This window comes from Caulobacter hibisci (assembly GCF_016135805.1).
Classification (GTDB): Bacteria; Pseudomonadota; Alphaproteobacteria; order Caulobacterales; family Caulobacteraceae; genus Caulobacter; species Caulobacter hibisci.
The window spans coordinates 1-56457 of the sequence record NZ_JADWOX010000022.1; the positions used below are offsets into that span (position 1 = coordinate 1).

The 56457-nt window shown below is 67.9% G+C and carries 45 protein-coding genes, 4 tRNA genes and 5 pseudogenes (1 of these 54 only partly in view); 23 read left to right on the plus strand and 31 right to left on the minus strand.

Annotated elements, in window-relative coordinates:
- On the minus strand, positions 1-2009 hold a 2009-nt coding region (locus tag I4Q42_RS22350; protein ID WP_198578310.1), incomplete at its 3' end, for a beta strand repeat-containing protein.
- A gap of 348 nt (positions 2010-2357) precedes the next feature.
- On the opposite strand from I4Q42_RS22350, the pseudogene I4Q42_RS26680 reads away from it, so the two are divergent.
- The 3 genes and pseudogenes from I4Q42_RS26680 to I4Q42_RS22360 form a co-directional block, all read left to right on the plus strand.
- Positions 2358-2554: pseudogene (locus I4Q42_RS26680) on the plus strand (integrase); the annotation flags it as partial.
- Between the two features lie 27 nt (positions 2555-2581).
- A pseudogene (locus I4Q42_RS26685) lies at positions 2582-2704 on the plus strand (integrase); the annotation flags it as partial.
- A 218-nt stretch (positions 2705-2922) separates the two neighbouring features.
- Positions 2923-3366, plus strand: coding sequence for a VOC family protein (locus I4Q42_RS22360; protein ID WP_198578311.1), 444 nt, complete (start codon positions 2923-2925; stop codon positions 3364-3366).
- 3 nt (positions 3367-3369) lie between these two features.
- Here the strand turns inward: I4Q42_RS22360 and I4Q42_RS22365 are convergent, their stop codons facing one another.
- The gene (locus I4Q42_RS22365) at positions 3370-3684 is read right to left on the minus strand and encodes a MarR family transcriptional regulator (RefSeq protein ID WP_198578312.1); all 315 of its coding nucleotides are present in this window, start codon (positions 3682-3684) and stop codon (positions 3370-3372) included.
- A 67-nt stretch (positions 3685-3751) separates the two neighbouring features.
- Here I4Q42_RS22365 and I4Q42_RS22370 point away from each other — a divergent pair, with 67 nt between their 5' ends.
- Entirely contained in the window at positions 3752-4111 is a 360-nt protein-coding gene (locus tag I4Q42_RS22370; protein WP_198578313.1) for a VOC family protein, read from the plus strand.
- Positions 4112-4248: 137 nt separating this feature from the next.
- On the opposite strand, the gene I4Q42_RS22375 is transcribed toward I4Q42_RS22370, so the two are convergent.
- Positions 4249-6069, minus strand: a complete 1821-nt coding sequence (locus tag I4Q42_RS22375; protein WP_198578314.1) for a hypothetical protein — start codon at positions 6067-6069, stop codon at positions 4249-4251.
- A gap of 454 nt (positions 6070-6523) precedes the next feature.
- Here I4Q42_RS22375 and I4Q42_RS22380 point away from each other — a divergent pair.
- Positions 6524-6672 (plus strand): annotated as a pseudogene (locus tag I4Q42_RS22380) (integrase); the annotation flags it as partial.
- A gap of 195 nt (positions 6673-6867) precedes the next feature.
- On the opposite strand, the gene I4Q42_RS22385 reads toward I4Q42_RS22380, so the two are convergent.
- Positions 6868-7491, minus strand: coding sequence for a phosphatase PAP2 family protein (locus I4Q42_RS22385; protein ID WP_198578315.1), 624 nt, complete (start codon positions 7489-7491; stop codon positions 6868-6870).
- A gap of 245 nt (positions 7492-7736) precedes the next feature.
- Positions 7737-8576: a hypothetical protein gene (locus I4Q42_RS22390; protein ID WP_198578316.1), complete on the minus strand. Its 840-nt coding sequence runs from the start codon at positions 8574-8576 to the stop codon at positions 7737-7739.
- Positions 8577-8983: 407 nt separating this feature from the next.
- On the opposite strand from I4Q42_RS22390, the gene I4Q42_RS22395 reads away from it, so the two are divergent.
- Positions 8984-9907, plus strand: a complete 924-nt coding sequence (locus I4Q42_RS22395; protein ID WP_198578317.1) for a hypothetical protein — start codon at positions 8984-8986, stop codon at positions 9905-9907.
- Positions 9908-10185: 278 nt separating this feature from the next.
- Here the strand turns inward: I4Q42_RS22395 and I4Q42_RS22400 are convergent, their stop codons facing one another.
- From I4Q42_RS22400 to I4Q42_RS22415, 4 genes are all read right to left on the minus strand, one after another.
- The gene (locus I4Q42_RS22400) at positions 10186-11127 is read right to left on the minus strand and encodes a creatininase family protein (protein WP_198578318.1); all 942 of its coding nucleotides are present in this window, start codon (positions 11125-11127) and stop codon (positions 10186-10188) included.
- 62 nt (positions 11128-11189) lie between these two features.
- The gene (locus I4Q42_RS22405) at positions 11190-11525 is read right to left on the minus strand and encodes a hypothetical protein (RefSeq protein WP_198578319.1); all 336 of its coding nucleotides are present in this window, start codon (positions 11523-11525) and stop codon (positions 11190-11192) included.
- Positions 11519-11905 (minus strand): hypothetical protein, encoded by a 387-nt coding sequence (locus I4Q42_RS22410; RefSeq protein WP_198578320.1) that lies wholly within the window; start codon positions 11903-11905, stop codon positions 11519-11521. Before I4Q42_RS22410 ends, I4Q42_RS22405 begins: the two co-directional genes overlap by 7 nt.
- 92 nt (positions 11906-11997) lie before the next feature.
- Positions 11998-12408: a hypothetical protein gene (locus I4Q42_RS22415; RefSeq protein WP_198578321.1), complete on the minus strand. Its 411-nt coding sequence runs from the start codon at positions 12406-12408 to the stop codon at positions 11998-12000.
- A gap of 126 nt (positions 12409-12534) precedes the next feature.
- On the opposite strand from I4Q42_RS22415, the gene I4Q42_RS22420 reads away from it, so the two are divergent.
- From I4Q42_RS22420 to I4Q42_RS22435, 4 genes are all read left to right on the plus strand, one after another.
- The gene (locus tag I4Q42_RS22420; RefSeq protein ID WP_198578322.1) at positions 12535-14547 is read left to right on the plus strand and encodes a winged helix-turn-helix domain-containing protein; all 2013 of its coding nucleotides are present in this window, start codon (positions 12535-12537) and stop codon (positions 14545-14547) included.
- Positions 14548-14681: 134 nt separating this feature from the next.
- A complete protein-coding gene (locus tag I4Q42_RS22425; RefSeq protein WP_198578323.1) occupies positions 14682-16262 on the plus strand; it encodes a YadA-like family protein in 1581 nt (526 codons plus the stop codon).
- Positions 16263-16396: 134 nt separating this feature from the next.
- Positions 16397-17290, plus strand: coding sequence for a TauD/TfdA dioxygenase family protein (locus I4Q42_RS22430; protein ID WP_198578324.1), 894 nt, complete (start codon positions 16397-16399; stop codon positions 17288-17290).
- Entirely contained in the window at positions 17287-18732 is a 1446-nt protein-coding gene (locus tag I4Q42_RS22435) for an SLC13 family permease (RefSeq protein ID WP_198578325.1), read from the plus strand. The genes I4Q42_RS22430 and I4Q42_RS22435 overlap by 4 nt, the downstream gene beginning before the upstream one ends.
- Before the next feature lie 35 nt (positions 18733-18767).
- Here I4Q42_RS22435 and I4Q42_RS22440 read toward each other — a convergent pair whose 3' ends face one another.
- The 8 genes from I4Q42_RS22440 to I4Q42_RS22475 all read right to left on the minus strand — a co-directional run bounded on the left by I4Q42_RS22440 (position 18768) and on the right by I4Q42_RS22475 (position 30470).
- Positions 18768-20633 (minus strand): ATP-binding protein, encoded by a 1866-nt coding sequence (locus I4Q42_RS22440; protein WP_198578326.1) that lies wholly within the window; start codon positions 20631-20633, stop codon positions 18768-18770.
- Positions 20630-21130: a YfiR family protein gene (locus I4Q42_RS22445; RefSeq protein WP_198578327.1), complete on the minus strand. Its 501-nt coding sequence runs from the start codon at positions 21128-21130 to the stop codon at positions 20630-20632. Before I4Q42_RS22445 ends, I4Q42_RS22440 begins: the two co-directional genes overlap by 4 nt.
- Positions 21127-23025, minus strand: coding sequence for a TonB-dependent receptor plug domain-containing protein (locus tag I4Q42_RS22450; protein WP_198578328.1), 1899 nt, complete (start codon positions 23023-23025; stop codon positions 21127-21129). Before I4Q42_RS22450 ends, I4Q42_RS22445 begins: the two co-directional genes overlap by 4 nt.
- 238 nt (positions 23026-23263) lie before the next feature.
- A complete protein-coding gene (locus I4Q42_RS22455) occupies positions 23264-23914 on the minus strand; it encodes a flavin reductase family protein (RefSeq protein ID WP_198578329.1) in 651 nt (216 codons plus the stop codon).
- A 198-nt stretch (positions 23915-24112) separates the two neighbouring features.
- The gene (locus I4Q42_RS22460; protein WP_198578330.1) at positions 24113-25507 is read right to left on the minus strand and encodes an efflux transporter outer membrane subunit; all 1395 of its coding nucleotides are present in this window, start codon (positions 25505-25507) and stop codon (positions 24113-24115) included.
- Between the two features lie 164 nt (positions 25508-25671).
- Positions 25672-28854 (minus strand): efflux RND transporter permease subunit, encoded by a 3183-nt coding sequence (locus I4Q42_RS22465; protein ID WP_198578331.1) that lies wholly within the window; start codon positions 28852-28854, stop codon positions 25672-25674.
- Between the two features lie 207 nt (positions 28855-29061).
- Positions 29062-30237, minus strand: coding sequence for an efflux RND transporter periplasmic adaptor subunit (locus I4Q42_RS22470; RefSeq protein WP_232793363.1), 1176 nt, complete (start codon positions 30235-30237; stop codon positions 29062-29064).
- A gap of 65 nt (positions 30238-30302) precedes the next feature.
- Positions 30303-30470, minus strand: coding sequence for a hypothetical protein (locus tag I4Q42_RS22475; RefSeq protein ID WP_198578332.1), 168 nt, complete (start codon positions 30468-30470; stop codon positions 30303-30305).
- A 171-nt stretch (positions 30471-30641) separates the two neighbouring features.
- Between I4Q42_RS22475 and I4Q42_RS22480 the strand changes: the two genes are divergently transcribed.
- The gene (locus I4Q42_RS22480; protein ID WP_198578333.1) at positions 30642-31289 is read left to right on the plus strand and encodes a TetR/AcrR family transcriptional regulator; all 648 of its coding nucleotides are present in this window, start codon (positions 30642-30644) and stop codon (positions 31287-31289) included.
- Positions 31290-31447: 158 nt separating this feature from the next.
- Here I4Q42_RS22480 and I4Q42_RS22485 read toward each other — a convergent pair whose 3' ends face one another.
- Together I4Q42_RS22485 and I4Q42_RS22490 are read right to left on the minus strand one after the other, a co-directional pair.
- Positions 31448-31915, minus strand: coding sequence for a low molecular weight protein-tyrosine-phosphatase (locus I4Q42_RS22485; RefSeq protein WP_198578334.1), 468 nt, complete (start codon positions 31913-31915; stop codon positions 31448-31450).
- Between the two features lie 71 nt (positions 31916-31986).
- Positions 31987-32060: transfer RNA gene (locus I4Q42_RS22490), tRNA-Ser, on the minus strand.
- A gap of 142 nt (positions 32061-32202) precedes the next feature.
- On the opposite strand from I4Q42_RS22490, the gene I4Q42_RS22495 reads away from it, so the two are divergent.
- Complete coding sequence (locus I4Q42_RS22495; protein ID WP_198578335.1) at positions 32203-33435, plus strand: site-specific integrase; 1233 nt, start codon at positions 32203-32205, stop codon at positions 33433-33435.
- A 281-nt stretch (positions 33436-33716) separates the two neighbouring features.
- Here the strand turns inward: I4Q42_RS22495 and I4Q42_RS22500 are convergent.
- The 4 genes and pseudogenes from I4Q42_RS22500 to I4Q42_RS22515 all read right to left on the minus strand — a co-directional run.
- Positions 33717-36554, minus strand: a pseudogene (locus I4Q42_RS22500) (type I restriction endonuclease subunit R); the annotation flags it as partial.
- The gene (locus I4Q42_RS22505; RefSeq protein WP_198578336.1) at positions 36551-37087 is read right to left on the minus strand and encodes a hypothetical protein; all 537 of its coding nucleotides are present in this window, start codon (positions 37085-37087) and stop codon (positions 36551-36553) included. The gene I4Q42_RS22505 and the pseudogene I4Q42_RS22500, both read right to left, overlap by 4 nt.
- A gap of 575 nt (positions 37088-37662) precedes the next feature.
- Positions 37663-37920: pseudogene (locus I4Q42_RS26690) on the minus strand (restriction endonuclease subunit S); the annotation flags it as partial.
- A 458-nt stretch (positions 37921-38378) separates the two neighbouring features.
- Positions 38379-40214, minus strand: a complete 1836-nt coding sequence (locus I4Q42_RS22515; protein ID WP_198578338.1) for a type I restriction-modification system subunit M — start codon at positions 40212-40214, stop codon at positions 38379-38381.
- A gap of 311 nt (positions 40215-40525) precedes the next feature.
- Here I4Q42_RS22515 and I4Q42_RS22520 point away from each other — a divergent pair, with 311 nt between their 5' ends.
- The 3 genes from I4Q42_RS22520 to I4Q42_RS22530 all read left to right on the plus strand — a co-directional run bounded on the left by I4Q42_RS22520 (position 40526) and on the right by I4Q42_RS22530 (position 42508).
- Positions 40526-41584 (plus strand): AAA family ATPase, encoded by a 1059-nt coding sequence (locus tag I4Q42_RS22520; protein WP_198578339.1) that lies wholly within the window; start codon positions 40526-40528, stop codon positions 41582-41584.
- Between the two features lie 262 nt (positions 41585-41846).
- Complete coding sequence (locus tag I4Q42_RS22525) at positions 41847-42179, plus strand: hypothetical protein (RefSeq protein ID WP_198578340.1); 333 nt, start codon at positions 41847-41849, stop codon at positions 42177-42179.
- Positions 42176-42508: a helix-turn-helix transcriptional regulator gene (locus I4Q42_RS22530; protein ID WP_198578341.1), complete on the plus strand. Its 333-nt coding sequence runs from the start codon at positions 42176-42178 to the stop codon at positions 42506-42508. The genes I4Q42_RS22525 and I4Q42_RS22530 overlap by 4 nt, the downstream gene beginning before the upstream one ends.
- 267 nt (positions 42509-42775) lie before the next feature.
- On the opposite strand, the gene I4Q42_RS22535 is transcribed toward I4Q42_RS22530, so the two are convergent.
- From I4Q42_RS22535 to I4Q42_RS22550, 4 genes are all read right to left on the minus strand, one after another.
- Positions 42776-42852 (minus strand) — tRNA-Arg (locus tag I4Q42_RS22535).
- A gap of 17 nt (positions 42853-42869) precedes the next feature.
- A tRNA-Arg gene (locus I4Q42_RS22540) sits at positions 42870-42946 on the minus strand.
- Between the two features lie 58 nt (positions 42947-43004).
- Positions 43005-44321 (minus strand): NCS2 family permease, encoded by a 1317-nt coding sequence (locus I4Q42_RS22545; RefSeq protein WP_198578342.1) that lies wholly within the window; start codon positions 44319-44321, stop codon positions 43005-43007.
- A gap of 3 nt (positions 44322-44324) precedes the next feature.
- Entirely contained in the window at positions 44325-45383 is a 1059-nt protein-coding gene (locus I4Q42_RS22550) for a purine nucleoside permease (RefSeq protein ID WP_198578343.1), read from the minus strand.
- A 136-nt stretch (positions 45384-45519) separates the two neighbouring features.
- Between I4Q42_RS22550 and I4Q42_RS22555 the strand changes: the two genes are divergently transcribed.
- Entirely contained in the window at positions 45520-46422 is a 903-nt protein-coding gene (locus I4Q42_RS22555) for a 5'-methylthioadenosine/S-adenosylhomocysteine nucleosidase (RefSeq protein WP_198578344.1), read from the plus strand.
- Between the two features lie 223 nt (positions 46423-46645).
- Here I4Q42_RS22555 and I4Q42_RS22560 read toward each other — a convergent pair whose 3' ends face one another.
- Entirely contained in the window at positions 46646-47608 is a 963-nt protein-coding gene (locus I4Q42_RS22560) for an ABC transporter ATP-binding protein (RefSeq protein WP_198578345.1), read from the minus strand.
- Between the two features lie 150 nt (positions 47609-47758).
- Here I4Q42_RS22560 and I4Q42_RS22565 point away from each other — a divergent pair, with 150 nt between their 5' ends.
- Together I4Q42_RS22565 and I4Q42_RS22570 are read left to right on the plus strand one after the other, a co-directional pair.
- Complete coding sequence (locus I4Q42_RS22565; protein ID WP_198578346.1) at positions 47759-48049, plus strand: zinc-finger domain-containing protein; 291 nt, start codon at positions 47759-47761, stop codon at positions 48047-48049.
- A 16-nt stretch (positions 48050-48065) separates the two neighbouring features.
- The gene (locus tag I4Q42_RS22570; protein ID WP_110121666.1) at positions 48066-48497 is read left to right on the plus strand and encodes an acyl-CoA thioesterase; all 432 of its coding nucleotides are present in this window, start codon (positions 48066-48068) and stop codon (positions 48495-48497) included.
- Positions 48498-48627: 130 nt separating this feature from the next.
- Here I4Q42_RS22570 and ggt read toward each other — a convergent pair whose 3' ends face one another.
- Positions 48628-50382 (minus strand): gamma-glutamyltransferase, encoded by a 1755-nt coding sequence (gene ggt / locus I4Q42_RS22575; RefSeq protein WP_198578347.1) that lies wholly within the window; start codon positions 50380-50382, stop codon positions 48628-48630.
- A gap of 276 nt (positions 50383-50658) precedes the next feature.
- Between ggt and I4Q42_RS22580 the strand changes: the two genes are divergently transcribed.
- Positions 50659-50735: transfer RNA gene (locus I4Q42_RS22580), tRNA-Arg, on the plus strand.
- A 51-nt stretch (positions 50736-50786) separates the two neighbouring features.
- Here the strand turns inward: I4Q42_RS22580 and I4Q42_RS22585 are convergent.
- Both I4Q42_RS22585 and I4Q42_RS22590 read right to left on the minus strand, forming a co-directional pair.
- Positions 50787-51161 (minus strand): response regulator, encoded by a 375-nt coding sequence (locus I4Q42_RS22585; protein WP_198578348.1) that lies wholly within the window; start codon positions 51159-51161, stop codon positions 50787-50789.
- A gap of 109 nt (positions 51162-51270) precedes the next feature.
- Complete coding sequence (locus I4Q42_RS22590) at positions 51271-51888, minus strand: response regulator transcription factor (protein ID WP_198578349.1); 618 nt, start codon at positions 51886-51888, stop codon at positions 51271-51273.
- A 66-nt stretch (positions 51889-51954) separates the two neighbouring features.
- Between I4Q42_RS22590 and I4Q42_RS22595 the strand changes: the two genes are divergently transcribed.
- From I4Q42_RS22595 to hisD, 4 genes are all read left to right on the plus strand, one after another.
- Positions 51955-53574: a sensor histidine kinase gene (locus tag I4Q42_RS22595; protein WP_198578350.1), complete on the plus strand. Its 1620-nt coding sequence runs from the start codon at positions 51955-51957 to the stop codon at positions 53572-53574.
- A gap of 127 nt (positions 53575-53701) precedes the next feature.
- Entirely contained in the window at positions 53702-54757 is a 1056-nt protein-coding gene (locus I4Q42_RS22600; protein ID WP_198578351.1) for an NAD(P)-dependent alcohol dehydrogenase, read from the plus strand.
- A 197-nt stretch (positions 54758-54954) separates the two neighbouring features.
- The gene (locus tag I4Q42_RS22605) at positions 54955-55536 is read left to right on the plus strand and encodes a helix-turn-helix domain-containing protein (RefSeq protein WP_198578352.1); all 582 of its coding nucleotides are present in this window, start codon (positions 54955-54957) and stop codon (positions 55534-55536) included.
- A gap of 96 nt (positions 55537-55632) precedes the next feature.
- A protein-coding gene (gene hisD, locus I4Q42_RS22610; protein WP_198578353.1) for a histidinol dehydrogenase crosses the window boundary here: on the plus strand, positions 55633-56457 show its 5' portion. Its footprint extends 501 nt past the window's final position; the window shows 825 of its 1326 coding nt (coding positions 1-825); the start codon lies at positions 55633-55635; its stop codon lies off the right edge, out of view.

Here is a 56457-nt window from a genome sequence, read left to right on the forward strand (position 1 = left end):
GTCAGACCGGTGGGCAGCACACCGGTGGTGACCGCGAAGGTCACGGGAGCCGTGCCGCCCGAAGTCACGACCGTCTGGCTGTAGACTTGGCCGAGCACCGGCGTCGGTAGCAAAGAGGTCGTGATCACGACGCCGGCCGCGATTGTGCCGCTGTAGGTCTCAGTGTCGGTGAGGCTGTTGGCGTCGGTGGCGGTGACGGTGAAGCTGTAGGCGCCGGCGGCGGTGGCCGTGCCGGAGATCGCAGCGGTCGAGGCATTGAGGGTGAGCCCCGTCGGTAGTGAGCCGCTGGTGACGGCGAAGGTGACCGGCGCGGCGCCCCCGCTGGTCGAAATCGTCTGGCTATAGGCCTGGCTCAGAACCGGCGTTGGCAGAGAAGAGGTCGTGATGGTCACGGCAGCCGAGATTGTGCCGGCGTAGGTCTTTGCGTCGGTGAGGCTGTTGGCGTCGGTGGCGGTGACGGCGAAGCTGTAGGCGCCGGCGGCGGTGGCCGTGCCGGAGATCACGCCCGTGGAGGCGTTGAGGCTGAGGCCGGTCGGCAGCGACCCCGTGGTGACGGCGAACGTCACCGGGGCCGTGCCGCCCGAAGTCACGACCGTCTGGCTGTAGGCCTGGCCCAGCAACGGCGTCGGCAAGCTTGTCGTGGTGATGGCGATGCCCGCGGCGATCGTGCCGTTGTAGGCCTGGTTGCTCGAAAGGCTGTTGGCGCCCGTGGCGGTGATCGTGAAGCTGTAGGTTCCGGCGGCGGTGGCCGTGCCGGAGATCGCGCCAGTCGAGGCGTTGAGGGTGAGCCCCGCCGGCAGTGAGCCGCTGGTGACGGCGAAGGTCACCGGAGCCGTGCCGCCGGTCGTGGCAACGGTCTGGCTGTAGGCCTGGCCAAGCACCGGCGTCGGCAGGCTGGTGGTGGTGATGGTCGGCGCGGTCGGCGCGGCGGCCACCGTGCTGGAATAGGGCGAGCCCGAGATTGCCGTCGCATCGAGGGTGATGGCCACGGAGTCCGTGCCTGCGGCGGTGGGGGTGTAGGTGACGGAATAGGTTCCGTTGCCGTTGTCGGTGATGGCGCTGGGCGTGGCGCCGGCGTTGGTTCCGCCAATGGTGACGGCCAGGCCGCCGGAGGCGCCGGTCATCACCGTGCCGCCGGCGTCGCGGACTGTGATCACCACGGTCGTCGCCTGTCCCGCCGTTCCGGACGGTACGCTGGCGGTCGACTGGCCAGCGTTGCGCAGGCCGACATAGGTCACCGACACAGTGCCGGCGCTGGTCGTTGTGGTGCCATTGGCCGAGGCGGTGGCGGTGTAGGTCACCGTGCCGGACTGCAGGCCCTGGACGGTAAAGCTGGCCTGGCCGCTGGCGTTGGTGGTGGTCGAGGCCGGCGAGATCGACGAGCCGCCCGACGGGCTGCCGGCGATCGACACCGTGGCGCCGGACACGGCGGTTCCCGACGACAGTTTCACCGTCACCACGACCGTCGCCGTCCCGCCGACCGAGGCGGTGGCGCTCGAACCGCCATTGACCAGCAGGGTCGTCTGGGAAGGGTCCGGTGCGGTGGCGTCGATATATTCGTTGAGCTTGGTGACGATGGCGTTGGAACTGCCGCTGTAGGCGCTCGAGGTGGTGTATGAGCCGCCAAGAACCAGCAGGCGGTCGCCGCCAGTGCCGCTGAACGCGACGGCGTTCATCTGGGTGTTGCCGTTCGGGTAGCGGGAGTTCAGCACCCCCGTCTCGGAATAGGCCACCCCGCCCACCGTGTAGTACAGGGTGCCGCTCGTGTTCTGGAACGATCGCTGGTTCCCGTTGTCGCTAAAGCGGATCGAGCCAGCATCGACGGTGAGCTGGCTCGTCGTCGTGAAGGTCTGGCCCGACAGTCCGCCCTGATAGGCGCGATTGAAGGTCAGCGTGGCGGCCAGCGCCGGCGCTTGGCTCAACGCCAGGATAAGCAGCGTCGCCATCAGGCGGGCCACGCTGGTCCGGGCGATGGTCTTGAAGCTCAGAACGCGGGTCGCAAAGGTCATTGCCGGTCGCCAGGAGGTCACCAATCGAAGGCGTCCGTTAAGCGGGTGTGATCCTTAATTTGCAGGTTAGAATTGGCCTCCAGGGGCGGCGACATAACGTCGCTCTCCGAGCGTGGAGCGGCCAGTCGACCATGTTTTCCGCGGCGGCTCGACGTGCACGCTAGCAGTCGAGCAGTTCCCTCACTCGCCGAAATCCATCAGCGCCCGCAACGCGATCGCGAAATTTCGGCATCCGGCACTAGCCAGTTTCGAGCGCAACCAAATGACGGCCTGCGGCTCCAAAGCTAAGGAGGCATGAAGCGTGGTAGGACTAAGGCAAGGGGTGTAGCCAATTCGCAGGAGGCGAACATGGCTCAACCTCTTCCTTCCCCCAAACGTTCCTGGAACACCGGACGCATCATCGGGCCAAAAGCCGCCATTCAAGCCCCAAGCACATCTGGGGCATAAGCCAGCAGCTTAAGGCCAATGGGCGAGTATGCGACCTCGCGATGTTCAACTGTGCGATCGACGCCAAGCTCCGAGGCTGTAAACTCGTGCGGCTGCGGCTGGCCCGTCTTCTTGATCACCGTCGCGCCGAACCCACTCGAGATGCTTTGGCCGCGTGGCTAAAAATCCGGGGCCGTCGGCATGATGACTGGCTTTTTCCGAGCCGCAGCCGACCTGGCGACCACGTCAGCACGCGGCAGTACGCCCGGCCCAAGAATGTCGTATTCTTGGAGCTGAGCCAATATCAGCTCATGGCGCCAGCCAGCCGATCCGCAACTCGGTCCGCAGCGACTTTGCCTAAGCTCGTGCAAACACGCTCTACAATCGCTGCTATAGCAATCGTTGCTTCCGGTGCGCGTTAGGCGCCACCCGATCTATAACGGTCACACAGGGTTGGACCGCCTGGGGCCTGCGGGGAGCACCATGAATGAAGGCGTTCTTGAGACCAGTCTTCGCGATCGCCTTTGCGCTCGCCTGTCAGGCGGCGGCCATGGCTGAGCCGATCGGCCGTGTGACCGGCATTGGCGGCGTGTTCGTCAAAAGCAAGGATCCCAAAGCCCTGGCGAACTGGTATCGCGATGCCCTTGGCTTGGATGTCGCCGCCTGGGGCGGCGCGGCGCTGCCTTACGATGCGCCGGGCCACCCGCCCAAGATCTCCTGGATGGCCTTTCCGCAGACCTCCGACCACATGGCGCCGTCGACACGCGAGTTCATGGTCAACTTCGCCGTGGATGACATGGATGCGATCATCATTCGGCTGCGGGCGTCAAACGTCGCCATTTTAAAGCGCGACGACGACAACGCCTTCGGACGGTTTGCCTGGGTGCAAGACCCCGACGGCACGCTGGTTGAGTTGTGGCAGCCTAAATGAGCGCTACGGACCTGGCGCAGGTTCGGCCCCACGCCGCCACGGGGCCAGAACCTCGTAGCGGGTCACGTCGGTGGCGCCGGACCGGGTGGGGCGTATCAGGTCTCGTTCGGCAAGATGGATCACCGCGGCTTGAACGCTGCGCTTCGACAGGCCGGTCCGCTCCGCCAATTGGGCGTGACTGAGGCGAGGGCTGGTATCGCCCAGGGCTGCTAAAGCCAGATAGACCAGAAACGCCGAGGCCCGGTGATCGTGACCCACCAGGTCGCGCATGAGAGTGTCGAGGACGTAGGCGTCCAGCGTGTACTGCTTGTCGCTCATCGCACCAGCCAGTACCACGGCGATCGGTGGTCGCAAGCTAACGGCCTTTGGCCGCGGAACCTGCCTCGTGATCAAGAAGCTCAACTATGTTGGAATTCCAACCAGAGATCAGGAGCGAGCCCTAGCCTTTTGGACAGGCGTGATGGGCTTCATCATCACCACGGATCGCCCGGTCGGAGACAGGCGCTGGATTGAACTCTCCATTCCCGGCGCCCAGACCGGCATCTTGCTGTTCACGCCGGACGGTCACGAAGACAGAGTTGGCACCTTCTTCAACGGCTCCTTTGGCTGTGACAGCGTGCAGTACGAGTACGAGCGGCTGCTGGAAAAGGGCGTAACCTTTTTAGGACCGCCTGAATTAAAGCCGTTCCCGCATGTCTATTTTCAGGATCCCGACAGGAATACGTTCTTTCTATCAAGTCGATGACGGATAACAGCTCAATATTCCGGATGGTTCGTCGCGCCTGCAGACAAGCCCGCTGAACGTCGCCTTCCTGGAGAGATCGTCGAGTCCGCAACTGGCGCTGAGCTTTCCTTGGCAGGAAGTCGCCTAGAACGACGACGTCACCGACCTTCGACCAGACGCCGCACGACGTCCGGCGTCTGCAGGGAAAGGACGCTGCCGTGCTGTAGGTCGTAGGTCACGACCTCGACGTCGGCTTCCCTGAGGCAGGGCGCGTAGTCCTCGAGCGGGCGAACGACATCGTCCCGCGAGCCGACGACAATGGTGGTCGGCTGCACGAGCGGGCAACCTTTCAGGCGCTTGAAGTACTCGGTCTCTTCGGTCGCCGTGCCAGGCCCCCACAGCGCGGCGTTGCTGGTCCGGGCGAGCCGGACGAAATCGGCTCTCTGGCGAGCGGGAAGGCCCGGAGCGTCCACGCTGGTCGGATCCATGGTTCCGGCCGGTTGGACGAGCAACACGTGGTCGACCATCGCCAGAGCCTCGGCGTCCAGGCGACGATGGAAGTAGGCGCCGAAACTCTCCATCACCAGATAGAGGCGTCGGCCCTCCGCGCGCCTGGCCTCGATATGCCGGCTCAGGATGCGCGCGTCAGCTGCAAGCGATTTTGCGCCCTGGCGATAGAGCCGATCGTGCAGGGCGAAGGTGTAGTCCGAGCCTCCGTAATGCACGACATCGACGTTGAAGCCGGCGTCGAGAAGGGCTTGGACGCTGTTCTTGGCGCGGGTCGCCGGGTCGATGTGTCCGCCAGGACCGCCATACAGAAAGACGACCGTGGGGCGGGCGCCGTCGCGGGCATAACTTTCTATGAAGAGCCCATCGGCGCCGCCCAAGCGCTTCACCGTCCTTTCGGCGAGGGGCGCGCCGCCGCAGTCGATCTCGATCCGCCGGTCGCCTCGTCGCACGTCGTGGCGGGCGAAGTTTTGGCCCTCCATCAGGTAAGGCGCGTAGCTGACGACGCTCGATCCGGAAGCGATATTGACCGACACCCCTAGAACCGCGGCGGCGGAATGCGCGTGCATGGACTCGTTCAACTGCTTCGAAAGCCTGGTCCCCAACCCCTTGCCCTGCGCGCCTTCGGCCGAGACGTAACCGTAGTACGTCGACGGATCATCACCATCGATCAGCATGGCGCGCGACTGGCCGGCCGTAAGGTCGCGCAGGCCCGCGTCGGAGATTCTCAGCACGCCGCCGCTGGCTTCGACCATGGCGTCGCGGCCATCGAACTTGAACCGCAGGTTCTTGGTGCGCGGGGAGAACGGATGGCCGTTGGGCCACAGGGGGCGGAGCGGCGCGCCGTCCCGGCTGACCCAGACCGAATAGTCCTCGTCCTTGCGGGCCAACCAGATTGCCCGGTCGCCATCGATACGGCCGTAAATATTCCGCGCATTGGCGCTCATCTGCGTGAGTTCGGCCTCCGCCGCGAGCAGGATGGCGCTGGCGCGCGCCGATTGCGCCTTTGTGGCCGGATCGTCCGCGGCCTTAAGGGGCAGCGCGACGTCGATATAGCCGAGCATGTTGCGACGGCCGGCGAAATCAAACGTGGCGACCGGCGTCCTGCCGCCAGCCCAAATCGCGCTTGTGTCGTACATTCTGATTTCGCCCTGACCGCTCTCACGGCCAGCCGTGTCGAAGCGGGCGACGGGGCGATAAAGCGAACGGTCGTCGGCGCTGAAATACATCCGTCCCGTCGTGACCGTGCCGCGCTCGCCAGCGAACCTGGCAACCGGGCAAACCCCGCCGGCGAGCACGCAGTCGAGCGACGCCATCGAGATCTCGTCGGGAAGTAAGGCGACCAGATAGTTTCCGGCGGGCGAGATCTCGAGCCGGGGCGATCGGCAGAACGCGGCGTAGGGATGCGGCTCGGCGCACAGGCCGATTGTAGGAGTAAGCAGGGAGGCCGCGACGGCCAAGCGCTTCAGCATATATGATCGAATGCTCCGCTGGACCCTTGTCCCCTCCCCACCAGGGACGCTGGCGGAGAGGGGATGCCTTGCCTTAGTTCGTCACGATCTCGTCGATGTGACCATCGGTGTTGTAGTCCCAGCCGGCCAGATTGTTCTCGGGCACGAAGACCACGCCGGTGTCGAAGCGCCATTTCCGTCCGGATCCGCATAGTATACCTTGCTGTCGCCAAGATCTCCGATGGGATAAGAATAGACATCGATGCCATGGACCGTGGATATCTTTTTGAGCTTATTCTGATCGATCTGCTAGCCGTCATAGCCACTGAACAATTTCATCTTGAATTCGTTGCCGAGGGTGCCGACCTTTCACCACTTGAGATCTTCAGCAGCTTGATGAGTTCGATGACGTCCACATCAACATTGATGTTTGGGCCGCCGCCACCGCCACTGCCGCCGTCATCGCTAGCCTCCGCGAACGGAGGGTGCACTAATCTACAAGAAGACCGGCAATTTCGTTCACGCCAACTTCTACTAGGACACAGGAAGCTCGATAGCACGGTCAGATACCTTGGCATCGAGATTGATGATGCGCTGAAGATGTCCGAGCAGATCAAACTCTAGCCTATCAGCCCACGAGGATTGGCGCGGTCCGCATGCACGACACGTGGCTGCGGAACGTCGTGTTCCTGGAGGTCGGCAAACGAGAATTAATGGCGCGACTTCCCCTGCGGCATCGCCAGCAGTGGGGCTGGGCTCTAATCTAGGTCATGAGCGGCAACTGCGGGGCCCGAACGACGGCGTGAAGGCGCGCGTGCATTACCGTCGTCTCCGCCCGGCCAGCCAGCAGGTCGCCGCCCACGCTGAACCGGCAGCCCAGCCGCCCAGCACGTCATTCGTCCAGTGGACCCCGAGGAAGATTCGGCTGAAGCCGACGGCTGCGGCGGTGGCGGCGCCCACGGTCAGACCAAAGGTTCGCAGGGCCGTGCTCCTGGCGCCTTGGGCGAACAGGATGCCAAGGGAAATGAAGGTCGCCGCCGACAACAGGGCGTGGCCGCTGGGAAAGCTCTCGTTCACCGCTTCGGCGGCGCGGTACTCAGCTGGCGGCCGGCTCCGCTTGAAGAGGTTCTTTAGACCCTCGCTCAGAACCAGAGCGCCGGTGAAGACGCCGACCGTCAGCAGTGCTTCGCGGCGCTTGCCGGATATGGCCAGACCGCCGGCCGTCACCGCGGTTATGCCAGCCAATACGGTGACGCCGCCAAGGGCGCTGGTCTCGGTCAAGCTCTCCTTGACCCATTTGGGCCCGATTGGGTTGGCGGGGTCGCCCCTGGCGCGAAGCGCCTTGAGGATCTTCCAGTCCGAAGTTTGGCCGTCGGCTTCGTTCTGATCGTCAGCGACATCTTGGAAGATTGCTAAGGCCACCCCTAAGCCAAGCAGCGCCATAAGGGCGAAGCCTTCAGAGCGAGGGTTTAGGGCGTGTCGCGCTTTGATCATGAAGCGAAAATGTGCTTGAGGCTCTGCTGTTCCGCGACGCGCCGGCTCCCTCTGGGCGTCTCAGCGGCGTTTGAAGTTTTGTTGAGCGTCGGGTTTTCGAACGCAAGCCAAGCGCCGCTCATGGCGCGACGTTACCGTTCCAGTCACGGACATGGTCGTCACCCAAGGGGGCGCCCTGGTTTTCGCCGATCCGCCTAATCTCCAAACCCGCCGCAAAATCCAAAGGCGTCCTTGGGGTCGAACAGCCCTTCGGGGGGAGCCTTCAGGGCCGAGACCTCACGGCTCGCCTTGGAGCGCGGTGTGTCCTGCGGCCAGTCGATCTGGCTCCACAAGAAGGTCCAGCCGTGGCGCGCGGCGCCCGGCGGCGCAGGCGTGTAACGGATCGTCAGGCTGCCGGAAGTCTCGTCGTGGCAGTGCTTGGAGGTCTTATAATCTTGCTCTGAAAAGCAGGCGCGGATCATCGTGCTGCAACTAAACGGCACGCCGCCATACGCCGGCCTAGCGGTCCGCGCCGAAGCGGCGAGAGCCTTCAGACTTACAAAGTCGGCGATCTCGACATTGGCGCCGCCGCCCGAATACATCTCGCTGCGACGGCCGAGCACGGCCACGGCCCAGTCGTCGGGTCCTAGGGGATAGAGGGCCGGAAACAGGCGGAGTGGATCGGCGACGGCGTTGGCGACGCCTAGAGGGGTTGAGCGATAATCCCGTAGGCTCCACCGCGCCGTCACCCGCCATCGCCGATCCTCGTCGAGCGACATCTTCAGCAAGGTCGGCCCCGACAGCAGGATGACGTAGTAGGCGTTCGGGGCGTCGCCGGGCGCGTGATACAGCGCCGCGTCCCGGACGCAATCACCTTCGAGACCGGCGCACGCCGCGGCGCGCCAGCCGCTGCCGGCAGTCTTCACCGTTTGGAACACGCGGGCGCGTGGCTTTTCAGCGATGCGGGCTGGCGAGGTCCAGGCGGTCGTGATCGGGGCCAGGCCCGTTACGGCGGACAGGACCGCCCCAAGGGCCAGAGAACGGGGAAGGCTCATTGGAGCGTCCATAATGGGCCGGCGGTCGCAGGTCACCGGTCACGTTGTGTCCAGCCGGTGACAGGCAGCGTCCCGGGTGCGTAATCAGCGTCCAAATTCAGATCCCCGGCTTGGGCCGGCGCATCTCCAAAAGCCCGAGTGATCGGCGACGATAAAAGAGCGGCGGCGCCGGGGAAAGTCCACGCATACTCAACTCCACGCTATCTTCGTACAGCCAAACAACACCATGATAGGTGGGTTATCTTCCTTGGATATTTTTATGCTGAGCCGCGTTCAATGACACCGCACTGGGCCGGGTCGGAGAGCCGATGATTAGCGTCTTGCGTGGCCTCATGGGGCTGAGGGCGCCCAAGGGCCCTGGCCTCGGCGCCGAGTGGCGATCCTCTCCCATCACCCCCGAGAGCCTGATGACACAGCCGACGGATGTCGACCGACAGATTGGCGGTGTCGGCGAGATCGGCATGGGCGGACCCAACTTCTGGTCTGTGTTGCTCGCCGATGGCGCGATCCTCGGCGGTGTATGCGGGGTTGTCCGCACGGCGGGCGCGCTGCGGACCGCTCTGAGTCGGGACCGCCAAGGGCTAACCCTGCAGGTCTATGACGCCCAAGCCCAGGTCATCTACACTCTGACCAAATCCTGGCGGATCTCGCCTGAGGATCTGGACGCCGCCGTCGCCAGGTCGCTCACGTCGACCGAGCCGCTGCTGCGCGAGGCCTGCCAGCACGCCGCCACAGCCGTGAGACTGCATACCGTGCACGGCCTGCGCCTGCCGATCGACGCCGGACCCGCGCCCGAGCCTGTCCTGGCGCGGACGCTTTCCAGCGGCCGACGACTTGAGGCGCGCTTGCTTTTGCCCGCCGATCTGCGCGGTACGGTCGAGGTCGGTAACCTGTTGAGTAGTCCCCCCTATGCCTTGGTGCTTGATGGGCTCCCGACCGGTTTGCATGTGACGGGCCTCGAAGACGTGATCGAAGGGCCAGACCAAAGCATCGTCTTATCGGGTGTGCGACTGGACGCCGATGCGCGCGTGCTCGATGGGCTGTGGCACATATGGCGCGGCGGAGCGTGGCACGCTGTGGCGAGTTACGCGCAGCGGCCCTTCGACGGTGGAGGCGCCTACACCCCCTACTTCCTTTCTGATCCCCAGCTAGGGGAGAATGGGCGGCTGCGCTTCGCACTGGAGACCTTCAGTTGGGGCCCTGAAGGCCAGACCCCGGGCGAACCAACGCCGCCCGATGTTGAACTGAAGGTCAGCTGGCGGGCCGCGCCCTTGCGCTTGGCGGCGCAGGGCGCCCAGGGCTTCATCGAGGTGCCATGGCCGACGTCCTAGACGCGCTGATCGGGGAGCCTCGGAGGCGCTGACGCCGGCCGACTTGCTTGATGGGCGCGGCGGGTCCGGTTCATGGGGCGATGCAGAGGTCGGCTCGTGACGCACTCCGGCCGGCGATGCAGACCTCCGGGCGGCAAATGCGTAAGAAGCGGAGATGGGTGACGCTGAGGACTTGGCGTACATCGCTACGCAGCGCTCCTTCGCTAGAAGTCGAGTCAACGTCGGGTCCGCGCGCATTCCCTGACGGATTGAAGCCTTTGGGAATCCACAGCCACACATCAAGCCGGGCGCAGTACGCCGAGCATCGCGTCGCCAATTCGTCGGGTGCGATATTCCGCGATCCTTCGCCCCACATCCGCCGTCGCTGTGCTCGTGGGAAAGCCGCCGATTCCGCTGGGATTGAGAGTTCGGTCTCCAGCCTCGCCCGCCCTGAGGAAAGGCAGGGACGGGGATTGGGGCAGACGTGCGTATCCGTGAGCGACCAGCTCTGGCCGATAGTGGAGCATGAGGCTGGTTTCCCAGCCGTCGGCATGTGTGGTGAAAGCTGGTTCCGCGCCGCCCAGCATGTCTTTGAGCATCGCGAAGTTCAGACCATCCACAATCGGCAGGATGTTGGGGCTTGGCGCCAGATCGAGCCTCGTCAGTCGCTCGCTGTCGATGAGCGCATAGGCGGCGAGGTCGCTGACCTCGCGGTTGGCCTGGATCACCGCGCTGGCCATCGCCGTCAGGTGCCGACCGCCCAGGTGGCCGCTATAGAGAAACACTCGCCGTAAGCCGTTCACCCTCAGCGAGCGCAGGAGGTCGACGTAGAGCGCGACGAACGTCGCCGAGCCGATCGTCAGGCTGCCGGGGTAGATGTAGGTGCCGTCTCTGCGGTCGTCGCCGGCTTCGTTGGTGATGCCGATATTCAGCGGGGGACCGATGATGCTGGCGACGCCCGCATCGCGAAGATAGGCCTGAACGTCGCCAAGCTGGTCCACGGCGCCCAGCGCATCGGCGCCTAGCGGCAGGTGAGGGCCATGAGCCTCGATGGCGCCGACCGGGACCAGGCAGATATCTGTCTTGGCGACCGCCGCCTCAAACTCGGGGAATGTCATCTCCAGCATGGTTCGGACGGCCCCCTTGCCGGGCGTCGAGGGGCGCGACATGGCGACGCCGCCAATCAAGGCGCCGAGGGCCGGCGCGCCAGCCAGAAGCCCCATCGCCGTTCTACGTCGCATCGCCGCGCTCCACGTGGATAAGGGTCGAGAGTTATCTGATGCCCGTAAGATTTAGGCAGATCTCAGCTGGGCCCGACACGCTGCTTTCGCGCATCGCTGCCAAGCGGCCGAAACTGGCCAGCAAGGTCGCTGGCCCACGACGCCAACGCCGCGGGCGCGCAGAGGAACACGAGCGCGTAGACCACCACGCACGCCCAAAAGAAGCCCGGCGACTCGTCGAGGCCGACGATGCGCCGGTATCGCCGCAGCGGCGTGATCACCGTATGGGTCGTGTGGGCCAGCCACAGGATGCGGCCACACGCGAGGAACACGGCGCTGCCGGCGACGATCCAGACGGTGAGCCAGGCCGTCTTGCGTCGCCACGCCGCGCCATGGTGTCTGCTGAAGCCCTTCAGCATCGGATCAGCTCACGCACGAACCACGTTGTCTGCGAGCGCATGTCGGTAGCGTCGCTGTTGGCGCCCGACAACCTCCCAGACTGACTGATCCGGCCCGTGTAGAGGCCGCGGTGTTCGTTCGACCATTGGATCGAGAACTCGACGTCGCGTCCGGAGACGCGCCCCTTGAGCTTGCCGGTATTGCGACCCTCGCCGCCACGGCCGGTCAGGCTCGCGCCACTCTGCCGGATCGACATTTCGGCCACCGCCTGGTTGCCATGGACGATGGTGATCCAGCTGGGAATTCGACAGCTCGCCGGCGCGGGCGCGGGGGGCTGGGCCTGGGTCGACGCGGGAAGCGCGGCTGCGGCCAAGGCCGCGACGATGATCAGGGTGCGCATGGTGTGTTTCCTTCTGGATGAGTGAAACTCGCGGAGCGGCGAGGGCGCTGTCGGATTGGCGTTCATGCTGCGTCGTGACGAAGGTCGCGAGCTCAGCACCTGACCCGCTGCTTCAAGATCCAGGGCTGTTGGCGACCGGGGGCGTGGAGATCGTGAAGACTGCCCTCGACGCGCCCGTCAGGAAGGATGTAGCCGCGATAGGCGCTGGCCTGGCCCGTCGACCATCTGATGTGGAAACTGAGAACCCGTCCCTTGACGCGCCCGTCGTAGAGATTGCCGGTGAGCAGCGGCGTGGAACCCGTGGCGCCGCCCCGGAAGCGGCTTCCCTGCTGTTCGATCTTCGCCCGGACGATGGCGCCGTCGGCGTGGGTGAGCTGCCAGGCGACGCCCAGGTTGCAAGGCACGGCGTTGACTGGTTGCGCCCCCACGGGGCTGGCCGATCCCAGGGCGGCGAATGTGGCCAGCCATGCCAGCGGGGCACGATCATAAAGATGTGCGGCCATGTCCCTATCCTGCGATCGGCCGGACGATTCCGGTAGGTCCCAGCTAGGGGCCAGCCCATGGTGTCAGACAGGACCGCAGCCTGACTTCCGGCTGACTTTTCGCCGACTTCTGGTTATGGAGGGGGCATGAAAACGGCGTTGGCCAACGCACCCGATCTTGAGTTGGGCGCCGGCGTGCTGCGGCCGTCGACCTGCGAGTTCACCTATCCTGGCGGCGTCAGAACGCTCGAGCCGCAGGTGATGCAGGTCCTGCTCGTCCTTGCCGGCAGCAAGGGGCGGGTGGTGTCGCGCGATACGCTGGTCGAGCAGTGCTGGGACGGCAGGAGCATCAGTGAGGACGCGATAAACCGCGTGATGTCGCGGATCCGGCAACTGGCCAGCGCCACCGGCGCGTTCAGCCTCACCACGATCCGTTCGGTGGGCTATCGGGTCGAGGCCGCCCATGACGCGGCTTCGCCTCGTCTGGTGTCAGAGACACGGGCTGCGCCCATTGCGGGAGGGCGGCCCTTGAGGGCCGCAGCGGTCGCCGCCGGGATCATCGTCGCTATCCTGGCGCTGGCTGGCGTGGGGATTCTAGCCTGGCCCCTCGTCAAGCCGGCTGGCGTCCCACCCGCGATCCGGCACGAGGCCTACAGCATTGCGGTCCTGCCCGGGGTTGCGACCAGTCCCGACCGCACGAAGGCGCTCTCGCACCTGGGGGAACGGCTTCGCCTGTCGGTGTCACGGATGAGCGGCCTGCGCGTCGTCGACACGGCGGTGATCGGCCAGCCGGGCCAGCGGTCCGCGACCGATCTGGTTCTCAATGGCGACGTGGACACCGCGGACGGGCAAGAGACCATCACGCTCAGTCTCGATGACGGCCGCACCGGCGTGCGGGTGTGGGGCGCGACGTTCGATAACCGCGGGCCGCCAGGCCTGGGTGCTGAAGAACGGGCGATTTCGTCGGCCACCCGCTATCTGGCCTTGTGGCTGGGAGACCGGCGCGCGGGCCTGCCGGCGGCGCGCGAGCCCGAGAGTCCTGACACCCTGGCGCTCGTCGCAAAGGCCGATCGAAAGTATCTTGAGGGGAGTGAGGCGCGCGAGCTTCGCGACTGGGCGCTCGCCAAGCAGCGCAGCGCCGAGGCTAGGGCCCTGAGCGACGAAGCCTTGGCGAGGGAGCCCGGCTCGGTGGCCGCCCTGATGCTTCGATACCGTGTCTCGATCCTTCCGTTCCATCCGCGGGACGGCGAGAACGAGGCGGAGTTTCGGGCGCGCCAAACCCGCGCAGCGGATGCGGTCAACAAGGCGCTGGCGATCAATCCCGATGATCCTGAGGTGCTCATCGCCGCGGCCAAGCAACTGGAAAGCGTCTTGCACTGGGATGACGCAAGGCGCCTGCTCGACCGAGCCGTAGCCCTGGCGCCCAATTCGGCGGAGGCCAATACCTGGTACGCCTATTCGCTGGGCCTGACCGGCAAATGCGACGCGGGACTGCGACACGCCCAACTCGCCTCGGCGCTCGATCCCGAGCGCACCTGGCGGGGCCTGACCGTTCCCCGCCTGATGCTCTGCGCGGGGCGCTCCGACGAGGCCGTGAAGGCCTATCTGGGCCTTGTCCGCCGTGACCGCACCCACCTGTTCGTGCTCGGCGATCTGCACTTGATCCTGCTGACCCGGCGCCAGCCGTCCGAAATGCGCGCCGTGGCCACGCAGGTGCGCGAGCAGGTCTGGGGAGGCAAGCCGCCTCCATTGGTCGCGGCCCGCCTGGAGCGGCTCGTCGCCGCGGCCGACGCCATCGAGGGGCGGCCGCAGCGATATCTGGAGATGATCCGCCGGGACGAGGCGGCCGTGCGTCAAGGCTCGCCGGCGCGGGTAGGTTTCAGCCGAAGCCTGCCCGACGCGCTTTTCGTGCTGGCTTTGGAATATGCCCACGCGGGCTCGACCGAGGAGGCCATGAGCCGCCTGGAAGAGGCTGTGCGAGGCGGTTCGCTGTACCTGCCCTGGGCCTTGCCGCACGGCTCGGCCGAATTCCCCAGTTCAGTCCGACGGGACCCGCGTTACTTCGCCCTGTGGCGCTCGTCGCCCCAGTTGTCCGCCCTGATGGAAGAGCGTCGGCGGTCGGTGGCGCAGCGCACCGCCCCTGCGTCCGCGGGTCAGTAAAAGATCAGGCTAAAGTCAGGCTGGCGTCCTTTCTGAGCGAGGGCCCTGGGGTCCTAGGTCCCCCTGTGTCGACGCCTTCTTCAAGGCGAGGCGCGCGGGATCTTTCCCAACACCCACTCGCTCGGAGCAAACCGATGATGAACGCCACGCGTCGACTTCTGCGCGCCAGCCCTCTAGCGATGACGGCCTTGGTGATGGCGGTCCACGCCGCTCCGGCCTGGGCGGACTCCACCGCTCCATGCAACCCAGGCATCGAGACCAACTCCACCGAATGCGGCGTCAACAGCACTGCAAGCGGTCTCTTCAGCACGGCGGCGGGGAACTTTGCGTCCTCGTCGGGAGCGTACAGCGTTTCCGCCGGCGCCAGCGCGAGAGCTCCGGGGATCGCCTCGACCGCGGTGGGCGCCTTTTCCTCCGCGATCGGCGACCTTTCGACCGCCTTGGGAGAGGCGACCGGGGCGTCCGGTAGCCTATCGACGGCCCTAGGCGCCAATGCCGGTTCACCCGGCTATTCTTCGACAGCGGTCGGCGGCGTCGCGACGGCCACCGGCGAGTCGGCGACGGCGCTAGGCGCCAGAAGCTTGGCGGAGGCGGCAGGTTCGCTCGCTATGGGCGCGGACTCGTCGGCCGCCGGGGAGGCGTCAATCGCGGTCGGGCAGTTCAGCAGCGCCCAAGGCTTGGGCGCGATCGCCATCGGCGGCGGCGCGCAGGCTCCAGCAGCTTCGAGCATCGCGCTGGGCTCCGGCGCGATCGCCGACCAGGCCAACACGGTCTCGGTCGGCGCGGTGGGTGGCGAACGGCGCCTGGTCAACTTGGCCGCAGGCGGCGTGGCCGCGGGGAGCACCGAGGCCGTCAATGGCGGACAGCTGTTCGTCACGAACCAGAGCGTTACTACCGCCCAGGGGACCGCCACCACCGCCGTCCTGAACGCGGCGACCGCGCAGCAGAGCGCCGACGCGGCGCGTGCCAACGCCGCGTCGGCCCAGCAGAGTGCTGACAGCGCGCTCGCGGGCGTGGCGATCGCTCAACAGAGCGCCGACATAGCCTTCGCGACCGCCGCCGCCGCCCAGGCGACGGCGAACGCGGCTGTCGCTACCGGGGCCTACTTCCGGGCCAACGGCGCCGGTCCCGCGCCTCAGGCGACGGGCGCGGAGGCGATCGCGATCGGCCCCTCCAGCGTCGCCAGCGGCGACCGGTCGGTCGCGATCGGCGTCGGCGCGACGGCGTCCAGGGCCGGCCAGGTGGCGTTGGGCGGCGCCGGCAGTGTGGTCACCATCGGAGACGTCGAGGCGAGCACCGCGGTCCAGTCAGGCGCAACAGCGGTGATGACGGTGGACGCCAGCGGAGTTGTCGGGCGGGATACGACAATCCGTCCGGCGATCACCGCGCTGCAGGCGGCGACGGCGGCGCATGCGCAGCAAATCCAGAACCTGCAAACCGGCCAGACGGCTCTGCTCGACCTGGCTACGGCCAATCGCCGCGAGGCTCGCCGGGGCATCGCCGCCGCCATCGCCCTGGCGCCGGCCCCCATGCCTTCGGCCCCGGGCAAGACCAGCTACGCGGCCAATACCGCCGTCTATCGCGGAGAGACGGCCTTCAGCGCATCGATCGCTCACCGATTCAACACCCGTCTTCCCTTCGCCTTCACCGCCGGCCTCTCCTACGGCGGCGGCAAGGACAACGCCGCCCGCGTCGGCGTCGCCGGCGAATTTTAGCGGGGCGCCTGGGAGGCCTCGCCTCTCGAGTACGCAGGGTTTCTTCAGCCCCAGGGCTGTTGGGCAGGCAGGATGTCGAGCCCGACCGTGTCCCCAGCCTCCAGCTAGCGCCATCTCAATCCGAGGACGTCGCCATGGTCCGTGCTGTGCCCCTCCACCCGCTGTTTGCCGCGGAAGTTTCTGGCGTTGATCTGGGACGACCGCTTCAAGCCGCCCTGATCTCCGAGATCGCCGCGGCGCTGGACACCCACGCGGTGCTGGTCTTTCGCGATCAACCCCTGACCAACGCACAGCAGATCGCTTTCAGCGAGCGGTTTGGCGCCCTTGAGGAAACTGTCGGCGCCGCGGTCAGGGGAATTACGAACTCCCGCCTCGGCGAGCCGCGGATCGCCGAGGTCTCGAACCTCGGGCCCGACGGCGCGATCCGTGCGCCAGAGGATCGCTGGCGACTGATGCAGCAAGCCAATGGCTTCTGGCATACCGACAGCTCGTTCAAGCCCCGGTGGGGGAAGATTTCCTTCCTGTCGGCGCACGAATGCCCCGCCACGGGCGGGCAGACCGAGTTCGCTGATCTGCGCGCCGCCTACGACGCGCTCGATCCGACGACCAAGGCCGACATCGTCGGGTTGGAAGCGGTTCATTCCATGTCACGCTCGCGCGGCCTCGTCGGATATGACGAATTGGCTTCGCAGGCCGCCGAGCGGTTTCCTCCGGTCGTCCAGCCTATCGCGCGCCACCACCCTGGGTCTGGGCGCATGTCGCTCTATCTGGCGTCCCACGCCTCGCACGTTCTGGGGAGGTCTCCGGAGAGCGGGCGCACCCTGCTCAATGACCTGATCGCCTTCGCCACGACGCCTGGTTTCGTTTTCCAGCACAGCTGGAGGGTCGGCGATCTGGTGATGTGGGACAATCGCTGCACGATGCACCGCGGCCTTCCCTACGACGATCTCAATGAGCGCCGCGACATGCGGCGCACCACCGTCGTCGAGACCCAGGACATCGCCCCCTTCGCGGAGATGGCGTCATGAGCACGAAGGACGAAGCGCTCGCCCCCGCGCGAGACAGGGGCGGCTGGTCGCGGATCGCGGCCCTCGTCGCGGGTCCGGCGATGCTGGCTATCGCGCTCGTGGCGCCGGCTCCCTCGGGTCTTTCACCGGACGGCTGGCTGGTCATCGGCGTTCTGGCCTGGATGATCGTCTGGTGGTGCGGCGACGCGGTTCCTGCCGCGGTGACGGCCCTGCTGCCTTTCCTGGCGTTCCCCATGCTCGGGGTCGTCACGCCGGAGGCGGCCGCCAAGGCCCAGGCCTCGCCGATCATATTCCTGCTGCTCGGCGGTTCGGTCATGGCGTTGGCGGCGGTGAAGACCGGTCTGCATCTGCGACTGGCGCGGCTGGCGGTGGTGGTCGGCGGCGGCGGACCTCGGCGGCTTCTGCTCGCGGTGATGGCGGCCGCGGCCTTCGCCGGAATGTGGGTGGCCACGTCCATGGCGACGCTCTTCATGGTGGAGATCGGTGTCGCCATCGCGCTCGCCACGGCCGCCGCCAACGCGGACCGGGACGCCGACGCCAGGACCTTCTCCCGCGCGCTGATCATCGGCGTGGCCTACGCCGCCATGCTGGGCGGCTTCTCGACCTTCAGCGGCAATATCTTCAACGCCGTGGCCGCGGGCATGATCTCCCAGCAGACGGGCCAGCGCATCGGCGTCATCGACTGGTTCTCCTACGGGTTCCCCGTCGCGGTGCTGGGCGTGCCGACGGCCTGGGCGCTCATCGTCGCCGTGGGGTTTCGCTTCAGCGTGCGCCTGCCCGCCCGCGAGGACCTTCTGCGGACCTTGGACGCGCCGAAGGGATGGTCCTTTCCGCAGGTGGCGGTCGCCGCGATCATGGTCTGCGTCCTCGGCGCCTGGCTGACCATGCCCTCGCTCAAGAGCGTGCTTCCGGGCGTCTCAGACGCCGGCGTGGCGGTGCTTGGAGCCGGCCTGATGTTCCTGCTGCCGTCCGGCCGTGGCCGCCGCCTCCTATCGTGGGACGATGCGGCGCGCATACCCTGGGGCGTGCTGCTGATCGCGGGCGGCGCCCTGGCGATTGGCGCGGCCCTGACCAAGACGGGCGTCGATGTCTGGTTGACGGGGCCTCTGCGCCAGATCCACGACGTGCCGACCTGGATCGCCCTTCTGGCCCTGGTGGCGGGAGCGGCCTTGCTGACCGAACTGGTCAACAACATCGCCATGGCGACGATCACGGTCCCGGCCGCGGTGGCCTTGGCGGCGGCGGTCGGCGCGGACCCGGCGCCCATGGCGATCGCGGCGGTGATCGCCAGCCTTGGCGGCTTCGTCGTCCCAGGGACGCCCGGCCTGGCCATCGCCGTCGGAACGCCGCCCGTGCGCGTACCGGATCTCGCCCGCGCCGGGCTTTGGATGCTGTTGTTGATGCCAGCGCTGATCGCGTTCGTCGCGATGGGACGGCTCTAAGGCGCGTCGCCTTCTCGCTCATCGCATGTCGGGGCCTAGCCGCTCAGCTGTCCAAGCGCCGCATACAGCTGGGCGACCTCGATGGGTTTGGCGACGTGGCCGTCCATGCCGGCGGCCAAGTAGTCGTCGATCTGGTGCGACAGGGCGTTGGCCGACAGGGCCAGGATCGGCGTGCGGGCGCGGCCGCGCTCGGCTTCCAGTGCGCGGATGCGGCGGGTCGCCTCGACGCCGTCCATCACCGGCATCTGGATGTCCATCAGGACCACGTCAAACGTCTCTGCCGACCAGGCCGCGATCGCCGCTGGACCGTCGGCGACCAGGACGAGCGCGACGCCCAGGGGCTCCAGCAGGGCTTTGAGGACCAGGCGATTGGTGGCGTTGTCGTCGACGCCCAGCACCCGCAGGGCGCGCTCGGGCGCCGTGCGCTCGGACGGTTCGGCGACGGCTTCGAGCGCTTCGTCCCGGGTCAGGGGCAGAGTGACGACGAAGGTCGCGCCTTCGCCCAGCCGGCTCTCGACGCGGATGTCGCCCCGCATCAGCCGCGCCAGCTTCAGGCAGATCGACAGCCCAAGACCCGTGCCGCCATAGCGCCGGGACGTCGAGGCGTCGGCCTGCTGGAACGACTGGAACAGCCGCGCCTGCTGCTCGGGCGAGATGCCGACGCCGCTGTCGCTGACCCGCAGTTCGACGCCGTCGGCGGTGGGACGGAGGACGACGGACACCCGGCCATGGTCGGTGAACTTGACGGCGTTGGAGACGAGGTTGGAGAGGATCTGCTGGATGCGGGTGCTGTCGCCCAGCCAACGGCCCTCGACGCCGTCCAGGGCCAGCCGCAGCTCGACGTTCTTGGCCTCGGCGATCGGGGCGAAGATGGCCCGCACCCGCTCGGCCACGGCCGGCAGGTCGAAGGGCGCGGTCTCGATCTCCAGCTTGCCGGCCTCGATCTTGGAGACGTCGAGTATGTCGTTGAGGATCACCAGCAGGGCCTGGCCCGAGCCGCGGATGACGCCCAGCCGCTCTTCCTGGTCGGGGCTCAGCGCGTGCATCTGCATGGCCTGGACCATGCCCAGCACCCCGTTCAGCGGCGTGCGGATCTCGTGGCTCATATGGGCCAGGAACTGGCTCTTCTGGGCGTTGGCCGAGTCGGCGGCGTCGCGGGCCAGCTTCAGGTCGTCCAGCGCCTCATGCAGCGAGCGGTCGTTGGCCTTGAGCTCGTCGATCAGCGAATTGAAGGCGTCGGTCAGGCGGCCGACCTCGTCGTCGCTGCTGCGCCGCACGGGATCGCAGAACTCGCCGCTGTTGCGGACCTGGTCCATGGCCCGGGCCAGGCGCGAGACGGGGCGAATGATCACCCGCGCCAGCCACAGCCCGACCATGAAGGCCACGGCCGTGGCCAGGGCGAAGGCCAGGCTGGCCACCAGGGCGTAGCCGCGCAGCCACGCCCAAAGCTCGTCGAGGCCGCAGTCGAGCATCAGCCCGCCGACCCGCTCGCGCTCGACGCGGACCGGCACGCGAACCTCCAGGCGGCGTTCGCTGAGCCGCGCCCACGGGGCCTCGACGTCGCGCGCCCGGGCGTCCGGCGCGGCCTTGCCGACGCTGGCGAACGGCGCGCCCTGGGCGTCGAAAAGCACCGCGCCGCGCACGCTCTTCACCTGCTTGAGGGCCTGCAGGGTGGTCGCGGCCCCGGCCTTGTCGTCGAACACCAGGCTGGCCGACAGGTTGTCGGCCAGGACCAGGGCCAGGGTCGTACGCTGGTCGATCAGGCTGGCCTTCTCGTTGGCCCACTGCTGGACGACGAAGACCAGGAAGGCCGCCAGCAGCGCCACGACGGTGGTGGCCCAGGCCACGCTGGCGACCTTGGAGCGAAACGACCAGCGGGCGGGCGACAGGGCCATGCTCATCGCACCTTCACCGCCAGGCGCAGCAGCTGGGCGCTGAGGGTCGCCCCCGCCCGCCGGGCCACGCCGTTGTTGATCTCGAACCGCGTCTGGCGGCCGATGGTGATCAGCCGCACCGCCCCCTGGTCGGCGAAATCCTTGCTTTCCCCGATGGTCAGGGCGCCCTGGTCGGCCAGGGCTTCGAGGGCGGCCGGGGTGGCGTGGCGCGACGAGACGAAGGCCAGGTTGCAGCCGGCCGCGAACGGCCAGCCAGAGCGGCGCACCACCAGCTTGCCCGCGCCGCTGGGCTTGCCTTCCAGCCGGTCGAGGGCCGGGGCCAGCGGGTCGTCGTCCTCGATGCAGACGACGAGGTCGCCATCGTCCTGGCGACGGCCCGGGGGAAAGGTCGCAAACCGGCCGATGTTATAGACGATGGCCGCCTTGAAGGCGGCGTCGTCCGCCGTCATGGCGGGCGGCGCGACAGCCACGGCGGCCGCGAACAGGGGGACGACCAGGCTCATCGGCGCCAGGCCAGCTTGACGCCGACGGTGCGGGCGACGGGGGCGCCGGTCGCGCCGAACAGCGAGCCGTTCATCTCGATCCGGCGCGGCTCCAGCAGGTTGCGGCCGAACAGCTGCAGTTGCAGGTGGTCGCCGGCCCGCCAGGACAGCTGGACGTCCAGGTCGTCATAGCCGGGGGTGGCGCCGTCGGCGAAGGGCCCGACGCGGCGCAGCCAGGCGTCGAGCTCCAGGTCGTCGGACAGATCGTACCAGGAGCGCAGAGACAGCTGGTAGTCGGGCGAGGCGGCCAGGTCGTAGATCCGCACGCCGTCCCGCAGGCCGTCGCGATTGCGCAGCCTTTGCCAGGAGGCGGCGGCCTTCAGGGTCCAGCGCGCGGCCGGCTTGGCCTCAAGCGCGGCCTCCAGGCCGGTGTCGACGGCGCGGCCGGCGTTGAACGGCGCGCTGGCCTGGTCGCCGGCGCCCACCAGGTCTCTCCAGACCACCAGGCCGTCATAGCGGTTGTGGAAGGCGGCCAAGTCGAACCGAACCCCGCCGGGCAACATGCCACGCCAGCCCAACTCGTAGGCGTCGAGGGTCTCGGCGTCCAAGGTGGGGCGGGAGGCGTCGCTCTCGACGAAGCCGTCGGGGGGCGTGGGCCCGCCGTCGGCTTCCAGGCGGGACGGCGTGCGGGTGGCGCGGGAAACGGAGGTCCAGACCGAGCCGCCGGGCACGCGCAGCCAGGCCCGCGCCGTCGGCTGCACCTCGACGCCAGTATACTGGTTGTGTTCGACCTTGACGCCGAGGGTCACCCGCAGCCGGTCGTCCAGCAAGGCGACCTCGTCCTGCACGAAGGCCCCGAACCAGCGGTCGGTGCGCTCGCGCGGCCGGATACGCACGACCGGCCCGTCCTCGACCTCGTCGTGGGTCAGCCGCGCGTCGCCGCCCCAGACCAGCTGATGCACGCCGCCCAGCCGCTGGTGACGCGAGAAATCCAGGTCGAACTGGTCGCGCTTGAAGCTGATCAGCTCGCGCCGGTCGACATGGTCCCAGTAGGCCTGGAGGGCGAAGCCCTTGTCGCCGTCGTCGGCCGCCAGGCGCGCCAGCAGGTTGCCGCCCTTGAACCGGCCGTAGTCCTCGCGCAGGGCGTCGGAAGTGTTGATCTCGTTCCAGCGGCCGCTCTGCAGGTCGCCCTGCACGGTCAGGGCGGCGTTGCGGAAGACGTCCTGGTCGTAGCGGAAGCCGCCCTGGGCGGCGCGGGCGCGGCTGTCGCCCTCGCCCAGGTCGCGGGCGGTCAGGTACAGGCGCACGGCGCCTTGGCCCAGGGGGGCGCCGAACTGCAGGTCGGTCGTTGTCTGGCCGAGGGTGTCGGCGGTGACGCTGGCCCGCGCGCCCAGGCTGTCGACGGCGTGGCGGGTGATGATGTTGATGACGCCGTTGACCGCGTTGGCGCCCCACAGGCTGGCGCCGGGACCGCGGATGATCTCGATGCGCTCGATGTCCTCCAGCGGCGCCAGTTGCTGGCCCCACAGCACGCCGGAGATGGTCGACAGATAGATCGCCCGGCCGTCGACCAGCACCATCAGCTTGTTGGCGTAGCGGCCGTTGAAGCCGCGCACCGAGACGGCGACGGAGTCGCCCGACAGGTTGGCGACCTCAAGGCCCGGCGCCATGCGCAGCGCCTCGGGAATGGTCTGGGCGCCGGAGCGGCGGATGTCTTCCTTGGTGATGACGAAGACGGCGGCGGGGGCGGTGTCGACCGTCTGCGGCCGCTTGGCGACCGAGGCCACCTCGGAGGTCAGCAGGTCCTCAAGGCTGAGGTCGGTAAGATCCTGCGCCCCGGTGGTCTGGGCATGCCCGGCCGCGGGCGCGCACAGCAGCGCGGCGGCGGCGAGGAGGGCGAGCGGGGCGGCGGTCATCGGCCAACCTGTCGTCCCGTCCGGCGGAAAAATCCATTACCGCCAGCGCTCTACGACCATATGCCGCACGGGCGCGGACCGCCCTGACCCAAAGGCCGATCGATCTCGAGACTCGGTGCGTGGTCCTCGTCCTTCGACAAGCTCAGGATGAGGACCAATTCAGGCTCGGCGTCAGAAAAACCTCATCCTGAGCCTGTCGAAGGACGAGGTTTTCGTCTCGGACCCCAAAGGCTCACCCTCAGACCAAGGGCGGGATGTCGGCCTTGGTCGGGCGCAGCAGTTCGAACATCGCCGCCGGTTCGACGGCGATGTAGTCGCCGCGCCCGCCCCAGCGCAGGATCGGCTCGCCGGCCGGGGCGTCGTAGACGCCGTCCGCCCGGATCAGCCGCCGGTCGATGTGCACGGCGACGACCTCGCCGAAGGTCATCCAGGTCTCGACCTCGTCGCCGGCAGCGGTGGTCAGCTTGAACGACTGGGTCAGGCGGCACTCGAAGTTCACCGGGCTTTCCAGCACACGCGGGGCGGCGATCAGGCTGCTCGCGACCGGGGTCAGGCCGGCCAGGTCGAACTCGTCCTGGCCCGGAGCGGCGGGGGCCGAGGTGACGTTCATCGCCGCGGCCAGGTCGCGGGTGGCCAGGTTCCAGCAGAACACGCCGGTGGCCTGGATGTTGGCGACGGTGTCCTTCCAGCCGGTGCTGGCGAAGCCGACGATCGGCGGAGTGTAGTTGAAGGCGTTGAAGAAGCTGTAGGGCGCCAGGTTGCGGCGGCCCTCGGCGTCGACGGTCGAGATCCAGCCGATCGGGCGCGGACCGACGATGGCGTTGAACGGATCGTGGGCCAGGCCGTGGCCGTCGCGGGGCAGGTACTGGTGGGCGTCGGCGGCGGCCATGCGGGGGCTCCTGGGTGGAGCTGTGCAGGTAGGGACGGGGGAGAGGATCGGCAACGGGATGCTCCCCCTGAAGGGGGAGCTGTCGCGGAGCGACTGAGGGGGAATAGGCAAGCTGAGCCAGCGGTGGTCTCTACCTCAGCAGGAACTTCCCCCTCCGACCCTCCGGGCCACCTCCCCCTTCAGGGGGAGGATCTTGGGTTACGACCACCCCCCACCCAGCGCCTTGTAGATCGCGACCACATCCGTGTTCACGCCCGTCTCGGCCACGGTCAGCGCATCCTCCGCCCCCAGCAGCGTCCGTTCGGCGTCGAGCAACACGAGGAAGTCGATGCCGCCTTCCTTGTACTGGATCCGCGCCAGCTCGGCGGCGCGGCGGGAGGCGGCGGCTTGGTCGGTGAGGCTGGCCAGGCGCGCCTGGCGCTGGCGGTAGGAGACCAGGGCCGTCTCCAGGTCCTCGATCGCCGTCAGCACCGCCTTGTCGTAGGCCGCCAGGGCCGCGTCGTTGCGGGCTTCCGCCGCCTTCAGCCGCGCATGGGCGCCGCCGAGGTCGAGGGCCGGCCAGCTGACCGAGGGGGCGACAGACCAGGCCTGGCTGGCGCTGTTTCCGAAGCCCGAGGCGCTGCCGGTCAGGAAACCGACGAAACCGCTGACCCGCACGCGCGGGAAGAGGTCGGCGGTGGCCACCCCGACCTTGGCGGTCTGGGCCGCCAGCCGCCGCTCGGCCGCCTGTACGTCGGGGCGGCGGCGCAGGAACTGCGAGGCGTCGCCGATCGGCAGGGCGGTGACCAGCGGGGCCGGGTCCTGGGCGCGCGGCTTCAGCTGGGCGTTGAGCGTGCCGGGCCGCTGGCCGGTCAGGACGGCGAGGCGATAGTTGGCGCGGGTCTCGGCGGTGACCAGTTCGGGGATCACGCTTTCGGTGGCCTTGAGGCGAGCCTCGGCGCTGGCGACGTCGATTGCCCCGCCGGCCCCGGCCTCGAACCGCACGCGGGTGAGGCGCAGGGTCTCGCGCTGGGTTTCCAGGTTGCGGCGGGCGACGGCCAGCCGCGCCTGGGCGCCGCGCAGTTCCAGGTAATTTCGAGCGACTTCGGCGGCGACGGTGACCTGTGCGTCGCGCAGGTCGGCCTGGGCCGCCCCGGCCTCGGCGCTGGCGGCCTGGACGCCCCGGCGCACGCGGCCGAACAGGTCCAGCTCCCAGGCGGCGTCGAAGCCGGCCTGGTAGGTGTCGCCATAGACGCGCTGGCCGTTCGAGGTCGGCTGCTGCTGGTCGGCGGCGGCGTAGGTCCCGGTGGCGGTGACGCGCGGGGCGGCGTCGAGGCGGGCGTCCTTGAACAGGGCGCGGGCCTCGTCGACCCGGGCCACGGCGATCTCGAGGTCGAGATTGGTCGACAGGGCCTGGGTGACCAGGGCGTCCAGCGTCGGATCGCCGAACGCCTTCCACCAGTCGGCCTCGGGCGCGGCGGTGGAGACGACGGCGGGGGCGGCGTTCTGCAAGGCGACCGGCGCGAGGGCGGGCGCCTTGTAGGTCGGGCCGACGGCGCAGGCGGTCGCCAGCAGCGAGGCGCCGGCGATGAGTGAGGCTTTCAGGAAGGTCATGGGAAACCTCGAAGGTCTCCCTTCCCCCTTTGATGGGGGAAGGGTCGGGGATGGGGGTGACAGAGGGTCAGGATGGGGAGAGGCCGGCGTGACATCCGCCGCCGCATTCACCCCCACCCCTGGCCCCTCCCCCATCGAGGGGGAGGGGAAGAGATGCTGGGTCATCAGTGCGCCTCCGCTTCCACGGTCGCCGCCGGCTTGGCCTTCACCAGCGACCGCGAGCCGCTGAGCCGGCGGATGACGTAGTAGAAGACCGGCGTCAGGATCAGGCCGAAGACGGTGACGCCCAGCATGCCGGAGAACACCGCCACGCCCATGGCCCGGCGCATCTCGGCCCCGGCCCCGTGCGACACCACCAGCGGCCAGACGCCCATGATGAAGGCGATCGAGGTCATCAGGATGGGGCGCAGGCGCAGGCGGCAGGCTTCCAGCACCGCCTGAAGCGGCGTGTCGCCCTCGATCTCGCGTTCGCGAGCGAACTCGACGATCAGGATGGCGTTCTTGCACGCCAGCCCCACCAGCACGATCAGGCCGATCTGGGTGAAGATGTTGTTGTCGCCGCCGGTGACCAGCACGCCGGCCAGGGCCGACAGCAGGGTCATGGGCACGATCAAAATCACCACCAGCGGCAGGCTCCAGCTTTCGTACTGCGCGACCAGCACCAGGAAGGCCAAGAGCACGCACAGCGGGAAGATGTAGATCGCCGTGTTGCCGGCCAGGATCTGCTGGTAGGTCAGCTCGGTCCATTCGAAGCCGACGCCCGAGGGCAGTTCCTCGGCGGCGATCTTCTCCAGGGCCTTCTGGGCCTGGCCGGTCGAGAAGCCCGGCGCGGGGCCGCCGTTGATCTCGGCGGTCAGCATGCCGTTGTAGTGCATCTCGCGGTCGGGGCCGGTGGCCTCGTGGAAGCTGACGAAGGCCCCCAGCGGGATCATCTGGCCGGCGCCGTTGCGGGTCTGCAGGCGCAGCATCTGCTCGGGTTGCAGGCGGAAGCTCTGGTCGGCCTGGACGTTGACCTCGTAGGTCCGCCCGAAGCGGTTGAAGTCGTTGACGTACAGCGAGCCCAGATAGACCTGCAGGGTCTCGAACAGGTCGGTCAGCGACACGCCCTGGGCGCGGGCCTTTTCGCGGTCGATGTCGGCCTGGATCTTCGGCACGCTCACCTGGTAGCTGGAGAAGACGCCGGCCAGGGCCGGATCCTTCTGCGCCTTGGCGATGATGTTCTGGGTCGCCTTGTACAGCTCGTCCGAACCCAGGCCCGCCTTGTCGACGATCTGCATCCGGAAGCCGCCGATGGTGCCCAGCCCCTGCACGGACGGCGGTGGGAAGACCGCGATCTGGGCCTCGGGGATGGCGGCGAACTTCTGGTTCAGCTGGCCGACGATGGCGTTGGCCGACAGGTCCTTGCCGCGGCGGTCCTTGAAATCGCTGAGCGGGAAGAACACCGCGCCGGAGTTGGGGCTGTTGATGAAGCCGTTGGCCGACAGGCCGGGGAAGGCCACCGAGTGCTCGATGCCCGGCGTCTTCATGGCGATGTCGCCCATCTGCTTGATCACCGCCTCGGTGCGGTCCAGCGAGGCGGCGTCGGGCAGCTGCACGACGGCGACCACATAGGCCTTGTCCTGCTGCGGCACGAAGCCGGACGGGGTGCGGGCGAAGGCCAGGCCCGTCAGCAGCAGCAGGCCGCCATAGACGAACAGGGCGGCGGTCGAGCGGCCCAGGGTCTTGGAGACGCCGCGGACATAGCCGTTCGAGGCGCGGTGGAAGACCTTGTTGAAGGGCACGAACAGCCAGCCCAGGGCGCGGTCGATCAGCTTCTGGAAGCGGTCCTTGGGCGCGTGGTGCGACTTCAGGAGCACGGCGGCCAGGGCCGGCGACAGGGTCAGGGAGTTGATCGCCGAGATGATCGTCGAGATGGCGATGGTCAGGGCGAACTGGCGATAGAACTGGCCCGACAGGCCGGTGATGAAGGCCGTGGGGATGAAGACGGCGCAGAGCACCAGGGCCACGGCGATGATCGGGCCGGTGACCTCGCTCATCGCCTTGCGGGTGGCGTCGGGCGGCGACAGGCCGTTCTCGATGTGCCGCTCGACGTTCTCGACCACGACGATGGCGTCGTCGACGACGATGCCGATGGCCAAGACGAGGCCGAACAGGGTCAGGGCGTTCAGCCCGAAGCCCAGCAGCAACATGATGGCGAAGGTGCCGATCAGCGAGACGGGCACGGCCAGCAGCGGGATCACCGAAGCCCGCCAGCCTTGCAGGAAGATCACCACCACGATGACCACCAGGATGATGGCCTCGATCAGGGTGTGGATCACCGAGTCGATGCTTTCCTGCACGAAGGCGGTGGTGTCGTAGATGATCTCGTAGTCGACGCCTTCGGGGAAATCCTTCTTCAGCTCCTGCATGGTCTTCTTGACGTCGGCGGCCATCTGCAGGGCGTTGGAGCCGGGGCGCTGGAAGATCGGCACGGCCACGGCCGACTTGTTGTCGAGCAAGCTGCGCAGGGCGTAGTTGTTGGCGCCCAGCTCGACCCGGGCCACGTCGCCCAGGCGGGTGATCTGGCCGTCGGCGCCGGCCCGGATGATCACGTCGCGGAACTGCTCCTCGTCGGTCAGGCGCCCGGGGGCGTTGATCGACAACTGGAACTCGGCGCCCGAACCGGGCGAGGGCGGCGCGCCCAGCTGGCCGGCGGCCACCTGGACGTTCTGCTCGCGCAGGGCCCGCACGACGTCGCCGGCGGTCATGCCCAGGGCGGCCACCTTCTCGGGGTCCAGCCACACCCGCATGGAGTAGGCGCCGGCGCCGAAGATCTGCACGTCGCCCACGCCGTCGATGCGCTTCAGCCGGTCGCGCACGTTCAGCTGCGCGTAGTTGCTGAGATAGAGCATGTCGTAGCGGTTGTTGGGCGAGATCATGTGCACGACCAGGGTCAGGTCGGGCGAGGCCTTGTTGGTGGTCACGCCGATGCGCTGCACTTCCTGGGGCAGTTTCGGCAGGGCCTGGGCGACGCGGTTCTGCACCTGCACCTGGGCCTTATCGAGGTCGGTGCCGAGCGCGAAGGTCACGGTCAGGATCATGGCCCCGTCCGAGGCCGACTGGGACGACTGGTAGATCATCCCCTCGACGCCGTTGATGGCCTGTTCCAGCGGGGCGGCGACGGTCTCGCCGATCACCGACGGGTTGGCGCCGGGATAGGCCGCGCGCACCACCACGGTCGGCGGCACCACCTCGGGGTACTCGCTGATCGGCAGGTTGGGCAGGGCCACGAGCCCGGCGATGAAGATGACGATGGACAGGACGGCGGCGAACCGCGGCCTGCCGACAAAGAATTTTGCGAAGTTCATGGCGAGGCGCCCTTTGAAGGCGAGGAGGCGGGGAGGGGAGGGACGAGTTTGGAGACCCCCTCCCCCTTGATGGGGGAGGAGTGGAGACGCGAACTCAGTGGGGCCGCCCTCGTCCTTCGACAGGCTCAGGATGAGGGCTACTTTTGGCGGGGGCAGTCGAAACCCTCATCCTGAGCTTGTCGAAGGACGAGGGTTTCGCGCCGCTTGTCAGTTCTGCTGCACGGCCGTCGCGACCGCGGCCACCTTGCGGGGCCCGGCTTCCAGTTGGCCCAGGTCGGCGGCTTCGGTCTTCACCGCTACCGGGGCGACGGCGTCGCCGGGCTTCACCTTCTGCAGGCCGCCGACGATCACCCGGTCGCCGGGGCGCAGGCCCTGGCGGATGACCCGCAGGTTGCCGGCCAGCGGGCCGACCTCGACCGGGCGGTATTGGGCCTTGTTGTCGGCCCCGACCACGATGACGTAGCGCTTGCCGAGATCGGTCGCGATCGCCCGGTCGGGGGCCAGGGCGACGGTCTGGCTGCCGGCGCTGACCAGGCGGATGCGGGCGAACAGGCCCGGCGTGAACCGGCCGTCGGCGTTGGCGAAGATCGCCCGGCCGCCGATCGTGCCGCTCTTGGCGTCCAGGGCGTTGTCGATGAAGGCCAGCTTGCCGACGTGCGGATAGCCGTCCTCGGTCATCAGGCCCATATAGACCGGGCTTTCCTTGCCACGCTCGCCGGCGGCGTACTTCAGGAAGGTCTGCTCGTCGGCGCTGAAGGCCGCGTAGATCGGCGTGTCGGAGACCACCGTGGTCAGCATGTCGGCCTGGGTGACCAGGTTGCCGCGGGTGATCAGGGCCTTGGAGACCCGACCGTCGATCGGCGAGGTCACCCGGGTCCATTCCAGGTTCAGGCGCGAGGTCTGCAAGGCGGCCTGGGCGGCGGCGAGATTGGCTTGGGCGGCCTTTTCTTCCGACGACAGCCGGTCGAATTCGCTGCGCGCCAGGGCGTTCTGGTCGATCAGCCGCTGGCCGCGCTCGCGGTTGACGACGGCAAGGTCGAGCCCGGCCTTGGCGCGCGCCACCTCGGCCGAGGCGCGGGCGGCGTCGGCCTGGAACGGCCGGGGATCGATCTCGAACAGCACCTGGCCCTTGCGGACGCGGGCGCCTTCGGTGAAGCGGACCGTATTCACATAGCCGCCGACCCGGGGCCGGATATCGACGGTGTCGACCGCCTCGAGGCGGCCGGTGAAGTCGTCCCACTGGCGCAGCGACTTGAAGGCCACGTCGGCGACGGTGACCGGGACGGCGGGGGCGGGGCCCTGTTCGGGCTGGGCCTTGGCGCTGCAGGCGGCCAGGACCGCCATGGCGGCGAGGCCGGCGAAGGTGTTGATGGCGTGGCGCATCGGGGAACCTGTCGAAAGAGACGCTCGGGGAGGTGAGCGGACGGGGAGGGGGTAAGCTTGAACGGCTATTCCCAGGCCGGGCGGCGAGCCCGGCGGCTGGGCTTGGGCTGGGAGGCCGTCCGGCCGATCCAGCGCTTGAGGGTGCGGCCGTGTTCGGCGGCGGTGGTCAGCCAACCCATGACGGGAGCGGCCGGGGCTTCGGGGGCGGCTGTGATGTCGCTCGCGTTCGGCATGGCTTGCGCTCCGTTCAGGGGCTAAGAGGGGAGAAATGTCGCAGGGTCGGTTGCTGGCTTGACTGGGCGATGAGGAATAACGATCTATGATGTGACGATACCGTTCGGTATCACTGACATCCGGAGAGATACTGACCGGTAACTCTCACGTCAAGGCGAGGTGCTGCGAAAATGGCTGCGAGAAAATCTGGGGAGGTCGGCTCGGGGGAGCTGGGAGCTGGGACGGCGTGCGCGCCGGACGGCCCACCGGCGTCCAAGAGGCCGGCTCGCGACCGGATCTTCGAGACGGCCCGCGAGCTCTTCTACCAGCACGGCATCCGGGCGGTCGGCGTCGAGGCCATCGCGGCCGAGGCCGAGGCCACCAAGATGACCCTCTACCGGAACTTTCCGTCCAAGGACGAGCTGGTCGCCGAGGTCCTGCGCGAGCAGGAGCGCGAATACTGGGCCTGGTGGGACGGCGTCACGGCCATGTGCTGCAGCGACCCGCGCGGCCAGTTGGAGGCGATCTTCGACGCCTTCGAGACCAAGGCCTGCGACACCAACATCCACGGCTGCCCGTTGTCGAACGCCGCCATCGAGCTGCACGAGGAAAACCACCCCGCCCAGCAGGTGTCGGTGAACTACAAGCGCTCGTTGCACGGCCGGCTGATCGACCTGTGCAGCCGCGCCGGCGCGGCCGACCACGAGCTGGCCGACTCCCTGATGCTGCTGATGGAGGGCTCCTACACCGCCCGCGTCACCCTCGGCGCCGACGGCCCCGCCCGCTCCGTCGCCCGCGCCGCGCGCAGCCTGATCCGGGTGCATTTGCCGGAGCGGTAGGGAAGACGGAGGGAGGGCGTTTTCAGCTTCCTCCCAAACATGAGGTCATCGCCCGCTTCATGCGGGCGAGCCAAGCTGACCCAGCTACATCCTGATCCGTCGCTTGGGTCGCCCGGACGAGCCGGGCGGTGACCTGGGTAAAAGCGCCTCGTCTCCGTTCAGGAAGAGGGTTTCAGGGTGGCCGCCAGCCCACGCGCCCCGGCCACCGCATCGGCCCAAGTCACCTCGAACCCCGCCTCGTCACCATAGTACGGATCGGCCACCGCTTCGCCCGCTCGACCCTCGACGTGATCCAGCAGCAGGCTCAGCCGCGCCCGGCTCCCAGCCCGCGCCAGGCGTTTCAGGTTGCTCAGATTGTCCAGATCCAGCGCCACCACGTGGTCGAAGCGCTCGAAGTCGGCGGTCGTGACCTGTCTGGCGACATAATGGCCGATCTCGATCCCGTGCCGCCGGGCCGTCGCCTGGGCCCGCGGATCGGGCGGATCGCCAGCATGCCAGCCGCCGGTGCCGGCCGAGTCCACGACCACATCCAGCCCCAGCCGCTTCGCCTCATGCCGAAACGCCGCCTCGGCCAGCGGCGAACGACAGATATTGCCCATGCAGACGAACAGAACGGACGTGGTCATGCCACAGCGCTAGGGCCAAACCCGCCGCGCCGGCAACCCGTAAAGTCTCTTGGAATTGTCTTGGGAGAAAATGGCGCGCCCGGAACGATTCGAACGTCCGACCCTCAGATTCGTAGTCTGCCATCGAAGATCCGCTCACATACGCCATCGCCCGCTTCAGGCCCATAAGTCGCCGGTTTTTCTGGATTTTTCCTCATTGACCGGAAAGCCAGCTCCGCTTAGATACGCGGCGTTGCTGCACCACAGTGCACCACAGCAGCACCACAGGAAAGAGATAGGGCGAGCGGATGGCGGGCAGTTACACGGCGAAGCTGACGGCGCGGACGGTGGCGGCGATCAAGCCGAACGGTGACGACTTCGACGTCAGCGACAGCGACATCCGGGGCTTCCACATCCGCGTCACCAAACGCGGCAAGATGATCTACCGCTTCCAATACCGCCGCCCGGACAACAGTCGCCCCGTCCTAACGCTCGGCACGGTAAGCGAACTCACTCCGGATGAAGCGCGCAGGGCCGCCCATGCCCACTTTATCGCCGTCGGCGGCGGCGCTGATCCGCGTAAGGCACGGCAGGACTGGATCGCTGCTCCGACAATGGACGATCTTTGGGAGCGCTACGAACGCGAACGCCTGAAGATCAAGAACCGTGAGCGCACCGTCGCCGAATACGTCCGCAACTGGAAAAGCCACGCCAAGCCCCTCCTCGGCGGCATGAAGGTCTCCGAGGTGGGCCGGAAGGACGTCAACGCCGTCGTCGCCGCCATGGGCGACAAACGCACCACCGCCAACCGCGTGGTGGCCCTGCTGTCGGTGATGTTCAACTTCGCGGTCGAGAACGAACTACGTGCCGATAATCCGGCGGCGGGCGTTCGCAAGCACCGGGAGAACAGGCGCGACGTCGCCTTCACCGACGACGAACTCAGCCGCATCGCCGCCGCCATCGAGAACGAGCGCGAGAGCTGGGCAAAGGCGGCGCTCAGCTTGATGATGGTCACCGGCGGACGGCACCGGGAGATCCTGAGCGCGGAGTGGTCCGAGTTCGACCTCGACGACAGCAGCCCGTCCTGGCGACTGCCTGCGCAGCGGATGAAGGGTGGCAAGGCCCACACCTACGCGCTCGACACCGAGACCGTGGAGGCCATCCGCGCCTGGAAGGAAGACGCGCCGTTCCTGTCGCCCCGCTGGGTATTCCCCAACATCAAGGGCACGGGGCCGAAGGAGAGCCTTCAGAAGCCATGGACACGCGTGAAGGCCGAGGCGAAGCTGACGCGCGGCGTGCTGCACTCGTTCCGCCACACGTTCCTGACCCGGCTCGCCGAGAGCGGCGCGAGCGCCATCGACATCCGCAACACGGCGGGACACGCCGACATCGCCACATCCATGAAGTATGTGCACGCGGCCGAGAACGCCCGGCTGCGCGAGCTTCAGGAGCAGAACCGCAAAGGCATCCGCGAGGCGATGAAGAAGAAGCCGACGAGCGCCCAGATCATACCGATCACGGGCAAGGCCGAGACCGCCTAGGCCTCGACCTCGTTCGCCCCCGCCATGCGCCGCAGTTCGCCGTAGAGGTCGACGGGGCCGAGCAGGATTCTCAGCAGTTCCTCGCGGACGCGCTCCGAGGACAGGACCTGACGGCTCATGGTCGTGAAGGCCTCGTCGCTGTCCATCACAGCGTCCAGCAGCTCCTGCTTCAGCGTCGGCGAGGCGCTGAACTGCGCCCGGGTGTTGGCCTTGGCCTGCTCCTGCAGCTCCTCGGACGCCAGCATGTGGCTCTTCAGGAAGCCATTGACGTAGTGGAGTTGGTCGTCGTCGGTGAGCTGCCCCTCGAAGAGGTCGTTCACGCGGGCGATGATCTCGTCCAGCCGCGCCTTGTCCTTCTCCTGCAAGCTGCCCGAGCCCGTGTCGGACATGCCCGGCAGCTTGGGCGCATCGCCCCCGCTATAGAGGAGGTCGCGCTTGGCCTCGGCCTTCAGGCTGTGGTGCGTAAGCTTGACGCCCGACAGGTCGATCCCCTCGCGCTCGCGACCGAACTCCAGCAGCGGCAGCAGGCGGCGATAGAAGATCGCCCGCTTCTCGATCTCGGTGTTCCCGTAGTCGAGGATCTGGCTGAGGAAACTGTAGAGCCGCACGAACGTGCCCATGTCTCCCTTGAACAGCGTCAGGGCGTCCATGTGGTCCTGGGCGTCGCTCTTGGCGCGCTCGTCGCCCTGGGCCTCGGCGAGCGTCCAGGCCTGCTTGGCGGCGTTGAAGGCGTGGACGATTCGGCTCGCCACCGGTTCGATGGCCGCAATCAGGTCGGACTGGCGCCCCACCGGGTGCAGTTCGACCTTCACCACCCGCTCGACCTCGAAGTCGTCGTAGTGGCCGGCCCCGTCCAGCTTGGCGCGCAAGTCGTAGATCAGGTTCGGATCGGTGGCGCTCTCCAGTTCCGCCGTCTCGTAGTAGGTGCGGAACGCCGCCAGGATCTCCTCGGAGCTGTTGACGAAGTCGAGGACGTAGGTGGTGTCCTTGCTGGGATGGGCGCGGTTCAGGCGCGAGAGGGTCTGCACCGCCTGGATGCCCGCCAGCCGCCGGTCGACATACATCCCGCACAGCAGCGGCTGGTCGAAGCCGGTCTGGAACTTGTTGGCGACCAGCAGCAGGTGGAAGGTCTGGTCCTTGAAGGCGTCGCGGATGTCACGGCCGTTCAGGCCGGGGTTCAACACGGGGCTGGTCTCGCTGACCTCGCCCAGGTCCTTGTCGGGCACCTCGCCCGAGAAGGCCACCAACGTGCCCAGCGGGTAGCCCTGCTCCTTGATGTAGCGCTGCATCGCCACCTGCCAGCGCACCGCCTCGGCGCGGCTGCCAAGCACCACCATGGCCTTGGCCTTGCCGTCGAGCAGCGGCAGCACGTTCTCGCGGTAGTGCTCGACGACGATCTGGACCTTCTGGCTGATGTTGTGCGGGTGCAGGCGCACCCAGCGCATGATCTCCTTCTTGGCCTTGCTGCGCTCGACCTCCTTGTCGTCGAGGTCACGCCCCTCGTGGGCCAGCTTGAAGGCCAGCTGGTAGGGCGTGTAGTTGCGCAGCACGTCGAGGATGAAGCCCTCCTCGATGGCCTGGCGCATCGAATAGACGTGGAAGGGGCCGGGCAGGTTGCCGTCGCCGACAGGACGGTCGGGGTGCGGCGGGCGACCGAACAGCTCCATCGTTTTGCCCTTGGGCGTGGCCGTGAAGGCGACGTAGGTGATGCCCTTGTCGCTGGCCGCGCGGCCGGCCATCTGGGCGGCCAGGATGTCCTCGTTGCTGACCTCGCCGCCGTCGGCCAGTTCCGCCGCCTCCTCGGCCGAGAGCATCTGCTTGAGCTTGGCGGCGGCCTCGCCGGTCTGGCTGGAGTGGGCCTCGTCGGCGATCACGGCGAACGCCTGCCCCTCGGTTGCCGCCCGCTCCCGCACCTCCTTCAAGGCGAAGGGGAAGGTCTGGATCGTGCAGACGATTACCTTCTTGCCGGCCGCCAGGGCCTCGGCCAGCTGGCCGCTCTTGGAGCCGCTGTCGCTCTTGATCGTCGCCACCACGCCGGCGATGCGCTGGAAGTCGAACAACGCTTCCTGCAGCTGGGTGTCGATAACGTTGCGGTCCGACACCACGATCACGCTGGAGAACAGCTTGTCGTCGTTGGCGTCGTGCAACTCCGACAGCAGATGCGCGGCCCAGGCGATGGAGTTGGTCTTTCCCGACCCGGCCGAGTGCTGGATCAGGAAGCGTCCGCCCGGCCCCTCCTCCAGCACCTGGGCGGCCAGTTTCCGGGTGGCGTCCAGCTGGTGGTAGCGCGGGAAGATCACGCCGGTGATCTGCTTCTTGGCGTCGCGCCGGGTCACCATGTAACGGCCCAGGATCTCCAGCCAGCTGTCGCGCTGCCAGACCTGCTCCCAGAGGTAGGCTGTGCGGTGGCCGTTCGGATTGACCGGGTTACCCTTGCCGCCGTGGTCGCCCTTGTTGAACGGTAGGAAGAAGGTGTCGCGCCCCTGCAGCTTGGTGGTCATCGCCACCTCGCCGTTGCTGACAGCGAAATGCACCAGCGCCCCACCGGGGAAGTTCAGCAGCGGCTCGACCTTGCCGCCCTTGGGCCGGGGATCGCGGTCGAAACGGTATTGGTCGATGGCGTCCTGCAGGCTCTGGGTGAAGTCGGTCTTCAGCTCGACGGTCGCGACCGGCACGCCGTTCAGATAGAGCACCAGGTCAAAGCAGTTTTCGTTGGCGGTCGAATAACGCACTTGCCGCGCCACGCGCAGGCGGTTGGCTTGGTAGCGCCGGGTGATCTCGGGGTTCATGCCCATGGCCGGCTTGAACTGCGCCAGGTCCAATCGCCGACGAAGGCCGACCATGTCCAGCCCGCCGCGCAGCACGTCCAGCACGCCTCGGTCGTCGAGCGACTTGCGCACCCGGTCGGCCAGCACCTCGGCGGCGGCCGGGCCGTGGGTCTTGCTCAGGGCCTCCCAGGCCTCGGACTGGCTGTCCTGCACCCAGGCGACCAGATCCTCGACGAACAGCGCCCGCGAGCGGTCATGCCGCGCCCCCGCGCCGGCCTCGTAGATCCAGCCGTGCGCGCCGAGGTGGTCGACGACGTCATCCTCGAAGCGGATTTCCTTGTGAAGGCTCACGTGCTGACGCGCTTTCGCCCGCGCAGACCCAGGACGGCGAAGGCCTCGGCGACTTCAGGCTTCATCGTGAAGCGGTTTTTTTCGTCGATGTCCGCGAGGATGCCGCTGAAGAAAGGGGCGTCGCGGTGTTCAGCGATCTCAGCTGGCCACAGGCGATCCTGGCGGTCCTTGCAAAGGTTTCCGAAGTGCATCTGCCAGATCATGCTGTCATGGCCACAGGCGCGGCTCAACTCGGTCGAGGTGGAGCCTGGGTTGTCTAGCAGGGCCTGGATGGTCTTGCGTTCGTTCTCGGTCATCGGCACGGCCTTGAACGCCTCCAAGACTCGCTGACCGACGGGGGCGTCTTTCAGGCGTGCGAACAGCGTCTTGCGCTCGTCTTCTTCGCGTCCGTCCAGCGCCGCGAGCAACTGCTGAGCTTGGGCTCGCTGCGCCTCTGATCCGGTGTCGGCCAAACGTATCGCATTGTCGCGCATCGCCTTCCTGTCGGCGGCGGACTTTTCCGGCAGGCCCAGGATGATTTTCTCGATGCTCATGCTGCTTCGGCTTCCTGTGGCGCCAGGCCTCGCACGTCGATCTTGCCGGTGACGGCGGCGGAGATCAGAGCGGCGCGGCGTTCTAGCAGTAGAGCAATGACTGCTTCGGCCTGAGCAGACAGTTCGTCGAAGCTCCGCGTGAGCTCTCTCAAATGACCAACGATTGCCTCTCGCTCGTCCTTCGGCGGAAGGGCCACGGGAATGGAACCGAAAGTCTCTTTCCGGATCACCTTTCTTAGTCCGGTATAAAATGGTCGTAACTGCTTCCTAAAATCTCGCGCCAAATAGAGCCAGTAGATGAATGGCGCGATGTTGCTCAACGCCTCTTCAAAAACATCGTATGCGCCAGTGACCATCCCGTTGTGCTCGGAAAGACCAACCGTTCTCGGGGTCTCGTCCATATCAAAAAGGCAAAATACCAGGTCATTCGGCCGCACCGTCTGATATGCGTTAAACTCAGCCGGAAACTTCCCATGACCGCTTTCGCGGTCCCTAACTACGACACCACGTAGAGTAAGCGACAACAAGTCGAACTGGCCGTGCTGCTCACCAACCAATTCGCGGCGTAAAGAAATCAAGGAACGTGTAGGCACCACCTCCCAATGCGCCGGCACCTGGCCGAGCCACTCGACGCCGGAGTCCTTCATCGGGGCGGAGGGATCGAGGCCCTTGGTGACGGCGTGGGAGATGACGGCCTGCCGCTTCTCCTTCAGCAGTTCGATCAGTCGCCGCTGCGCCTCCACCAGCGCGTCGATCTTGGCGATCTCCCGGTCGAGGAAGGCTAGGATGCCGACCTGCTCGGTCAAGGGAGGGTGCGGTAAGGCGAGAACGCTCGCGTCAGCCCAACGGAAATCCGTCGAACGCTCTCGGATGCCCTTTGCCAACGAGGCGACGAAGCCACTGAGCGCCATGTGCCTAAGCAGAAGTGCGTAATACCGCGCGCTCGCGTCAGGCTCGGCAACGCAGACGGTGTAGACGGGCGTCGATTTGCCGTCCGAGTCGGAAACACCGATGGCGCCAGCGAAGCCATCCATCGCGTGGATCACCAGATCTCCACGGCGCACGCCTTGATAGCCGATTTCCTGCAGCGCGTTCGTAAAGCCCTCCTCGCGGCGATTTTCCCGGAGCGTGACCTGGCCATCACGAAAGGCTGTTACGATCTTGTCACCGTCCTCAACGGGCCGGGTCACGCGGCTGAAGAGCGTCTTCAGTCGACGCACATCCCAATGGCTCGGCAGGTCGCCGATCCATGGCCAACCGCTGTCCTTTGAGTGCTCATAGGCTGGAAAGCTCATGCCGCCAGCCCCTCGATCATCGCCTTGATCCGGTCGGTGACCTCGCGCAGGTCGGCGTCGATCTCGGTGAGGTCGCGCGGCGGCTCGAAGACATAGAAGTGGCGGTTGAACGGGATCTCGTAACCGGCCTTGGTCTTGTCCTCGTCGATCCAAGCATCAGGGGCGTGCGGCAGCACCTCGCGAGCGAAGTAGGCGTCGACATCCTCGGTTAGCGGCACGTTCTCGGTGTCGCGGCGGGCGCTGTCGGCGACGGGCTTGCCCTTGTTCTTGCCCTTCTGGCCGACCACGGGCACGCCGGTCTCGTCGAGCAGCGGGCGTTCGACGGTGATGGTGCGGTAGCCGAAGGTCTCGTTGGCGAAGATCCGCGACAGCGGCGCGAGCTTGACCTTGCCGCCCTCGGGCGCGACGGGCGGGGCCTCCCCGGCGCGCACCACGATCCTGCCAGTCTCCTTGCCATCGGCGTCGATCACCGTGGCGATCTGGGCCTCCACGAAGTCGCCGAACAGCTGGGTGACCAAGGCGATGTGGTCCTCGCCCATCTCTTTGCGCTTGGAACCCAAGCCCTTGCGCATCTTCTTCCAGAAGCCGCTGGCGTCGATCAGCTGCAGCTGACCCTTGCGCGCCGCCGGTTTGCGGTTGGAGACGATCCAGACATAGGTGGCGATGCCGGTGTTGTAGAACATGTCGGTCGGCAGGGCGACGATGGCCTCGACCAGATCGTTCTCCAGCAGGTAGCGGCGGATCTCGCTCTCGCCGCTGCCGGCCCCGCCGGTGAACAGGGGTGAGCCGTTGAGCACGATGCCGAACCGGCTGCCGCCGTCCTGGGCGGGCCGCATCTTCGACAGGAGGTGCAGCAGGAAGAGCAAGGACCCGTCCGACACGCGCGGCAGGCCGGGGCCGAAGCGGCCGGCGAAGCCTTGCTGCTCGTGCTCGGCGCGGACGACCTTCTCGACCTTTTTCCACTCCACGCCGAACGGTGGGTTGGACAGCATGTAGTCGAACTTCCGGCCTACGTGACCGTCGTCGGACAGGGTGTTGCCGGGGATGATGTTGCCGACGTCCTGCCCCTTGATCAGCATGTCGGCCTTGCAGATGGCGTAGGACTCGTCGTTCAACTCCTGGCCGAACATGGTCAGCCGCGCGCCCGGGTTATGCTCGGTCAGGCGCTCCTCGGCGACCGACAGCATGCCGCCGGTGCCCGCCGTCGGGTCGTAGATGGTGCGCACCACGCCGGGCTTGGACAGAGCGTCGTCGTCCTCGACGAACAGCAGGGAGACCATCAGGCCGATGACCTCGCGGGGCGTGAAGTGCTCCCCGGCGGTCTCGTTGGACAGCTCGGCGAACTTGCGGATCAGCTCCTCGAACGCCAGGCCCATCTGGTGGTTGTCGACCGCCTCGGGGTGCAGGTCGATGCGGGCGAACTTCTCTGTGACCTGGTAGAGCAGCCCGGCCTTGGCCAGCTTGTCGACCTGGGTGAAGAACTCGAAGCGCTCGAAGATGTCGCGCACGGCCGGCGAGAAGGCCTGGATGTAGGCATAGAGGTTGGCGGCGATGTGGTCGGGGTCGCCGACCAGCCGGGCCATGTCTAGCCTGGATGTGTTGTAGAAGCTCTGCTTGGCGGCCCGCAGCAGGAACGGCTCGGGATTGACGCCCGCCGCCTCGCGCTTTGCCAGTTCCTCCAGCACCGCCGGCTTGGTGGCCTCCAGCACGCAGTCCAGCCGCCGCAGCACCGTGAACGGCAGGATGACCTTGCCGTAGTCGGATTGCTTGTAGTCCCCGCGCAGCAGGTCGGCGACGGACCAGATGAAGGCCGACAACGACTGATGGTTCATGAAACGCCCCTCGAACAACGCCTGATAGCATCGCAACAACGAAGCCAAGGCAATCGGGTTAGTAACTGAACTCCGGCTGCGCCGGAAGCGGACGTAGGAGGGGCGGCGCGGCGAGGATGTCAATTAATACGCACCCTAGGAGAAAGAAGCGCTGAACACCGTTCGCCAATCGGCGTTCTCCGCATTTATCGCCCATCCTAGGAGCCCAGGCATCTCGGCTCCGCCCCGTCCGCCCGTCGCCGATGGCGCGCGCGCCTCCGCAGCCCTGCTTTTCCATACGCCCCCAGGACGCCCTGGCGGCAGGAGATCCCATGCCCACAACCCAGACTTCGCTCCGCACAATCACGCTCGGAGCCCTCCTCGACACCAACATGCCGCCCCGCCGTCACCTTCTCGCGCCCTGGCTGCGCGAACAGGAATCGGTCCTCGTCTGGGCCGCGCCCGGCGTCGGCAAGACCATGCTGACCCTGTCGCTGGCGCTGGCCATCGCCGGCGGCGGCGAACTGCTCGGCTGGCGCGCGCCGCATCCAGCTCGCGTCCTTATCATCGACGGCGAGATGCCGCTGGATGACCTGCAGGGCCGCCTCGTGTCCCTCTCGGGAGCCATCGGGGGCATCGACATGGACGCCGCCAGGTCAAACCTGAAGATCCTCGCCCGGCACCATCAGGCCCCCGACGCAGCCTTTCCGGACTTCGGGGACGAGAAGCAGCAGGACGCGATCATCCAGCTGATCCGCAGCTACGACCCGGCGGTGGTGATCCTCGACAACCTGTCGACCCTCGCCACGCTGGACGACGAGAACGGCGCGGCGGAGACCCAGCGCGTCGTCCGCCTTTTGGCCCGCCTCAAGCAAGCACGGATCGGTGTCATCGTCGTCCACCACTCGGGCAAGAACGGAAAGACCTTCCGGGGCAGCTCGATGCTGGCGACGACGTTCGAGGTGATTATCGGCCTGACCCGCGACGCCGGGGCCGACGCCCTCGACCCCACCGGTTCGGCCCGGTTCAATGTCGAGTGGACCAAGTTCCGGGGCCTTCGCGACGCCAGCATCGGCGACCGCTCGGTTCTTCTGAAGGAAACCCCGGAGGGCCTTCGGTGGACCGCCGAGACCCCGCAGGACGAGACCTTGAACGCCCTGGCCGTCCTCGTTCGCAGCGGCAAGTTCGCCACGCGCAACGCGGCGGGCAAGGCGCTGCCGAAGCACCTCTGGCCGAACGAGGACTCGCCGCCCTCCGACGGCTGGATCTCGGGCCGGTTCAAGATGGCAGACGCCAAGGGTATCCTGCCCAAGCGTGAAGTCGACGCCCTGCTGAAGGCCGCTGGTGAAGCCGAGGGCGACGTCGAGGCGGACCTCCATGACGACCTTTGAGACCATCGTGGCGGTCCTGGCGGGGTGGAACGAGGGCGTCAGCCTCGCTCCACAGGTGATTTCACGTCTCAGGCTGTTCTTTAAGGCCGTGAACCCGTGAACCGCCCGTCCCGCTTGGGTTTCCGACGACCCGCCACGCGCGGCTTCATGAAGCCCTGAACCACCGCGCCCTCGCCCGGCGCAACCAACTCTTCCTCATCAATCTCGAAAGGCCCGACCGGACACCCGGCGGGCCTTTCGTGCGTCTGGACCTCTCCAAATCATGCACGACCTGAACACGACCACCCGCATCGAACTCAGCAACCGCCCCGGCCAGTTCGCCGTCCTTTGCGAAGCCGGCGCGGCCTTCCTAGCCGCCAACGACATCCGCAGCCTCTTCATCTGCCTGGATGGCGCGCGGCGCTACGGCTACGTCAGCCACTACAGCCCCAACCGAAAGGGTCAGATGGACACGCTCGCGCGCGGCCTCCTCGGCGCAGGCAAGGGCGAACAAGTCCGCTACCGCGACGGCAACGTCCTGAACCTGCGCCTGAACAACCTCAAAATCGTGCGCACCTACAGCGCCAACCGCCGGACCCAGGGAGGCGTGGCTTGATCTTCTCTACGCTGCCCGCCAGCTACGTCGCCTTCGGCGGCAACGTCCTGCCGATGCGCTCGCGGCCGAGCACCACCAAGCTTGCGCCCGTCCCCGGCCAGTTGCTCGATCCGTCCACCGGGGATGCTCTGCTGACGACAGACCAGGCCGCTGCCCTGCTGGGCATCTCGCCTCGCACGCTGGAAGGTTACCGTCGAAAAGGCGGTGGACCGCTGTTCGTGGCGCTGTCGCGCAACGCCGTCCGCTACAGGCCGGCCGATCTCAAGGCATGGCTCGACAGCCGAACCGCGCCGCACACCGCCAAGGCCCGCGTCCTGCTGGCGGCCTGACTTCGCCAAGGGGCCGTCGCAGAACGCGGCGGTCCCGAGGTCGGATCGTTTTTGGGTCAGGTATCCGAAGCGGCATATCGTGGCTGCCGCCGACGCGGTTCCCCCCGTGCACCCCTCGGCCCAAAAGGCGGAGCCCTGCGTTTTTTGTGGGCGGCACCAGAAGAGGCGGCGCGCCCCATCGGCGGCCAATTAGATGCACGCGGCACCACCACAGCACCACAGCCTTGGCCGTGCACCTGGGAAAATCCGCTAAGTCATTGAAATGTATGGCGCGCCCGGAACGATTCGAACGTCCGACCCTCAGATTCGTAGTCTGATGCTCTATCCAGCTGAGCTACGGGCGCGCATTTCGGCGAAAGACTGGCGCACCCGACACGATTCGAACGTGTGACCTTTGCCTTCGGAGGGCAACGCTCTATCCAGCTGAGCTACGGGTGCATCCGCCTTGCGGAAGCGCGGTCTTAGCCGAAAGCCGCGCCTGCGCAAAGGGTTTTGGTCAGCCTTTCGCCAGATAGACGAAGCGCAGGACGAACAGGACCGCCAGCACCACCAGCAGCCAGTCGCGGCGGGCCAACTTGCCGGTCACGGCCTTGAGGATCGCGTAGCTGGTGATGCCGAACGCCAGGCCGTTGGCGATCGAGAAGGTCAGCGGAATGGTGATCACCGTCAGGAAGGCGGGGATGGCGACGGTGGGGTCGTTCCAGTCGACCTCGGCCAGCGAGCCGATCATCAGGGCGCCGACCAGGATCAGGGCCGGGGCCGTGGCGGCGGCGGGGATGGCCTGCACGAGCGGGGCGAAGAACAGGGTGATCAGGAACAGGATCCCGACCACCACGGCCGTCAGGCCGGTGCGGCCGCCGGCGGTGACGCCCGAGGCGCTCTCGATATAGCTGCACACCGTGCTGGTGCCGGCCGCCGCGCCGATCATGGTGGCGGCGGAGTCGGCGGTGAGGATGCGGTTGAGGCGCGGGATCGTGCCATCCTCTTGGACGAGGCCGGCCTTCTTGGTGACGGCGACCAGGGTGCCGACATTGTCGAACAGGTCGACGAACAGGAAGACGAAGATGATCTCGAGCAAGGCCAGGCCCATGCCGCCTTGCAGGTGAAGGGCGGCGGGGATGTCCATCTTCAGGAAGGTGGCCGACAGGTCGGTCAGGCTGTAGGCGCCGGGGGTGAACTTCGACAGGCCCAGCAGCCAGCCGGCGATCGCGGCCAGCAGCACGCCGATCAGGATCGCGCCCTTGACCCGCCAGGCCTGCAGGGCGGCGATGACGACGAGGCCGATCAGGGCCAGGGCCGCCGTCGGGGTGGTCAGGTCGCCCAGGGCCACGGCGGTGGCCGGGTTGGTGACGATGACGCCGGCGTCCTTCAGGCCGATGAAGGCGATGAAGAGACCGACGCCCGCGGCGACGGCCGAGAACAGCGGCCGGGGGATGGCCGCCACGATCATCTGGCGAATGCCGGCCACGGTCAGGATCAGGAAGGCCACGCCCGACAGGAAGACGCAGCCAAGCGCGGTCTCCCACGGCACGCCCATGCCCTTGACGACGGTGTAGGTGAAATAGGCGTTGAGCCCCATGCCCGGCGCCAGGGCCAGCGGGTAGTTGGCGATCAGGCCCATCAGGATCGAGCCGAGGCCGGCGGCCAGGCAGGTGGCGGCGGCGACGGCGGCGACCGGCATGCCGGCCTCGCCCAGGATCGCCGGATTGACCACGACGATATAGGCCATGGTCATGAAGGTGGTCAGGCCGGCCAGCACTTCGGTGCGGACGTTGGTGCCCTGGGCCTTCAGGTGGAAGAGACGTTCGAGCATGGCTTATCGGCCTCCGGCCGTGGGAAGGGTCCGCGCGTAGCGGTCCCAGGTCTTGACGAGGTCGCGGGCGACGACGCCCCCGACGCGGAATTCGGCTTCGAAGGCGGCCTTGGCCCCGTCGTCGTGCAGCACGCGCGGGAAGGTCGGCTGGCCCAGCGGCGGGCGCGTGTAGTTGCTGGCGGTGCGCAGCACCAGCACCCGGCGCCGGTCGATGCGGCCGCTGTCGGCATGGGCGTCGAGCACGTCGAGGATCCCCTGGTCTTCGCAGTCGGTCATGGTGAAGGTCCCCGCGCCGTCGGTCCAGAGCTTGACCCAATCGCGGGCCCACTGGGTGCGGTGCGTGCCGTGCCAGAAGCGCACCGTGCCCAGGGCGTCGCCTTGCAGCACGAAGGGCGGGCGCTGGCCCTGGGGTTCGCCGGCATAGCCGGCGCGCAGGGCCTTCAGGTCGGCGTTGTCGGGCAGGACGACGTCCTTGGTCAGGGCGTAGGCCCAGTCGACCAGGCCGCGATCAAGCGTCCAGACCATGGCGCTGGAGCCCTCGGCCTTGCCCTTCACGTTCGGGCGGTCGGCGTCGTTGGAATAGAGGCCGTAGGGCCAGTCGGCCGGGATCTCGCGGTCGTCGACCTCGTAGATCGGGTCGGCGTCGACGACGTAGCGAGCCCAGGCGGCGCTGCCGACCGAGGCGGCGGCCGGATCGACCCCGGCGATGCCGCTGACGATCCAGTAGGCGTGGGAGAGGTCGAACTGGTCCGACAGGATCAGGGCCGCGACGCTTTCCCGCGTCCTGCCGCGCATGTCGCTGACGATGGCCAGCACCCCGTCGTCGGAATAGCGGGCGAGGTGGCGGACGCCCGGCACGCGGATCTCGCGCTTCAGCGGCCAGCCCTCGACCCAGGGCTGGAACTCGCCGGCGATGTCGCCGGTGTCGGCGCCGATCTCGAAGGTGGTGACGACCACGACCTTGATCGGGATGGGCCTGCTCGCCGCTTGGGCCAACACCGGCGCCGCCGCGCCCAACAGCACCGCCAAGGCGACCAATGTTCTTATAATCCAAGCCCGCATGACCGCCCCGCTCCTGAAAACGGCGCGAAAGTCGTCGCTTGCGGGAGTCGATGCAACAGTGTGGCCTTCCGGCCTTTCTGCGCGGGCGCACGCAAGGCTAGGGTGCCGCCGAATCGACCATCGGAAGCCTTCCCCCATGCGTATCGCCCTGACCGTCCTCGCCTGCGCCGCCTTCGCCGCGCCGATCGCCGCGGCCGCCGCCGAGCGCCTGGACGCCGCGCCGCGCACGGCCGTGGTCAGCGCCTTCCCGCCGGAGATGGCGGCGCTGGAGGCGGCGACCTCGGGTAAGACCGAACACGTCGCGGCTGGCGCGCGCTATGTGACCGGCACGCTGGAGGGCAAGCCGGTGGTGCTGTTCCTGTCGGGGATCAGCATGGTCAATGCGGCCATGACCACCCAGGCCGCGCTCGACCGCTTCCACGTCACTCGCATCGTGTTCTCCGGCGTGGCTGGCGGGGCCGATCCCGCGCTGGAGGTCGGCGACGTGGTGGCGCCGGAGACCTGGGCCCAGACCTCGGAAATGGCCTATGCCCGCGAGGTCCCGGGCGGCTTCGCGCCGACGCCCGGCCTGGTCAGCGACCTGCCCAATTTCGGCATGATGCATCCGCGCGCCGTGACGGTGAACCAGGACCCGGCCAAGACCGAGGACAGGCTGTCCTTCGCCGCCGATCCGGACCTTATCGCCCAGGCCCGCAAGAGCGTCGAGGGCCTTGCGCTGAAGCGCTGCGCCGCCGGCCAGTGCCTGACCAAGCCGCCCAAGGTGGTGGTCGGCGGGGCCGGCGGCTCGGGCCCGGTGTTCGTCGATAACGCCGCCTTCCGCGACTACGCCCACAAGACCTTCGGCGCTCGGGTGCTCGACATGGAAAGCGCCGCCGTGGCCCAGGTGGCCTACGTGAACAAGACCCCGTTCATCGCCTTCCGCAGCCTGTCGGACCTGGCCGGCGGCGATCCGGCGACCAACCAGTTCCCGGTGTTCCTGCGGCTGGCGGCGGACAATTCGGCGACGGTGGTGCGGGCGTTTGTCAGGGCTTTGCCCTGAGATTGGGCAGACCTCTCCCAGCCCAAAATCACCTCTCCCAGAGGGAGAGGGAGGGGCCCAGGCGACAGCCTGGGAGGGTGAGGGGTTTCAGACTTTCCGGACAGGGTAGGGTCAAAGGGTGATGGGACCGCCAATGGTGTACCCCCTCACCCTCCCACGCCTTCGGCGCGGGCCCCTCCCTCTCCCCATGGGAGAGGTTTTCCTTGGGCCGTCTCTGCCTAACTCACGTCTTCAGCGGATCCTTCGCGTTCGGATCGCCGTAGGTCAGCGACACGAACACGTCCTCCAGGTCCGGATCCTCGGTCGCGATGTCCTTGATCGACACGCCCGCCCCGCGCACCGCCGCCAGCACATGCTCGACGCTCGACTGGCCGGTGCGATAGCTCACCGAGAAGGCCCCGCCCGCGCGGCCCTTGGTGTCGAAGCCTTCCAGCACCGGGGGAATCGACAGCGGGCTCTCCGGCGTCACCACCACGTTGCGGATGTCCATCCGGCCCAGCAGGGTCGGGGTCGGCTCGCAGACCACCACCTCGCCGCGGTTGACGATGGCGATCTGGTCGCACAGCTCCTGGGCCTCTTCCAGATAGTGGGTGGTCAGCACGATGGTCACGCCCAGCTCGTGCAGGCCCTTCACATATTCCCACAGCTGGCGGCGCAGCTCGACATCGACGCCGGCAGTCGGCTCGTCGAGGATCAGCACCGGCGGCTGGTGGACCATGGCCTTGGCCACCATCAGCCGGCGCTTCATGCCGCCCGACAGCTGGCGGACATAGGCGTTGGCCTTGTCGCCCAGGCCCAGGGCGTTGAGCAGCTCGTCCGTGCGGCGCTCGTTCTTGGGCACGCCGTAATAGCCGGCCTGCACCTCCAGCGACTCGCGCGGGGTGAAGAAGACGTCGGCGGCCAGCTCCTGGGGCACCACGCCGATGGCGGCGCGGGCGTCGCGCGGCCGCTCGTCGATGTCGCGGCCCCAGATCTTCACCGTGCCCGACGACTTGCGGGTCAGGCCGGCCAGGATGTTGATGAAGGTCGACTTGCCCGCCCCGTTGGGACCCAGGAGTCCGAAGATCGAGCCGCGCGGCACCTTCAGGTCGATGCCGTTCAGCGCCCGCTTTTCCGGCGCGGTCTTGGTGGCGGGATAGGTCTTGAACAGGCCCTCGGCTTCGATCGCGTAGGCAGGCAGGTCCATGAAGCGTCCAATCGGGGCCCAGACGGGCCGAAGGCTTTGAAAACAGGGGCGTGGCGCCTTGCCCGAATTGACGCGGCGCCGACGCGTCGCATAGGTATGCCTCGTTCGCCGCCTAGCCAAGGCCGCGCTCAGAATTCGAAGGTTACTGCCATGGCCAAGGCCAAGTCCGAAGCTCCGACCGCCCCCACCGCCATGGACGTGAGCGTCGTCCAGGTCGGCGCCGGCCCGGCCCCCGAGATCGTCCACGTCCATTCGCACCGCATCGCCTGCGACGGCGTCGGCGGCGCTCTGGGCCATCCGCGCGTGTGGCTGGAGATGGGCGCGGCCGGTTCGGTCGACTGCCCCTATTGCGACCGCCGCTTCATCGCCGACACCCATGCCGGCCATGACGAGGACGAGCAGCTCGCCCCCGGCGTCTACGAAGGCGGCGGCGGCCACTAAGGTCGCCCAAGCCAAGATGGACGACTCCTCGCTCTCCGGCCCGCGTGCCGAGACCCTCGCCCAGGCCTGGGAGGCGGCCGAGTGGCCGCACGACCCGCCGGTCCTGCGCGCCATCGCCATGCCGTCCGACACCAACCCCGAAGGCGACATCTTCGGCGGCTGGCTGCTGTCGCAGATGGACCTCGCGGCGGCCTCGATCGCCTTCCACCGCGCCGCCGGCCGCTGCGCCACCATCGCCGTCGATGGCATGGTGTTCATCAGCCCGGTGTTCGTCGGCGACGAGGTCAGCCTGTTCGCCCGCATCGTCCATACGGGCCGCACCTCGCTGAAGGTCGAGGTCGAAGCCTGGCGCCGCCGCCGCGACGGCGAAAAGGCCCACAAGGTGACCCAGGGCGTGTTCACCTTCGTCGCCATCGGCGAGGACCGCAAGCCGCGGCCTTTGCCTTAGTTCAAGACGCTCCCCCTGAAGGGGGAGCTGTCGGCGAAGCCGACTGAGGGGGAAGTGATCGCGGCGCGTCAGCAGCCGCTTCCCCCTCCGGCCCTTCGGGCCACCTCCCCCTTCAGGGGGAGGGTCTAACTCACAGCCCCTTCGCCACGCCCTCGCGCCGCGGATCTGCGCCGCCCTCGAGCACCCCGTCCTTCCGCACGATCACCCCGTGCAGGCCCGAATTCTCGTTCTGGCCTTCCTTGACCAGCACGCCGCGCGCCTGCAGCGCTGCGGTCAGCTCCGGGCCGAAGCGGTCGACCTCGCCGGAGAACACCTCACCGCGCGCCACCAGGTTGGGCAGGGCCACGGCGTCCTGCATCGACAGTCCCCAGTCGAACACCCCGACCATGGCTTTCAGATTGTAGGACAGGATCGCCGAGCCGCCCGGCGAGCCGACGGCGGCCAGGAACTGGCCCTTCTTGTCGAGCACGATCAGCGGCGACATCGACGAGCGCGGGCGCTTGCCGCCGGCCACGGCGTTGGCGCCGGGCAGGCCGTCCTTGTCGACCGGCGCGAAGTTGAAGTCGGTCAGCTGGTTATTGAGGAAGAAGCCGCCGACCATCCGCCCCGAGCCGAAGATGCTCTCGACCGTGGTGGTCATCGACACCACGTTGCCGGCCGGATCGACGATGACGAAGTGGGTGGTGCCGCCCGGCTCGATCGTCGAGTCCGGCCCGACCTTGGGCGCGCCCTTGGGCAGGCCGAAGCTGGGGACCGGGCCGGCCGTCTCGCCGATCAGCTTGGCGCGGTCCTTCACATAGGCCGGCTCCAGCAGGCCTTCGACCGGCACGGTCACCTTGCCCGGATCGCCGACATAGCGGTCGCGGTCGGCGTACATGACGCGTTCGGCCTCGGCGAGCAGGGTCCAGGCGATCGGGTCCTTGGGGCCGCGCCTGGCGATGTCGGTGTGCTCGAGCATCAGCAGGGCCTGCAGCAGCGACACCCCGCTCGACGACGGATTGGGCACGCAGACGGTGTAGACCTTCCAGGGCCGGCACAGGGCGTCGGCCGAACGGGGCCTGTAGGCCGCCATGTCGGCCAGGGTCATGGCCGAGGGCCGCTCGCCCTCGTGCAGCTTGGCGACGATCGCCTCTGCGAGCGGACCTTCGTAGAGCGCTGAGGGCCCCTCGGCGGCCAGGCGGCGCACCGTGGCGGCGTAGGCCGGGTTCCTCAGCGTCTCGCCGGCCTGGTAGCGCTGGCCGTCGGGCTTGGTGAAATAGGCGGTGGCGTCGGCCGTGCGGCCCTGCGGCGAGCGGCCATTGATCATCGAGGCCAGGCGCGGGCTCACCACAAAGCCACGGTCGGCCAGCCGCTCGGCGTCGAGGAACAGACGGTCCCAGCCGATCGCGCCGTGCTCTTTCTGGGCCTGGGCCAGCATGCCGACCGCGCCCGGCACGCCGGTCGAGCGGCCCGACAGCACCGCCGAGATGAACGGCACGGGCTTGCCGTCGTCGCCCAGGAACAGGGCCGGCGTCGCGGCGGCGGGCGCGGTCTCGCGGCCGTCATAGGCGGTGACTTTGCCGGTCTTGGCGTCGTAGACCATCAGGAACGAGCCGCCGCCCAGGCCCGAGCTCTGCGGCTCCACCAGGCCCAGCACCGCCTGCACCGCCACCGCCGCATCGACGGCCGAACCGCCTTCGCGCAGCACTCTGAGGCCGGCTTCGGTGGCCAGCGGATTGGCCGTGGCGACCATGCCGCGCGGGCTGTAGGCCGCGGCCGCGCCAACCGTACTCGGGGCCGTAGCCGAAGCCGGCCTGCCCTTCGCCACAGCCGCCGGCGTCGCGCAGCCGGCGATCCCTCCGCAAGCGGTCAGGACGGCGAGGGCGGCGAGAACGGGCAGACGCATGGGCGGATCCTCGAAAAGGGCGCGAAACAGATCCCCGCGAGCGGCGGCAAAGCCGACTCCCGGACCGGGGATTCGACGAACCATGCCCCCGCCGCCGCCACCGCGCTCGCAAAAAACGCCGTCCCGAGCCCCTGCGACATCTTTTCCCGGCGCCCAAACCGTTGCCAGACAAGGGCTCGCCTACTTATCCACCGGACTTGACGACCTTTTTTCGACAAGACGCTTGCACACCCCCGGGGTCCAGGCTATTTCCCCCGCCTCGCCGCAAGGCAGTGCGCGCCCGTAGCTCAGCTGGATAGAGCATCAGACTACGAATCTGAGGGTCGGACGTTCGAATCGTTCCGGGCGCGCCATTTACTTCCCCACATCGAGAAGCTTTGCGCATCGCGCCGTTGGCGTCAGGCCTACGGCCGTCCGCCCAGCGCCGACTCCAGGCACTTCACGATGCTGTCGCCGCTGAAGGGCTTGCGCAGGAAGCAGGTGGCGCCGAGGGCGAGGCCGCGGGCGCGGGCGCGGGCGTCGTCGAAGGCGGTGATCAGGATCACGGGGGTGGCGACGCCGCGTTCGCCCAAGGCCAGCTGCAGGTCGAAGCCGGACAGGCCGGGCATCTGCACGTCGCTGATCAGGCAGTCGGCGCCGGCCGAGATCTCCGAGGCAAGGAAGGCGGCGGCGGAGGCGAAGGTGGCGACGCGGTGGCCGAGGGAGCGGATCAGGGCTTCGAGGGAAGCCCGGACGGCTTCGTCGTCGTCGACCACGGCGATCAGCGGGGCTTGGGACACCAACTCGTCCTTCTCGGGTCGCCGGCCCCGTTCAAACGACTGACGGACGGCGACGGCTCCCTTCTGCCCCAGGCCGGCCCGGCGCGAAATTATACTTGGGTGTAAGGCGTTATGTCGCGGAGGCGACTCCCAGCAGTTCGGCCATGCGCACGAACTCGAGCATCGAGCGCGCCTCCATCTTCCGCATCGCCGAGCTGCGGTGGATCTTCACGGTGATTTCCGAGAGGCCGATCTCGAAGGCGATCTGCTTGTTCATCAGGCCGGCGGCGACCAGGCCCATGACCTGGCGCTCGCGGGCGGTCAGGGTGTCGTAGCGGCGGCGGGCCTCGTCGAGGCCGGAGCGTTCGGCGCGCTGGGCCTGGTCGCGGTCGATGGCGGCCATCACCGCGTCGAGCATGTCCTGGTCGCGGAACGGCTTGGCGAGGAAATCGACGGCGCCGGCCTTCATGCCGCGCACGGTCATCGGGATGTCGCCGTGGCCGGTCATCAGCACCACCGGCATGCGGATGTCGGCGGCGTTGAGCTGGGCCTGGAAGTCGAGGCCGCTGACTCCGGGGAGCCGTACGTCCAAGACGAGGCACCCCGGCTCGTGCGCATGTCCGGACTTGAAGAAATCCTGGGCGGCGCCGAACAGCTTCGTCTCCAGCCCGACCGAACGGAACAGGCTGTCGAGGGCCAGGCGGATGGACCCGTCGTCGTCGACAATGTGCACCGTCGGAGCGGACATGGACGATAGCTGGACCTGCCGCGGTCGCGGCGTCAACAATAGCGGCGCAACCTTTCGGTGAGCTCGATGCACGACCGCCCCGCCGACGTCTTGAACGTTTCGACCCAATCCCTGCTCGGCCTGCTCGACGCGGCCCACGAGCCGATCCTGGTGCGCGACCTGGAGGGGCGGATCCTGTTCTGGAACCAGGGCTGCGAGGCGCTGTACGGCCATAGCCGCGAGGTCGCCCATCACGCCAAGGCGCCGGAGCTGCTGGCCACGGTCTTTCCCGCGCCGCTGGAGGAGATCACCGCCCGGCTGGTGGCCGAGGGGCAGTGGCGGGGCGAGGTGACCCGGCGGCTGGCCGACGGCCGCGAGGCGGTGATCGACCTGCGCTGGTCGCTGCGCCGCGACGCCGCCGGCGGGGCCGCGCAGGTGCTGGAGACCGGTCGCGACGTCACCGCCGCCCGCAAGGCCGAGGAGGCCCTGAGGCGCAGCGAGTACCGCTTCCGCAACGTCTTCCACGCCATGAGCGTGTCGTTCTGGGAGCTGGATTTCTCGGCCCTGGCCGGGATGTTCGGGGCCCTACGCGCCAAGGGCGTCACCAGCCTGCGGGCCCACATCGCCGAGAACCCGGGGTTCGTGCGCGAGATGATGCAGGCCAGCCAGGTGGTCGACGTCAACGAGAAGTCGCTGCAGCTGTTCGAGGCCACGCGCGAGCAACTGATCGGTCCGGTCGATCGGTTCTGGCCGCCGAGCAGCGAGCACGTCTTCGCCGCCAGCGTCATCGCCGCCCTGGAGAAGAAGCCCCATTACGAAAGCGAGGCGCGGTTTCGCACCTATGACGGCCGCGAGTTCGACGGCCTGTTCACCTGCTGCTATCCGCGCGAATACCTGCCGCAGGGCGCGACCCTGGTGGGCGTCATCGACATCACCGACCGCCTGCGCGCCCAGGAGGACCTGCAAAGGGTGCAGGCCGAGCTGGCCCATGCGGCCAGGATCTCGACCCTGGGCGAACTGACCGCGTCGATCGCCCACGAGGTCAACCAGCCGCTGTCGGCCATCGTCACCAACGGCGAGGCGGGGCTGCGCTGGCTGAGGCGCGAGACGCCGGACCTTGAGGAGGTGCGCCAGGCCTTCGACCGGATGATCGGCGAGGCCAACCGCGCCTCGGGCGTGATCGGCCGCATCCGCACCATGGCGGTCAAAGGCGAGCCGGAGACCGACCGACTGGCCTTGGCGCCGCTGGTCGAGGACGCGGTGCTGCTGGTGCGGCGCGAGCTGACCACGCACGGCGTGGCGTTGCGGGTGCAGGTTCCGGCCGACCTGCCGGAGGTCGAGGGCGACCGGGTCCAGCTGCAGCAGGTGCTGGTCAACCTGATGGTCAACGCCGTGCAGGCGATGGCCGAGGTGGACGAGCGGGTGCTGACCGTGCGCGGCGAGGTCGAAAGCAAGGGCGAGGGTGAGGACGACACGGTGGTGCTGGCGGTGTCCGACACCGGGCCGGGCGTTGCGCCGGAGCGGGCTTCGCAGCTGTTCAACGCCTTCTACACCACCAAGTCCGACGGCATGGGCATGGGGCTGTCGATCTGCAAGACGATCGCCCAGGCCCATGGCGGGGAGATCGTCGTCACCTCGTGGCCGGGGGAGGGGGCGACCTTTCGGCTGGAACTGCCGCGCGCGGGCGATCCGCAAGGGGACGATTGATGAATTTGCCTCATCAGCTCGTGCAAAGCTGAGCGGCTAATTTTACGGTCGCGCGCGCGCTAGTTTGGCTTGGCGAGGCCCCGCGCGGGTCTCCTCCTCCCCCAAAGCCAATCGGAATATCCTGCACATGGCCATCAAAGCCTATGGCGCCTTCGCCGCCGACAAGCCGCTGGAAGCGATGGACATCACGCGCCGCGCCGTCGGCGCGCACGACGTCCAGATCGAGATCGCCTATTGCGGCGTCTGCCACTCCGACCTGCACACCGTGCGCTCGGAATGGGCCGGCACCCTGTTCCCCTGCGTGCCCGGCCACGAGATCGTCGGCCGCGTCTCGGCCGTCGGCGGTTCGGTCAGCCGCTTCAAGGAAGGCGACGTGGTCGGCGTCGGCTGCATGGTCGACAGCTGCAAGCACTGCCACTCGTGCGACGAGGGCCTGGAGCAGTTCTGCGAGAACGGCTTCGTCGGCACCTATAACGGCCCCACCGAAGACGCCCCCGGCCACACCCTTGGCGGCTACTCGCAGCAGATCGTCGTCAATGACGGCTTCGTGCTGAAGATCAGCCACCCCGAGGAACAGCTGGCCGCCGTGGCCCCGCTGCTGTGCGCCGGCATCACCACCTGGTCGCCGCTGCGCCACTGGAACGTCGGCCCCGGCAAGAAGGTCGGCATCGTCGGCATCGGCGGCCTGGGCCACATGGGCGTCAAGCTGGCCCATGCCCTGGGCGCGCACGTGGTGGCCTTCACCACCTCGGAAGCCAAGCGCCAGGACGCCCTGGATCTCGGCGCCGACGAGGTCGTGGTGTCGCGCAACGAAGGCGAGATGGCGGCCCACGCCAATTCGTTCGACTTCATCCTCAACACCGTCTCGGTCAGCCACAGCCTCGACGCCTTCACCGCCCTGCTGAAGCGCGACGGGACTCTGTGCCTGGTCGGCGTGCCCGAGCACGCCCACCCGAGCCCGGACGTCTCGGCCCTGATCTTCAAGCGCCGGTCGATCGCCGGCTCGCTGATCGGCGGCATCGCCGAGACCCAGGAGATGCTCGATTTCTGCGCCGAACACGGCATCGTCTCCGACATCGAGATGATCCAGATCCAGGAGATCGAGACCGCCTACGAGCGCATGCAGAAGAGCGACGTGAAGTACCGCTTCGTGATCGACAGCGCCTCGCTGGCCAAGGGCTGACGGCAAGTCCGCGCGGCCTCTCGGGTCGCGCGGACCCCCTTCCAAGTTAGCGATCCCATACCTGGGTATGAGACCGTCAAACCCTGGGACTGCGACGATAAGCGCAGGTGCGATGGCGGCGCGCGTCGCGGTCGAAGAACAATGATCCTCGAAAACGAAGGGCCCCTCCAGGGCGCCCGCAGTCAGGGATCGAAACCATGTCCTTCCTCGCCCCCGCCTCCTTTTCCGGAACTGGCTTTTCCGACGCCGGCCCCTCGACCGGCCTGCTGGCCGCGCGCGAACTGGCGGGCGAGCCGCGCGGCTTCGCCGATCTGCGCGAGGTGCTGGACGCCCTGGAGCGCTCGCTGGAGCCGGAGGCCGCCACGGCCCGGGCCCTGGTCGCCAAGGCCTCGGCCATCATCGTCGGCGTCACCGCGCCGCAAGCCGCCCTGGCCACGCAGGGCGGCCTGGCTCCCTGGCAGGCCCGCAAGCTGCGCAAGCATATCGACGAGAGCCTGGAGGGCGATCTCAGCACCACGGCCCTGGGCGCCCTGGTGGCGCTGAGCCCCAGCTATTTCGGCCGCGCCTTCAAGGTCACCTTCGGCCAGACGCCGCACGCCTACGTCACCCGCCGCCGGCTGGAAGCGGCCCAGCACATGATGCTGACCACCCGCGAGCCGCTGAGCCAGATCGCCTATCTCTGCGGCTTCGCCGACCAGTCGCACCTGTGCCGGCTGTTCCGCCGCGCCATGGGCGTCGCGCCTCAGGCCTGGCGCCGGGCTCACCGCCTGGCGGCTTGACCCGCTCTCCACTACGCGACCGTTCCGGCCACACGCCGCGCGTGTCCCGCCGATCCGCGCCACACCTCTCCCGGGAGACTTCCAGGAGAGACGGCCATGGCCAAGTGGTTGAAGACCGGCGCTGACGTAACCGCCGTGGCGAACGCGGACCGCGCGGTGCGTGAGACCGTCGAGGGCATCCTCGCCGACGTGGCGGCCCGGGGCGACGCGGCCGTGCGTGAGCTGTCGGTGAAGTTCGACGGCTGGGACCGCGAGCGCTACCGGCTCTCCCAGGCCGAGATCCAGGCCTGCATCGACACCCTGTCGGCCCAGGACCTGAAGGACATCGAGTTCGCCCAGACCCAGGTGCGCAACTTCGCCCGCATCCAGCGCGACTCGATGAAGGACGTCGAGGTCGAGACCCTGCCGGGCGTGATCCTGGGCCACAAGCACCTGCCGGTGAACGCCGCCGGCTGCTACGTGCCGGGCGGCAAGTATCCGCTGCTGGCCTCGGCCCACATGTCGGTGCTGACGGCCAAGGTGGCCGGCGTGCCGCGGGTGGTGACCTGCGCCCCGCCGTTCGGCGGCAAGCCGGCTCCGGCCATCGTCGCCGCCCAAGCCCTGGCCGGCGCCGACGAGATCTACTGCCTGGGCGGGGTGCAGGCCGTGGCGGCCATGGCCCTGGGCACCGAGACCATCGCGCCGGTCGACATGCTGGTCGGCCCCGGCAACGCCTATGTGGCCGAGGCCAAGCGCCAGCTGTTCGGCCGGGTCGGCATCGACCTGTTCGCCGGCCCGACCGAGACCCTGGTCATCGCCGACGACACGGTGGACGGCGAGCTGTGCGCCACCGACCTGCTGGGCCAGGCCGAGCACGGCCCCGACAGCCCGGCCATCCTGCTGACCACCTCGCGCCAGCTGGCGGAAGACACCATCGCCTGG

Excerpts from the sequence above, each read along its gene's own strand:
- I4Q42_RS22400 (WP_198578318.1), bottom strand. The coding sequence starts at position 11,127 with ATGCGACGTAGAACGGCGATGGGGCTTCTGGCTGGCGCGCCGGCCCTC.
- I4Q42_RS22515 (WP_198578338.1), bottom strand. The coding sequence starts at position 40,214 with ATGAACCATCAGTCGTTGTCGGCCTTCATCTGGTCCGTCGCCGACCTG.
- I4Q42_RS22440 (WP_198578326.1), bottom strand. The coding sequence starts at position 20,633 with ATGAGCATGGCCCTGTCGCCCGCCCGCTGGTCGTTTCGCTCCAAGGTC.
- I4Q42_RS22560 (WP_198578345.1), bottom strand. The coding sequence starts at position 47,608 with ATGGACCTGCCTGCCTACGCGATCGAAGCCGAGGGCCTGTTCAAGACC.
- I4Q42_RS22485 (WP_198578334.1), bottom strand. The coding sequence starts at position 31,915 with ATGACCACGTCCGTTCTGTTCGTCTGCATGGGCAATATCTGTCGTTCG.
- I4Q42_RS22460 (WP_198578330.1), bottom strand. The coding sequence starts at position 25,507 with ATGACCTTCCTGAAAGCCTCACTCATCGCCGGCGCCTCGCTGCTGGCG.
- I4Q42_RS22505 (WP_198578336.1), bottom strand. The coding sequence starts at position 37,087 with ATGAGCATCGAGAAAATCATCCTGGGCCTGCCGGAAAAGTCCGCCGCC.
- I4Q42_RS22390 (WP_198578316.1), bottom strand. The coding sequence starts at position 8,576 with ATGAGCCTTCCCCGTTCTCTGGCCCTTGGGGCGGTCCTGTCCGCCGTA.
- I4Q42_RS22405 (WP_198578319.1), bottom strand. The coding sequence starts at position 11,525 with ATGCTGAAGGGCTTCAGCAGACACCATGGCGCGGCGTGGCGACGCAAG.
- I4Q42_RS22445 (WP_198578327.1), bottom strand. The coding sequence starts at position 21,130 with ATGAGCCTGGTCGTCCCCCTGTTCGCGGCCGCCGTGGCTGTCGCGCCG.
- I4Q42_RS22420 (WP_198578322.1), top strand. The coding sequence starts at position 12,535 with ATGAAAACGGCGTTGGCCAACGCACCCGATCTTGAGTTGGGCGCCGGC.
- I4Q42_RS22395 (WP_198578317.1), top strand. The coding sequence starts at position 8,984 with ATGACACAGCCGACGGATGTCGACCGACAGATTGGCGGTGTCGGCGAG.
- I4Q42_RS22520 (WP_198578339.1), top strand. The coding sequence starts at position 40,526 with ATGCCCACAACCCAGACTTCGCTCCGCACAATCACGCTCGGAGCCCTC.
- I4Q42_RS22525 (WP_198578340.1), top strand. The coding sequence starts at position 41,847 with ATGCACGACCTGAACACGACCACCCGCATCGAACTCAGCAACCGCCCC.
- I4Q42_RS22415 (WP_198578321.1), bottom strand. The coding sequence starts at position 12,408 with ATGGCCGCACATCTTTATGATCGTGCCCCGCTGGCATGGCTGGCCACA.
- I4Q42_RS22365 (WP_198578312.1), bottom strand. The coding sequence starts at position 3,684 with ATGAGCGACAAGCAGTACACGCTGGACGCCTACGTCCTCGACACTCTC.
- I4Q42_RS22375 (WP_198578314.1), bottom strand. The coding sequence starts at position 6,069 with ATGCTGAAGCGCTTGGCCGTCGCGGCCTCCCTGCTTACTCCTACAATC.
- I4Q42_RS22385 (WP_198578315.1), bottom strand. The coding sequence starts at position 7,491 with ATGGCGCTGCTTGGCTTAGGGGTGGCCTTAGCAATCTTCCAAGATGTC.
- I4Q42_RS22465 (WP_198578331.1), bottom strand. The coding sequence starts at position 28,854 with ATGAACTTCGCAAAATTCTTTGTCGGCAGGCCGCGGTTCGCCGCCGTC.
- I4Q42_RS22495 (WP_198578335.1), top strand. The coding sequence starts at position 32,203 with ATGGCGGGCAGTTACACGGCGAAGCTGACGGCGCGGACGGTGGCGGCG.
- I4Q42_RS22470 (WP_232793363.1), bottom strand. The coding sequence starts at position 30,237 with ATGCGCCACGCCATCAACACCTTCGCCGGCCTCGCCGCCATGGCGGTC.
- I4Q42_RS22455 (WP_198578329.1), bottom strand. The coding sequence starts at position 23,914 with ATGGCCGCCGCCGACGCCCACCAGTACCTGCCCCGCGACGGCCACGGC.
- I4Q42_RS22550 (WP_198578343.1), bottom strand. The coding sequence starts at position 45,383 with ATGCGGGCTTGGATTATAAGAACATTGGTCGCCTTGGCGGTGCTGTTG.
- I4Q42_RS22480 (WP_198578333.1), top strand. The coding sequence starts at position 30,642 with ATGGCTGCGAGAAAATCTGGGGAGGTCGGCTCGGGGGAGCTGGGAGCT.
- I4Q42_RS22410 (WP_198578320.1), bottom strand. The coding sequence starts at position 11,905 with ATGCGCACCCTGATCATCGTCGCGGCCTTGGCCGCAGCCGCGCTTCCC.
- I4Q42_RS22450 (WP_198578328.1), bottom strand. The coding sequence starts at position 23,025 with ATGACCGCCGCCCCGCTCGCCCTCCTCGCCGCCGCCGCGCTGCTGTGC.
- I4Q42_RS22600 (WP_198578351.1), top strand. The coding sequence starts at position 53,702 with ATGGCCATCAAAGCCTATGGCGCCTTCGCCGCCGACAAGCCGCTGGAA.
- I4Q42_RS22425 (WP_198578323.1), top strand. The coding sequence starts at position 14,682 with ATGATGAACGCCACGCGTCGACTTCTGCGCGCCAGCCCTCTAGCGATG.
- ggt (WP_198578347.1), bottom strand. The coding sequence starts at position 50,382 with ATGCGTCTGCCCGTTCTCGCCGCCCTCGCCGTCCTGACCGCTTGCGGA.
- I4Q42_RS22435 (WP_198578325.1), top strand. The coding sequence starts at position 17,287 with ATGAGCACGAAGGACGAAGCGCTCGCCCCCGCGCGAGACAGGGGCGGC.
- I4Q42_RS22590 (WP_198578349.1), bottom strand. The coding sequence starts at position 51,888 with ATGTCCGCTCCGACGGTGCACATTGTCGACGACGACGGGTCCATCCGC.
- I4Q42_RS22595 (WP_198578350.1), top strand. The coding sequence starts at position 51,955 with ATGCACGACCGCCCCGCCGACGTCTTGAACGTTTCGACCCAATCCCTG.
- I4Q42_RS22475 (WP_198578332.1), bottom strand. The coding sequence starts at position 30,470 with ATGCCGAACGCGAGCGACATCACAGCCGCCCCCGAAGCCCCGGCCGCT.
- I4Q42_RS22605 (WP_198578352.1), top strand. The coding sequence starts at position 54,955 with ATGTCCTTCCTCGCCCCCGCCTCCTTTTCCGGAACTGGCTTTTCCGAC.
- I4Q42_RS22430 (WP_198578324.1), top strand. The coding sequence starts at position 16,397 with ATGGTCCGTGCTGTGCCCCTCCACCCGCTGTTTGCCGCGGAAGTTTCT.
- I4Q42_RS22360 (WP_198578311.1), top strand. The coding sequence starts at position 2,923 with ATGAAGGCGTTCTTGAGACCAGTCTTCGCGATCGCCTTTGCGCTCGCC.
- I4Q42_RS22545 (WP_198578342.1), bottom strand. The coding sequence starts at position 44,321 with ATGCTCGAACGTCTCTTCCACCTGAAGGCCCAGGGCACCAACGTCCGC.
- I4Q42_RS22570 (WP_110121666.1), top strand. The coding sequence starts at position 48,066 with ATGGACGACTCCTCGCTCTCCGGCCCGCGTGCCGAGACCCTCGCCCAG.
- I4Q42_RS22555 (WP_198578344.1), top strand. The coding sequence starts at position 45,520 with ATGCGTATCGCCCTGACCGTCCTCGCCTGCGCCGCCTTCGCCGCGCCG.
- I4Q42_RS22565 (WP_198578346.1), top strand. The coding sequence starts at position 47,759 with ATGGCCAAGGCCAAGTCCGAAGCTCCGACCGCCCCCACCGCCATGGAC.